55 protein-coding genes and 1 tRNA gene are annotated in these 55,763 nt (G+C 39.4%); 28 read left to right on the forward strand and 28 right to left on the reverse strand.

What is annotated here, in order from left to right:
• From CCY97_RS04675 to CCY97_RS04695, 5 genes are all read right to left on the reverse strand, one after another.
• The coding region (locus CCY97_RS04675) for a dihydroxy-acid dehydratase (protein WP_258456985.1) at positions 1-1,280 on the reverse strand (1,280 nt) is incomplete at its 3' end.
• Between the two features lie 284 nt (positions 1,281-1,564).
• On the reverse strand, positions 1,565-2,647 hold the full coding sequence (locus CCY97_RS04680) for a type II secretion system F family protein (RefSeq protein WP_112064329.1): 1,083 nt from the start codon (positions 2,645-2,647) through the stop codon (positions 1,565-1,567).
• Entirely contained in the window at positions 2,638-4,140 is a 1,503-nt protein-coding gene (locus CCY97_RS04685; protein WP_112064330.1) for a GspE/PulE family protein, read from the reverse strand. Before CCY97_RS04685 ends, CCY97_RS04680 begins: the two co-directional genes overlap by 10 nt.
• On the reverse strand, positions 4,140-5,648 hold the full coding sequence (gene mshL, locus CCY97_RS04690; RefSeq protein WP_112064331.1) for a pilus (MSHA type) biogenesis protein MshL: 1,509 nt from the start codon (positions 5,646-5,648) through the stop codon (positions 4,140-4,142). The genes CCY97_RS04685 and mshL overlap by 1 nt, the downstream gene beginning before the upstream one ends.
• A complete protein-coding gene (locus CCY97_RS04695; RefSeq protein WP_112064332.1) occupies positions 5,645-5,989 on the reverse strand; it encodes a hypothetical protein in 345 nt (114 codons plus the stop codon). The genes mshL and CCY97_RS04695 overlap by 4 nt, the downstream gene beginning before the upstream one ends.
• Positions 5,990-6,271: 282 nt before the next feature.
• Between CCY97_RS04695 and plsY the strand changes: the two genes are divergently transcribed.
• Both plsY and CCY97_RS04705 read left to right on the forward strand, forming a co-directional pair.
• Positions 6,272-6,958, forward strand: coding sequence for a glycerol-3-phosphate 1-O-acyltransferase PlsY (gene plsY / locus CCY97_RS04700; RefSeq protein ID WP_258456986.1), 687 nt, complete (start codon positions 6,272-6,274; stop codon positions 6,956-6,958).
• Positions 6,959-6,961: 3 nt separating this feature from the next.
• Positions 6,962-7,294 carry a dihydroneopterin aldolase gene (locus CCY97_RS04705; RefSeq protein WP_112064333.1) on the forward strand — a complete coding sequence of 111 codons (333 nt, stop codon included), beginning with the start codon at positions 6,962-6,964 and terminating at the stop codon, positions 7,292-7,294.
• A 134-nt stretch (positions 7,295-7,428) separates the two neighbouring features.
• On the opposite strand, the gene CCY97_RS04710 is transcribed toward CCY97_RS04705, so the two are convergent.
• The 4 genes from CCY97_RS04710 to CCY97_RS04725 form a co-directional block, all read right to left on the reverse strand.
• Complete coding sequence (locus tag CCY97_RS04710; RefSeq protein ID WP_258456988.1) at positions 7,429-8,856, reverse strand: O-antigen ligase family protein; 1,428 nt, start codon at positions 8,854-8,856, stop codon at positions 7,429-7,431.
• An 87-nt stretch (positions 8,857-8,943) separates the two neighbouring features.
• Positions 8,944-10,821: a molecular chaperone DnaK gene (gene dnaK, locus CCY97_RS04715; RefSeq protein ID WP_112064334.1), complete on the reverse strand. Its 1,878-nt coding sequence runs from the start codon at positions 10,819-10,821 to the stop codon at positions 8,944-8,946.
• 27 nt (positions 10,822-10,848) lie between these two features.
• Positions 10,849-11,406 carry a nucleotide exchange factor GrpE gene (gene grpE, locus CCY97_RS04720; protein ID WP_112064335.1) on the reverse strand — a complete coding sequence of 186 codons (558 nt, stop codon included), beginning with the start codon at positions 11,404-11,406 and terminating at the stop codon, positions 10,849-10,851.
• A 23-nt stretch (positions 11,407-11,429) separates the two neighbouring features.
• Positions 11,430-12,215, reverse strand: coding sequence for an HrcA family transcriptional regulator (locus CCY97_RS04725; protein ID WP_112064336.1), 786 nt, complete (start codon positions 12,213-12,215; stop codon positions 11,430-11,432).
• A gap of 245 nt (positions 12,216-12,460) precedes the next feature.
• Between CCY97_RS04725 and CCY97_RS04730 the strand changes: the two genes are divergently transcribed.
• The gene (locus CCY97_RS04730) at positions 12,461-13,090 is read left to right on the forward strand and encodes a class II aldolase and adducin N-terminal domain-containing protein (protein ID WP_112064337.1); all 630 of its coding nucleotides are present in this window, start codon (positions 12,461-12,463) and stop codon (positions 13,088-13,090) included.
• A gap of 13 nt (positions 13,091-13,103) precedes the next feature.
• On the opposite strand, the gene CCY97_RS04735 is transcribed toward CCY97_RS04730, so the two are convergent.
• On the reverse strand, positions 13,104-13,736 hold the full coding sequence (locus CCY97_RS04735; protein WP_112064338.1) for an META domain-containing protein: 633 nt from the start codon (positions 13,734-13,736) through the stop codon (positions 13,104-13,106).
• On the opposite strand from CCY97_RS04735, the gene CCY97_RS04740 reads away from it, so the two are divergent.
• From CCY97_RS04740 to CCY97_RS04775, 8 genes are read left to right on the forward strand one after another with little or no spacing between them, the layout of a single operon-like run.
• The gene (locus CCY97_RS04740) at positions 13,728-14,240 is read left to right on the forward strand and encodes a CvpA family protein (RefSeq protein ID WP_112064339.1); all 513 of its coding nucleotides are present in this window, start codon (positions 13,728-13,730) and stop codon (positions 14,238-14,240) included. The two genes, CCY97_RS04735 and CCY97_RS04740, sit on opposite strands and share 9 nt — an antisense overlap.
• Before the next feature lie 38 nt (positions 14,241-14,278).
• The gene (lysS, locus tag CCY97_RS04745; protein WP_112064340.1) at positions 14,279-15,859 is read left to right on the forward strand and encodes a lysine--tRNA ligase; all 1,581 of its coding nucleotides are present in this window, start codon (positions 14,279-14,281) and stop codon (positions 15,857-15,859) included.
• A gap of 34 nt (positions 15,860-15,893) precedes the next feature.
• Complete coding sequence (locus CCY97_RS04750) at positions 15,894-17,141, forward strand: serine hydroxymethyltransferase (RefSeq protein ID WP_112064341.1); 1,248 nt, start codon at positions 15,894-15,896, stop codon at positions 17,139-17,141.
• Between the two features lie 24 nt (positions 17,142-17,165).
• Positions 17,166-17,708 carry a DUF1882 domain-containing protein gene (locus tag CCY97_RS04755; protein ID WP_112064342.1) on the forward strand — a complete coding sequence of 181 codons (543 nt, stop codon included), beginning with the start codon at positions 17,166-17,168 and terminating at the stop codon, positions 17,706-17,708.
• 12 nt (positions 17,709-17,720) lie between these two features.
• Positions 17,721-18,539 carry an SPOR domain-containing protein gene (locus CCY97_RS04760; protein WP_112064343.1) on the forward strand — a complete coding sequence of 273 codons (819 nt, stop codon included), beginning with the start codon at positions 17,721-17,723 and terminating at the stop codon, positions 18,537-18,539.
• 4 nt (positions 18,540-18,543) lie between these two features.
• Complete coding sequence (locus CCY97_RS04765) at positions 18,544-19,545, forward strand: Gfo/Idh/MocA family oxidoreductase (RefSeq protein ID WP_112064344.1); 1,002 nt, start codon at positions 18,544-18,546, stop codon at positions 19,543-19,545.
• Complete coding sequence (locus CCY97_RS04770; protein WP_112064345.1) at positions 19,545-20,117, forward strand: acyltransferase; 573 nt, start codon at positions 19,545-19,547, stop codon at positions 20,115-20,117. The genes CCY97_RS04765 and CCY97_RS04770 overlap by 1 nt, the downstream gene beginning before the upstream one ends.
• Complete coding sequence (locus CCY97_RS04775; RefSeq protein WP_181562828.1) at positions 20,110-21,339, forward strand: nucleotide sugar dehydrogenase; 1,230 nt, start codon at positions 20,110-20,112, stop codon at positions 21,337-21,339. Before CCY97_RS04770 ends, CCY97_RS04775 begins: the two co-directional genes overlap by 8 nt.
• On the opposite strand, the gene CCY97_RS04780 is transcribed toward CCY97_RS04775, so the two are convergent.
• Together CCY97_RS04780 and carB are read right to left on the reverse strand one after the other, a co-directional pair.
• Positions 21,318-22,667: a ComEC/Rec2 family competence protein gene (locus CCY97_RS04780; protein WP_112064347.1), complete on the reverse strand. Its 1,350-nt coding sequence runs from the start codon at positions 22,665-22,667 to the stop codon at positions 21,318-21,320. The two genes, CCY97_RS04775 and CCY97_RS04780, sit on opposite strands and share 22 nt — an antisense overlap.
• 14 nt (positions 22,668-22,681) lie before the next feature.
• Entirely contained in the window at positions 22,682-25,960 is a 3,279-nt protein-coding gene (carB, locus tag CCY97_RS04785; RefSeq protein WP_112064348.1) for a carbamoyl-phosphate synthase large subunit, read from the reverse strand.
• Positions 25,961-26,250: 290 nt separating this feature from the next.
• Here carB and trxA point away from each other — a divergent pair, with 290 nt between their 5' ends.
• Entirely contained in the window at positions 26,251-26,574 is a 324-nt protein-coding gene (gene trxA, locus CCY97_RS04790) for a thioredoxin (protein ID WP_112064349.1), read from the forward strand.
• Between the two features lie 20 nt (positions 26,575-26,594).
• Here the strand turns inward: trxA and CCY97_RS04795 are convergent, their stop codons facing one another.
• Complete coding sequence (locus CCY97_RS04795) at positions 26,595-27,338, reverse strand: hypothetical protein (RefSeq protein ID WP_112064350.1); 744 nt, start codon at positions 27,336-27,338, stop codon at positions 26,595-26,597.
• On the reverse strand, positions 27,310-28,581 hold the full coding sequence (coaBC, locus tag CCY97_RS04800) for a bifunctional phosphopantothenoylcysteine decarboxylase/phosphopantothenate--cysteine ligase CoaBC (RefSeq protein ID WP_112064351.1): 1,272 nt from the start codon (positions 28,579-28,581) through the stop codon (positions 27,310-27,312). Before coaBC ends, CCY97_RS04795 begins: the two co-directional genes overlap by 29 nt.
• Positions 28,582-28,723: 142 nt before the next feature.
• Between coaBC and hisB the strand changes: the two genes are divergently transcribed.
• The 4 genes from hisB to CCY97_RS04820 are packed head-to-tail and all read left to right on the forward strand — an operon-like array spanning position 28,724 to position 31,354.
• Complete coding sequence (gene hisB / locus CCY97_RS04805) at positions 28,724-29,326, forward strand: imidazoleglycerol-phosphate dehydratase HisB (RefSeq protein ID WP_112064352.1); 603 nt, start codon at positions 28,724-28,726, stop codon at positions 29,324-29,326.
• Positions 29,323-29,823 (forward strand): HAD hydrolase family protein, encoded by a 501-nt coding sequence (locus tag CCY97_RS04810; protein ID WP_112064353.1) that lies wholly within the window; start codon positions 29,323-29,325, stop codon positions 29,821-29,823. Before hisB ends, CCY97_RS04810 begins: the two co-directional genes overlap by 4 nt.
• On the forward strand, positions 29,798-30,349 hold the full coding sequence (locus CCY97_RS04815) for a hypothetical protein (RefSeq protein WP_112064354.1): 552 nt from the start codon (positions 29,798-29,800) through the stop codon (positions 30,347-30,349). The genes CCY97_RS04810 and CCY97_RS04815 overlap by 26 nt, the downstream gene beginning before the upstream one ends.
• A 39-nt stretch (positions 30,350-30,388) precedes the next feature.
• A complete protein-coding gene (locus tag CCY97_RS04820) occupies positions 30,389-31,354 on the forward strand; it encodes an SPOR domain-containing protein (protein WP_112064355.1) in 966 nt (321 codons plus the stop codon).
• 125 nt (positions 31,355-31,479) lie between these two features.
• Here the strand turns inward: CCY97_RS04820 and CCY97_RS04825 are convergent, their stop codons facing one another.
• The 5 genes from CCY97_RS04825 to selA form a co-directional block, all read right to left on the reverse strand.
• Positions 31,480-32,514, reverse strand: a complete 1,035-nt coding sequence (locus CCY97_RS04825) for an AAA family ATPase (RefSeq protein WP_181562829.1) — start codon at positions 32,512-32,514, stop codon at positions 31,480-31,482.
• Between the two features lie 19 nt (positions 32,515-32,533).
• The gene (locus CCY97_RS04830) at positions 32,534-33,574 is read right to left on the reverse strand and encodes an aliphatic amidase (protein ID WP_112064357.1); all 1,041 of its coding nucleotides are present in this window, start codon (positions 33,572-33,574) and stop codon (positions 32,534-32,536) included.
• Between the two features lie 204 nt (positions 33,575-33,778).
• On the reverse strand, positions 33,779-34,852 hold the full coding sequence (locus CCY97_RS04835) for a hypothetical protein (RefSeq protein ID WP_112064358.1): 1,074 nt from the start codon (positions 34,850-34,852) through the stop codon (positions 33,779-33,781).
• Positions 34,853-34,861: 9 nt separating this feature from the next.
• Positions 34,862-36,751, reverse strand: a complete 1,890-nt coding sequence (gene selB / locus CCY97_RS04840) for a selenocysteine-specific translation elongation factor (RefSeq protein ID WP_258456991.1) — start codon at positions 36,749-36,751, stop codon at positions 34,862-34,864.
• A complete protein-coding gene (selA, locus tag CCY97_RS04845; protein WP_112064360.1) occupies positions 36,711-38,135 on the reverse strand; it encodes an L-seryl-tRNA(Sec) selenium transferase in 1,425 nt (474 codons plus the stop codon). Before selA ends, selB begins: the two co-directional genes overlap by 41 nt.
• 104 nt (positions 38,136-38,239) lie before the next feature.
• Between selA and CCY97_RS04850 the strand changes: the two genes are divergently transcribed.
• The 4 genes from CCY97_RS04850 to CCY97_RS08495 all read left to right on the forward strand — a co-directional run bounded on the left by CCY97_RS04850 (position 38,240) and on the right by CCY97_RS08495 (position 39,838).
• A tRNA-Sec gene (locus tag CCY97_RS04850) sits at positions 38,240-38,337 on the forward strand.
• Between the two features lie 21 nt (positions 38,338-38,358).
• The gene (fliQ, locus tag CCY97_RS04855; protein ID WP_112064361.1) at positions 38,359-38,625 is read left to right on the forward strand and encodes a flagellar biosynthesis protein FliQ; all 267 of its coding nucleotides are present in this window, start codon (positions 38,359-38,361) and stop codon (positions 38,623-38,625) included.
• Complete coding sequence (locus CCY97_RS04860) at positions 38,625-39,425, forward strand: UDP-N-acetylmuramate dehydrogenase (protein WP_112064362.1); 801 nt, start codon at positions 38,625-38,627, stop codon at positions 39,423-39,425. The genes fliQ and CCY97_RS04860 overlap by 1 nt, the downstream gene beginning before the upstream one ends.
• A 281-nt stretch (positions 39,426-39,706) precedes the next feature.
• Complete coding sequence (locus tag CCY97_RS08495; RefSeq protein WP_258456993.1) at positions 39,707-39,838, forward strand: hypothetical protein; 132 nt, start codon at positions 39,707-39,709, stop codon at positions 39,836-39,838.
• 4 nt (positions 39,839-39,842) lie between these two features.
• Here CCY97_RS08495 and CCY97_RS04865 read toward each other — a convergent pair whose 3' ends face one another.
• From CCY97_RS04865 to CCY97_RS04875, 3 genes are all read right to left on the reverse strand, one after another.
• Positions 39,843-41,180, reverse strand: a complete 1,338-nt coding sequence (locus CCY97_RS04865; RefSeq protein ID WP_258456994.1) for a M99 family carboxypeptidase catalytic domain-containing protein — start codon at positions 41,178-41,180, stop codon at positions 39,843-39,845.
• A gap of 143 nt (positions 41,181-41,323) precedes the next feature.
• Positions 41,324-41,983: an NTP transferase domain-containing protein gene (locus CCY97_RS04870; RefSeq protein ID WP_112064363.1), complete on the reverse strand. Its 660-nt coding sequence runs from the start codon at positions 41,981-41,983 to the stop codon at positions 41,324-41,326.
• Positions 41,973-43,199, reverse strand: a complete 1,227-nt coding sequence (locus CCY97_RS04875; RefSeq protein WP_112064364.1) for a hypothetical protein — start codon at positions 43,197-43,199, stop codon at positions 41,973-41,975. Before CCY97_RS04875 ends, CCY97_RS04870 begins: the two co-directional genes overlap by 11 nt.
• Positions 43,200-43,294: 95 nt before the next feature.
• On the opposite strand from CCY97_RS04875, the gene CCY97_RS04880 reads away from it, so the two are divergent.
• Positions 43,295-44,497: a 2,3,4,5-tetrahydropyridine-2,6-carboxylate N-succinyltransferase gene (locus CCY97_RS04880; protein ID WP_112064365.1), complete on the forward strand. Its 1,203-nt coding sequence runs from the start codon at positions 43,295-43,297 to the stop codon at positions 44,495-44,497.
• On the opposite strand, the gene CCY97_RS04885 is transcribed toward CCY97_RS04880, so the two are convergent.
• Positions 44,494-44,745, reverse strand: coding sequence for a hypothetical protein (locus tag CCY97_RS04885; protein WP_258456995.1), 252 nt, complete (start codon positions 44,743-44,745; stop codon positions 44,494-44,496). The two genes, CCY97_RS04880 and CCY97_RS04885, sit on opposite strands and share 4 nt — an antisense overlap.
• A 12-nt stretch (positions 44,746-44,757) precedes the next feature.
• Positions 44,758-45,633, reverse strand: a complete 876-nt coding sequence (locus CCY97_RS04890; RefSeq protein ID WP_112064367.1) for a 3'-5' exonuclease — start codon at positions 45,631-45,633, stop codon at positions 44,758-44,760.
• Positions 45,634-45,700: 67 nt separating this feature from the next.
• Between CCY97_RS04890 and purH the strand changes: the two genes are divergently transcribed.
• Complete coding sequence (gene purH / locus CCY97_RS04895) at positions 45,701-47,242, forward strand: bifunctional phosphoribosylaminoimidazolecarboxamide formyltransferase/IMP cyclohydrolase (RefSeq protein WP_112064368.1); 1,542 nt, start codon at positions 45,701-45,703, stop codon at positions 47,240-47,242.
• 25 nt (positions 47,243-47,267) lie between these two features.
• Here the strand turns inward: purH and CCY97_RS04900 are convergent, their stop codons facing one another.
• Together CCY97_RS04900 and gatB are read right to left on the reverse strand one after the other, a co-directional pair.
• Positions 47,268-48,401 carry a glycosyltransferase gene (locus CCY97_RS04900; protein ID WP_258456996.1) on the reverse strand — a complete coding sequence of 378 codons (1,134 nt, stop codon included), beginning with the start codon at positions 48,399-48,401 and terminating at the stop codon, positions 47,268-47,270.
• Entirely contained in the window at positions 48,398-49,837 is a 1,440-nt protein-coding gene (gene gatB / locus CCY97_RS04905) for an Asp-tRNA(Asn)/Glu-tRNA(Gln) amidotransferase subunit GatB (RefSeq protein WP_112064369.1), read from the reverse strand. Before gatB ends, CCY97_RS04900 begins: the two co-directional genes overlap by 4 nt.
• Positions 49,838-49,953: 116 nt before the next feature.
• On the opposite strand from gatB, the gene CCY97_RS04910 reads away from it, so the two are divergent.
• From CCY97_RS04910 to CCY97_RS04930, 6 genes are all read left to right on the forward strand, one after another.
• Entirely contained in the window at positions 49,954-50,931 is a 978-nt protein-coding gene (locus CCY97_RS04910; protein WP_112064370.1) for an autotransporter outer membrane beta-barrel domain-containing protein, read from the forward strand.
• Positions 50,932-50,947: 16 nt separating this feature from the next.
• The gene (locus tag CCY97_RS04915; protein ID WP_112064371.1) at positions 50,948-51,289 is read left to right on the forward strand and encodes a glycosyltransferase; all 342 of its coding nucleotides are present in this window, start codon (positions 50,948-50,950) and stop codon (positions 51,287-51,289) included.
• A gap of 2 nt (positions 51,290-51,291) precedes the next feature.
• Positions 51,292-52,029 carry a glycosyltransferase gene (locus tag CCY97_RS04920; protein ID WP_258457002.1) on the forward strand — a complete coding sequence of 246 codons (738 nt, stop codon included), beginning with the start codon at positions 51,292-51,294 and terminating at the stop codon, positions 52,027-52,029.
• Positions 52,030-52,074: 45 nt separating this feature from the next.
• On the forward strand, positions 52,075-52,395 hold the full coding sequence (locus CCY97_RS08500) for a glycosyltransferase (RefSeq protein WP_258456999.1): 321 nt from the start codon (positions 52,075-52,077) through the stop codon (positions 52,393-52,395).
• The gene (locus CCY97_RS04925; RefSeq protein WP_258457001.1) at positions 52,301-53,059 is read left to right on the forward strand and encodes a glycosyltransferase; all 759 of its coding nucleotides are present in this window, start codon (positions 52,301-52,303) and stop codon (positions 53,057-53,059) included. The genes CCY97_RS08500 and CCY97_RS04925 overlap by 95 nt, the downstream gene beginning before the upstream one ends.
• Positions 53,060-53,338: 279 nt before the next feature.
• On the forward strand, positions 53,339-54,157 hold the full coding sequence (locus CCY97_RS04930) for a hypothetical protein (protein ID WP_146744504.1): 819 nt from the start codon (positions 53,339-53,341) through the stop codon (positions 54,155-54,157).
• Between the two features lie 15 nt (positions 54,158-54,172).
• Here the strand turns inward: CCY97_RS04930 and CCY97_RS04935 are convergent, their stop codons facing one another.
• Together CCY97_RS04935 and CCY97_RS04940 are read right to left on the reverse strand one after the other, a co-directional pair.
• Positions 54,173-54,862 (reverse strand): C39 family peptidase, encoded by a 690-nt coding sequence (locus CCY97_RS04935; protein WP_112064374.1) that lies wholly within the window; start codon positions 54,860-54,862, stop codon positions 54,173-54,175.
• Positions 54,863-55,741: a hypothetical protein gene (locus CCY97_RS04940; RefSeq protein ID WP_112064375.1), complete on the reverse strand. Its 879-nt coding sequence runs from the start codon at positions 55,739-55,741 to the stop codon at positions 54,863-54,865.
• Between the last annotated feature and the right edge of the window lie 22 nt (positions 55,742-55,763).

Genomic DNA, 55,763 nt, shown 5'->3' on the forward strand with positions numbered 1-55,763 from the left:
CCCTTATCCCCCCTTTGACCCCCCAAACCCCCGACGACGCTTTCAAGGGTGCTTCGCACAGAATTATTTGATTGGGCAAAGCCTTGATGAGAATCTAAACCGCTAGATTCTGAACTTGCCATAGAATCCGAGCTATTATCCTCACAAATTCTAGTATTTTGCGGTATGGCTGTGGAGGTTTTTGCGGGATTTTCAGAGGTTAGCGCACTTGGCGTGCGTGCCTCTGGAAATTTCGCAAATCCTTCGCATTGCATACCCAAAGACGAATTTCTTTTTGCCACCTCATGCATTACCGCATTCACTCCTCCTGCTCGGTTTATATCCTCCATATGCACACTACTAAGAGCTGGGGCGATTTTGGCGATATGCGCGACTTTGCTAGCGATAGTGTTAATAGATTCTAAGCTAAAATCCACGCCTGCTTCTTTAGCAATGGCTAGCATATGCAAGATTGTATTTGTGCTTCCCCCCATTGCCATATCCACGACAAAGGCATTATGCACAGCTTTTTTATTTAAAATATTGCGCATCTTAAATTGCTCGCTTAGCTTAGAATCTAGTGCAATTTCTACAATCCTCCTTGCAGCCTTGCGTAGTAGCTCGTCCCTCTCAGGCGTTAGTGCTGGAATCGTGCCATTTCCAGGCAGTGCCACACCCATCGCTTCACAAAGGGTATTCATAGAATTGGCTGTAAACATCCCAGAGCAGCTACCGCCACCAGGACAGGCGTTGCATTCTATTTCGTGTAAGCGTTTTGCATCTATCTTGCCACTCTCATACGCCCCTAGTGCTTCAAAGGCGGAGTTTAAATCCAAAATCGTGCCATCATCAAGCTTGCCCGCTAGCATTGGACCACCGCTTACAAAAATCGTCGGCACATCCACGCGCAACGCCCCCATAAGCATACCGGGCACAATCTTATCGCAGTTTGGGATACACACCATCGCATCGAGGCAGTGGGCATTCATCACAGATTCTATAGCATCAGCGATAAGCTCTCGGCTAGGTAGAGAGTAGAGCATACCGCTATGCCCCATAGCGATACCATCATCAATGCCTATGGTATTAAACTCAAAAGGCACGCCCCCAGCCTTTCTAATCTCCTCTTTGACAATAGCAGCGTATTTGTTTAAGAAAAAATGCCCCGGAATAATGTCAATATAGCTATTTGCCACGCCAATAAAAGGCTTGTCAAAATCCTCGTCTTTTAGCCCTGTTGCACGCAATAAACTCCTGTGTGGTGCCCTTTGGAATCCTTTTTTAATCGTATCGCTTCGCATAGTTTCTCCCTCATCTCAAATAGATTGGGATTATAAGGTTTTTGAGATTAAACCTCTCTTTGTAGAGGGGGAACTCAAGCGATTAAAATAATCCTAATTTATAGGCTAAGCCGATGTGAGGAGTAGAGATATTAGTAATGTAATTTTTGCTGATTAGGAATATTTGTTGTGAATTCTCAGGTGGTGTAGAAGTGTTTAGTTTTGCTAGATTTTGTAAGAGAGTTGGCCAATATCTTTGCAAAAAATCCATTGTGTTGGACTTCGTGTAATTCTGTTATTCTGCTTTAAAAGTTCAGTGCGCTTGAACTTAAATCCCACATGGGTACAAATACGCCCAATGCTAAAAGCAAAATCATACTGCCCATTGCTATGCTCAAAGTGGGCTCTAGTAGGCGCAAAGCAATGTCTATCTTTTCTTTGGTCAGATTCTCTGTATTGCGTGCGATTATTTCAAACATCTCTGCTAACTGCGCGCTTTTCTCTCCCACAGAAACAAGTGCGAGATTTACAGAATCCAAAAGCCCCAGTGTCTCTAGTGCGAAGCTTAGCGGCTTGGCATTATAGAGCAAGATAGGGAGCTTTTGGTACTGAATCCTTAGTGCCTTATTCTGCACGCTATCAATGGCAAGTACAAGGCTTCTCTCAAGCGGCAACGCACCTTTGAGCATATTTGAAAGTCCAAAGCAAAAATTATAGCTATCTCTTAAGCGTGTAAGCTCGCCAATTAAAGGCATGTGCAAGATAATTCCATCAAGCCTTAGGGCAAAATCAGGCAGATTCTTATACATCATCCGTATGCTTACAATAATCCCAAAGACCACGCCAACCCAAAAAATTCCAAAAAGCTCAAACAAATCATGCGCCCAAAGCAAGATATTTGTCCATACAGGCAGCTCCACTCCAAGCTCACCAAAAAGCTCCAAGAATGCCGGCAGCACAAAATAAATAATTGCCACAAACGCTAGCACCATAGAGCAAAGCACGACTATTGGATACACGAGAGCCTTTTTTATCTGTGAGCTTAGCTCTGCTTTCAGCGCGAAGTGTTGCGCAAGAGTGTGGGTTACAAGCTTAAGATTGCCACTTGTTTGTCCTAGCTGCAAAAGCACGCAAGCAAGATTCCCAAATACATCGCTGTGGCGCAAAAAACATTCATGAAGAGCTAAACCCTCTTGTAGGCTCAATACAATATCCTTAAGAGCAGATTCTAAATACACATTTCTTGTCTTAAGATACTGCATACATTCAAGAAGCCCCACTCCAGAATCTAGCATAATAGACATCTGTTTAAAAACAGCGCTAATCTCGCTATTTGGTATGCTTTTTTGTAGTAAAGACCTGATTTTATACACAGAATCTACCACCATACTCTATGTACCTCATCTATACTACTCTGCCCACTTTCAAGCAAATTTTTTGCATCTACATCCATAGGAAACATTTTTATATCTTGCAAGTCTTTCTTTTGGTCTCTCAAGAATGTGCTCAAAGATTCATTATTGAGTAAAAGTTCATTTATCATTATGCGACCCTTAAAGCCATAGCCTTGGCAATGCTTGCACCCTACGCTACGCCAGAGATTTTTCTGATCAAGTTGTAATTGTTCTATAAGTCCCATATAAAGGCCATTTTTATACTCCTTATAAAACCCCTCACTAGCCTTTATACTGCAATGTTTGCAAAGTCGTCTCACAAGTCGCTGTGCGATAATAAGTGAGAGGCTAGATGCAAGAATATCCACCTTCCCCCCAAGCCCTAAGATTCTATCCAGTGCGCCTAGACAGTTATTAGCATGCAAGGTTGTAAGAACTAAATGCCCTGTAAGAGCAGACTGGAATGCTAGCTCTAATGTTGCTAAATCGCGTATCTCACCTATCATCATCACATCTGGATCTTGTCTTAAGGCACTACGCAAGGCCTGATTGAATCCAAAATCATATTGCTCATTTAAAAGAATCTGTGTGAGGCTATCTACTTGGTATTCGATTGGATCTTCTATCGTGAGTATTTTTTTATGGCTGGATTGGCTTGATTTGAGCATTGCATGCAAAGTCGTGCTTTTACCACAGCCTGTAGGTCCTACGAGTATAACCACACCACTCCCTTTATACAAAGTCGAAGTGATAATCTGCAGACGCTCTGTATCAAAGCCTAGATTCTCAAGCTCTAAAACCTCTATATCCTTTGGCAAGATCCTTATCACCAAAGACTCTCCACTAATAGTAGGCACAGATGAAAATCTGAAGTCAAATTCTTTGTCTTGGAATGTCTGTGAAAACCTCCCATCAAGTGCCTTGCGATTTTCTGTCATATCGATATTGCATTGAAGTTTTAGCCTTGAAGAAAGTACAGCAAAAAGATTTTTTTCTAACACAAAACTCTTTTGCAAGATTCCATCTATCCGCTTTCGCACAAGCGCATTTTGTGTATGAAGCTCAATGTGTATATCGCTACTTTGGGAGTCTATAGCTTCTTGGAGGATAAAGTCTAAAAGTCTCTTGACTTCTTTGGAATCTTCAAGTCCCTCTTGTGTGTTTGGATTTTTGTAGGTATTTGTCTGCAAGAGTGCAAGCTTTGCTTTGAGATTCTCACACAAAAGCCAAAATTCTGCCTGCAAAAGTGCTCTTTGGTAGAAAAAATCAAAGTCTTGTATTTGGTAAAACTCCACGCGCAAATTTGCAAACTTCTTATCCAAATGGAATGCCAATAATTCTTTTTGCACAGAATCTCTGAGTGCGATTTTGATGCTTTGCTCAGTCTTTTGGAAAGCAAAGCATTCTAGTTTCTGCATAAATCCCAGCTCAAGCATGCCAAGCACACCCAAATCCAGACTTTCTAAATCTAGAGATTCGTTTTGCATTATTGCACTTTTTCTAGGAACTTCTTGGCATCCTGAGGAATCCCATCGCCTAGTCCTATGATGTGTGGCGAGATGACAATAATCATCTCCTTAGTAACCTCTATATTCTTTGTATAGCTAAAAAGATATTTAAGAAGTGGAATATCACCTAAGAGGGGGAGTTTCTTGCGGGTTTTGGTCTGTGTCTTATCCATAAGTCCGCCTAAGACTATCTTTTGTCCATTTTCTATTGCGACAAGAGATGAGAGATGTTTGGTCGAAAGATTGGGTGGGGAAGCAAGAGCGGTAGTTTGGTTTTCTGTAGAGGAGTCTTTTGTCTTTGTGATTGAGGGATTTATCTTAAGAATCACGCGAGTACCTTCGATGCTTGGCGTTACATCGAGCAAAATCCCCGCAAACACTGAAGGAAAAGCCTGCGAAGCATTTTGGACAGAAGTGCCTTGTGTGGTTGTCTGGAAAGTTGTATTTTGGCTGTATCGAAGGACTGAGCCTACGCTTATTATCGCTGGCTGGTTATTAAGTGTCAGCACTCTGGGGTTTGAGAGAGATTCCACCTTGCCATAGGTTTCTAGAAACTCAATGATGCGCTCTATACTCACGCCTTGTGAAAAAATATTTATCCCATAAGAGTTGCCCGCACTCCCTAACACAAAAGAACTGGCATCAGGACTACCTATAGGAGCACTAGAGAAATTTAGCAGCCCAAAGAACTGCTCCCAATCTACCCCATAAGTGCTTGTGTTGCTGTGTTCGATATTAAAGATATTCACATCAATAAGCACTTGGGAGTGGATTTTATCTACCAAAGAGCCTATGTACTCCTCCACACGTGCTATTTGGTTCCTGCTACCTGTGATTGTTAATAATCCAGCTCCTTTGTTTATAACGATATTTTTCTGCTCTGAATCTGGCTTATACCAATCACCGGGTCGATACGCAATGCTATAGATCTCATTTTCTAGCTCACCCCAAAAGTCCATCTCATCAATCGAGTAAATCTTCGTCCCGCTTTTGCCAATCCCTAGCGTATTTTGTGCGGCTTTATTAAGCGCCATTTTGTGTGCTTGGGATTCAGAATCTAGCCCATAGCCATAAGCTGGAGTTTGATAAAGCATATTGTAAGAATCTTGGGAGAAGAAGACATCTGTATTGCTTGAGCCTACCCTTGCTGTCGAGATGTAATTGATACTAAAAGTTTTGGTTTGTAATGCTTTGAGTTCTAAGGTTTTGCCATCAAATACATAGCCTATATCGCTTTTATCCAAAATCACCCGCAAGACATTTTCTAAGCTTTCATTAGAAAATCTTAGTTGTGTCTTTTGTTTATCAAGCAATTGTTTTGAGTTTTGGGTGTATATGATATTAAGAGCGCATTGAGTAGCTATACCATCAAGCAAAGCGGACGAGGATACATGAGCATTTAAGGTGATCTTACAATCACACAAGCTATGAGACAAAAAACACAGACAAAAAATACAGACAAATTTTGCGTGTATTTTGTTCTTCATTTTTTTATTCTTATATATTGCTTATAGCCGTTGCGCTCAAGTAATATAGAATCTTTAGTAATCTTTAGTATTTCAAAACCGTTGATTTTGTCTTTGGGTTTATACCACCTGCCATTGAGCAATGCTTTGTTGTTCATAATAGCTTCTAGCACTAGCTTTTGCTCCTTAGCAGGCGGTACAAACGGATTATGGTCTAGGGATTTTTGGATAAAGTACGGCTGGTTTGAGAGGGATTGGAGTTTATAAGAAAGATCATTGACGCACTGTATATCGCAAACTCGTGTATATAAGCTGCTGGAATAGATTCCATAAAAGCAAAAGCTTGCTATCTTTTGCCTCATAACATCTCCTTAAGAGAAAATGACAAGTGCGCAAATACTATCCCAACAGAAGTTAAAACCCACTTAACCTCCCTATACGGATATATTACAAACTAGAAGTTGTAATACAGCTACTCTTGGGAAGTAGCATAAGGGCCAAAGATTCTGATACACGCAAAGACAAGCTATAATGCGCCCCTATTTTTCTTGGATATGACCAGAGGATTTTGCAGAGTGCTATAGATTTGTCATGGTGAGACAAGCGAGATAGTAAATAAAAGACCTTAGGATAAAGGAAAAGGTATGGATATGTATTTGGATTTATTTTCATCATTTGGCGAGATTGTAAGCAATACCAATATTATCTTTTATCTCTTAGCATACGTTATAGGCGGGATTCCCTTTGGACTCTTGCTAGTAAGAATGCTTTATAAGATAGATATCCGCACCATTGGATCAGGTAGTATAGGCGCGACAAATGTCTATAGAGCAATAAAAGAGTTAAACCCACAAGTCGCAAAAACTCTAGCTATCTGTACAATCATACTTGATGCTTGTAAGGGCATGATTATCGTAGCGCTTGCTAAAGCATTTGGCCTCAGTTTTAGTGTCCAGTGGTCTATCGCGCTGCTTTCTATCCTTGGGCATTGCTATAGTCCATTTCTAGGTTTTAAGGGTGGCAAGGGCGTTGCTACAGCTATTGGTTCAGTTATCTTGCTTATTCCTATTGAGGGAATCTTTGGGCTTTTAGTATGGGGAGTTGTTGGTAAAGTCTTTAAAATCTCATCTCTTTCATCATTGCTAGGTGTGCTTAGCGGGATTGCGCTCACCTTTGTACTGCCTTATGTTTTGCCACTACCAGATTCTATAAATATACTCACACAAGTTGGCACCCATACACCTGTAGTGCTCATCGGCTTGCTCATTCTTTATACACATATTCCAAATATCAAGAAGCTTCTTAGCAAACAAGAAAGCAAGGTTTTATAAAATATGGAGTTGTGCCTCATTATTGAGGATTTAACCTTAGATACCATCATTGGCATACTTCCACATGAGAGAATCCAAGCCCAAAAGCTCCATCTAAATGCAAAAATTTTCTATGACTACCACCAAGAATTTTTAGATTACACACATATAATAGAATTCATCACAAATGACATACACAAACATAAATATGAGCTCTTAGAAGATTTGCTTTTGAATCTCACAAAAAACCTTAAAGATACTTTTGTGAATATCACTAGCCTCTATTTGGAAGTTAAAAAACCAGAGATTCTTAAAGATTGCATCCCCGGAGCGAGTATCAAGAGGTCTTTTGTCTAAATTACATCTTCTTGTGGCCAATTTGCTAAGCGATATGTATCAAGCGAAAAAGCTTCTGTAGGGAATTTTAAGGAAGATTCAAGGTAGTCCAAGAGAAACTTTAAAGTCTCTTTGGTTTGGAGTTTGTGTCAAGATCAAAGATTGCTTAGAGGTCCATTTCTGTATCTCATGCTATATCCATAAACCAATCCAATCACAACAAAAAATGGTTGCAAAATCACGCCATAGATTGAATCAAAAAGACATTGCACACTGATTCCACAAAGAAGCACACAGCAGCTAAGTCCAATCAATCTATCAAGAGCGTATCTGGAGGTTGTGCTAAAGTCTCTTATATTTTTAAAAAGCAATCCCACAAATACCACAATTGCTAGAAATCCGAGGATTCCATAGCTTAAAATCAGGCTGATTATAAAGTTATGCGGAGCATTGTAGCCATTAAAGCTATCCCCGCTAATACTCATATAAACACGATTTTCTAGGTTTTTTAGCTCATAATAGTGTCTCAAATATTGTCCTATCTCAAATACACCTACGATATGTGGTTTGAGTGGGTTATCAAGCACTGCAAGGAGTGTGGATTTTGTCATTGCGATTCTTGCAAGTGAGGAATGCTCCCATGTAAAAGATGCTTTTCCATCCTTTGTACTTTCGTTTGTGCATTTTAATCCACTGAAACACCACGCATCGTATTTCCCCATTTCACTGGGTTGGGTATTCCAGACTTCAGAAAAGTTATCAATCATATGAGCGAAGTTGTAGCGATCTGGCAAGTTTTTGCTGTAGTGGTAGCCAAAAATACCACCCACGCCCATTGCTACAAAAAGCGTAGCAAGCACAAAAACTTTGAATCTGTAGGTATAAAAGATAAATGGCGCAATAAACATTCCTACTAATGCGACCAAAAATGAGCGTTCGCCATTTGCTAGCATTGCCTCAAGACAAGGATAAAGCCCTGAGAGAAACAAAATTCTAACCCACCAATTTTTAAAGACAAAAGCCCCGCTTATGCAGACTGCACTTGGTAATAACAACCAAAGATTGTAAGTGAAAACTTCCTTAAAATAGAATGGCACGCGTCTAAAGCCTTGTGTTTCTTGTGTGATATTGATGGTTTGGACTATTTCGATTATGCACAAGAGCGCAATAAAGCCAAAAAAGACGGCAACCAGCGCTCTTTGGACATAGAATGCGAACAAGAAGCTGAGTGTGAAAAGAATAAAATAGCCCAGAATATGTGTATTGACCGACCGAAAGACTTCAGAAAATGTGCGTGGCATTATTGGGTTGAAGTAAGTAAGAAGCCCTAAACAAATAACGACTACAAAACACAAAAATGGAATCCTCAAAAACTTCAAATCCTGCTTACTGAATTTTTTCCAAAAAGCTAAGACAAACAAAAGCCCGCCTATGTGAAAAAAGCTCTGTGTTTGTAATACTTTACTCAGTGAAGCGAGTCCTAATGCATAAAGCAGCATTCCTGTGCAAAAAAGCAATAGCACAAGAATCTGCATGCTATAAAGAAGTGGAGAATTTTCTTTGGATTGTTTGGAGTATGACAAGTCGTTCCTTAAATGAATACAAAGTGTGAAAAAGAAAAATATTTAAGCAAATGATTTATACAAGCGCAAGGAAAGCTTGTATAAACTCTACTCCACCTCTGCATCGATTACATCATCATCTTTGCCTTTTTTTGCACTTTGTGTATTGCCTGCATTTTGCGCGTTTGATTGCATTGCTTGTGCTAGGGCTTGGGCTTTGTCATTAAGGTTTTTTATCTTAGATTCCAATTCCTCTTTAGTTGTGCTTTCGCTCTTAGCGCTATCTTCTAGCTCTTTGACAGCAGATTCAATCTCGCTCACAACATTAGAATCTAGCTTGTCTTTGTTTTCGTCCAAAGTCTTTTTAGTTTGGTAAGCGAGGCTATCTGCTTGGTTTTTAAGCTCAATAAGTTCCTTTTTCTTTGCATCCTCTTCCTTGTGAAGCTCTGCATCTTTGACCATTTTTTCAATTTCAGAATCCGAAAGCCCACTTGAGCCACTGATTTGGATCTCTTGGCTTTTGCCTGTGGTTTTGTCTTTTGCACTTACCTTTAAGATTCCATTTGCGTCAATGTCAAAGGTTACTTCGATTTGGGGCACACCGCGAGGGGCTGCTGGGATACCTGTAAGATCAAATCTACCAAGCGATTTATTATCCCTTGCTAGCTCTCTTTCACCTTGTAAGACATTGATACTTACTGCCGGCTGATTATCCTCATAGGTAGAGAATACTTGGGCTTTTTTGGTTGGGATTGTTACGCCGCGCTCAACGATTTTTGTGCAAATCCCTCCTGCAGTTTCAATCCCTAAGCTTAGTGGCGTTACATCAAGCAAGAGCACATCTTTGACATCGCCTTTTAATACCCCGCCTTGAATTGCTGCACCCACGGCTACGACTTCATCAGGATTCACAGATTTATTCAAATCTTTACCGATAAATTCTTTCACTCTTTCTTGCACTTTTGGGATTCTCGTGCTTCCGCCTACCATTACAACTTCACTAATGTCGCCTTTGCCAAGTCCAGCATCCTTTATCACAAAGTCTATTTTTTTGATAGTTTCCTCAATCAAATCATCTATAAGGCTCTCAAACTTCGCGCGCGTAAGCTTTTTTACCAAGTGCTTTGGACCGCTTGCGTCAGCTGTGATAAATGGCAGATTTATTTCTGTTTCTTGTGCGGAGGAGAGCTCTTTTTTGGCGTTTTCAGCTGCATCTTTTAAGCGCTGTAATGCCATCACATCACCTTTGATATCAATGCCACTTTCGTCTTTGAACTCTTTTGCTGCCCAATCAATAATGCGATTGTCAAAGTCATCGCCTCCAAGGAATGCATCTCCACCTGTAGCAAGCACTTCTACTACATTATCACCAGTCTCAAGCACGGTAACATCAAATGTCCCACCCCCTAAGTCATACACCATAATCTTTTCAGATTCTTTCTTGTCAAGCCCATAAGCAAGTGCTGCCGAAGTTGGCTCATTAATAATTCTTAACACATTAAGCCCAGCAATCGTGCCTGCTTCTTTTGTAGCCTTGCGTTGGGAGTCATTAAAATACGCCGGAACGGTAATTACTGCTTCTGTAACGCTCTCACCTAGATAGCTTTCCGCATCCTCTTTGAGCTTCATCAAAATCTTTGCAGAAATCTCTTGTGGCGTGTATATCTTGTCATCAATCTCCACTGCACACGCGCCATTTCTATCAATGATTTTATAAGGAAGACGCTTTTCTGCTTCTTTTGCCTTATCTTCGTTAAACATAAGCCCCATAATGCGCTTGATTGAATAAATCGTTTTCTTTGGGTTTGTAACTGCTTGTCTTTTTGCAGGCTCACCTACTAAGACCTCGCCTTTATCTGTAAAAGCCACGATTGAAGGGGTTGTATTTTTGCCTTCTTTGTTTGCTATTACCTTTGCTTCATTGCCTTCATAAACACTCATTGCTGAGTTTGTAGTTCCTAAGTCTATGCCTATTACTTTTGCCATTGTATATCCTTTCGTTTTTAAGATTAATCAGTCGTTTTTTACAATACTTACCATTGCAGGGCGTAAAAGCCGTTGCTTGTAAGTGTAGCCATTCTGCAAAACCTGAGCGATTGCGCCATTTTGCTTTGCCTCATCTTTGACTTGCATGAGGCATTCGTGGAGATTTGGGTCAAATTCGCCACTTGTGTCAATTGGCTCAATGCCATGCTTTGCAAGTGCTTTATAAAAAGTCTCAAGTGTGAGCTCTAAGCCCTCCGCGATTGCATTTTGCGTAGAATCTGCTTGGGAATTTTTGGCAGATTCTAAAGCCTTTTGTAAAGTGTCAAGCACAGGGAGCAAGTCTAGTCCAAAGCGTTCATTTGCGTATTCTAAACTTTGGTACTTCTCACGCTCTAAACGTTTTTTGGTATTTTCAAAGTCCGCATAAGCACGCGCGTATTGATCCTTTAGCTCTAAATATTTTGCTTGGAAGTCTTGTGTATCTTGAGAATCTTGACTTTCTTCTTTACAAACTTCATTTTCTAGAATGCTATTACTGATTTCTTGTTGAGAATCTAAATTGTCTTGTTGTGTATCTTTTTCCATTCAACCTCCTTTGATTATTGAGTCTAACTTGCAAGTTCCGCATAAAACTTCGTATAGTCTCTATCTATCTTTCCTACGCAAAAAGCACGTCCATTGAGCTCTTGGATACGCACTTCTTGCATAATTCCCAAATAGTCTTTTGGCAGGATTTCATCAAAATAGATTCCATTGTGTAGTTTATGGAATACGAACCCATTGATAATGTCTAAAAATACCTCCTCATTTTGAGATTGATCTAACATTTCATTTAGTGCATTCAGACAGAAATATGACACATTGGATCGTTGAGCATTTTCTAGTGAATTGAGAAGTTCTAATGCACGCACTTCATAGGCAATCTTTTTGATATCTACCAAATCAAGACTTGCTAGTTCTTGTAAGAAACGTTCTAATGAAGCGTTGTAATTCATTACTGCTTGGCTTTGTTCGAAAAGCAAGACGAGGTAACGATCTTCGATGTTTATGATGCGTTGCAATTTATTGCTCACTTCAATGGAGAGAATGCAGCAGATTCCATATTTGTAGCTATTTTCTTTTAAACGCTTGAGATCCAGGATAAGTGGATTTTTTGTATTGATATTTTTTATCCAGTGATTTTTGAGTGCTGCATTTGTAGGAATCCTGCCACTGCTGATATGGGGTTGAAAGAGCCAGCCTTCGCTTGCTAGAACCTTAAAATGGTTGCGGATTGTTGCAGAGGAAAAGGAGCTGCCATAAAAAGCTTTAAGAGATTCTGATCCGATTGGTTCTTTATATTGCAAATACTGGACAATAACTTGCTCTAGTAGAATTTCTTTTTTTTTGTTCATGCCCAACTCCTTTCTTTACTAAGATTCAATTTTTTTAAAATTTTCTGGCGCATTGTAACAAGATTTTTAGCAAATTAGTAAATAAATTGCTAAAATTTATAAAACTTTAGTCAATTAATATAAATTTTTATAAATAAATATATTAAAGAAATATATGTAAATTATTGATAATTTAGCGTTTATGAAACTGGGTTTTGAGGATATTATTGATGTTTTAAGCCTAAGAAATCAGCTACAATTCCTTTATGAATATACACCTAAGAGAAGTCAGTAGAGAGCTTGTTGGCCAGTTATCTCAGATTTGCCTGTCGTTTTTTCAAAGAGAATTTTTGGGAGCTTTTCATGGCTCTATCTCTGCAAGAATTTCTCAGGATCGCTTTGTGATAAACAAACGTGAGGTGATTTTTGACAATATTTGTGAATCAGATTTGATCGTGCTTGATAAAACCCATGATTATCGTTGGAATGACGCAAGTAGCGATGCACATATCCATGCCAATATTTATGCGAGTTTTAGTGAAGCAAAATTTATCTGCTATGCCTCTTCGCCCTATATCACAGCATTTTCATTGAAAAATGCAAATCTAAAACCACAAGATTACTTTGGATATGAGATGTTAGGCGAGGAAATTGATATTTTTGATCCCAAAGATTTTGAGAGCTGGTATGAAAGAGCAGATACAGATATTGTGCGCAATCTTAAGGCTACCAAGCGCAATTTTATTATCATCCGTGGTTATGGAGTGTATGTCTTTGGGAGAGATATTGGGCATCTTAATAAAATCGTTGCGCTTATTGATCATAGTGTGAAAGTGCTTACATTAGCTGAAGGTTTGTATTTAAATACAAAAGACAGCACGCATTTTGAGGTTTGAATCATTTCAAGGCTTAGTTTTTTGTATTTTTGAAAACTGCTATTGCAGAGTCTTTTTCTAATACCAATTCATTATTTTTGATAGAGAAATTCAAGCTATTTTTGAAGAACCGCAAAAGAAATCCTTCGATTTTCATACTCTGAGAATCACAAAGCCTTTTTGTTGTGTTTATGTTTTTGAAATGTAATTTGTTGTTTTGGGTTTTGTAAGTACCTGTAATCGTGTTGCATCCTAGATTTCCGTCAAATCCTTTTTCTGTGATATTTAACAAAATCTCATTTTCTGAGTCATTAAGACCGATAAATTCCCCATTGAGATTGAAAATATAGAGTTTCCAATTTGTTTGTAAAACCTTGAAATCTGTAGGGTGTTCATATTCTGTAGATAGGAGTAGGCTAAAACACAAACAGAGGAAAAATTTTTTCACAACTAACCTTCTAGCTAAAAAATGTTGAGAATCAAAAAATGCAAACACTAAAACAACACCAAATAAGCACAAAAGATTCCAAGAGTCTTCATATGGAGTTTTTAAGCAAACTTCCATTACAATCGTGTATTTCACAATAAGCACTAAAAATTTTCTTACAATATTTTTTGTGATGAATCTTAAGTCATCGTAAGGATTCTCGAGATTTATATGGAACATATAAGCTATATTGATCTTTGTTTGTTTGTTTTGATAGTACTTTTGAGCGTAAAAAACGTCTATCAAGGTTTTATCCGTAGTTTTTCTAGTTTTCTTGGATTGCTTTTTGGGGTTTTTCTTGCGACGAGGTTTTGCAAGGAATCTAGCAGCGTCTTAAGCACATATTTTTTTGATTTATCCCCGCAAATAAATAATATTATTGCTTTTATCGTGGTAACTACAATCGTCTATCTCGTCTCCATGCTTGTTGGTGAGGTGGTAGCTCGATATTTCCAAAATACCCTTATCAAAAAACTAGACAAATCATTAGGGCTTATTTTTGGATTCTGTAAATCTTTTGTGTTTTTATCAGTCATTGTTTATTTTTTGCTCCAGATACCTTTCTTACAGAATTTCTCCCAGAAAATGCAGACTGATAGCTTTGTCTATCGCCTTATGCAGGATTTTACGGATCAGATTCTAAAAATTGATGCTATTAAGAAATCAATCAAATCACTCGAGTAAGCGATACAAGATTTTTACAAAGCAAGCAAAGGAAAATTATGTTTTCAAATTTTTATATCCAGCAGAGACTAAAGAAATCTTGTATGCTTAAGCAGCTTGGTAAATCCCCGTACCAAAGCAATGCTTCTCGCACTCTGAGCAATAAAGAGTTTTTGAAAAAATATGATTTTTTTCGTACCTTACACACTCAAGATTTGCAGCAAAACAATCCCGATTCATTCACCCAAGATACACAATCTCCTGCGCAAGCTGATACAAATTCCAAAACTACAGAGTTTGTCGTAGGACGCGTGCGTTTTATTCGTCTGATGGGTAAGGCGTGTTTTATTAAGATCCAAGATCAAAGCGCAATCTTGCAGGCTTATATCAGCAAAAATGATATAGGAGAGCAGTTTGATGAGATAAAAAAGATTTTAGAAGTTGGAGACATTGTAGAAGTCGGGGGGTTTGCTTTTGTTACTAAAACTGGCGAGCTTAGTATCCATGGACTGAGCTTTAGAATCTTAAGCAAGGCGATAATTCCTTTGCCCGAAAAATTCCATGGACTTAGCGATATAGAGCTTCGTTATCGTCAGAGGTATGTGGATTTGATTGTAAATGAGCAGGTCAAAGAGACTTTTGTTTTACGCAGTAAGATCATTGCTAGTATACGAGAATTTTTTGATTCTAAAAATTTTTTAGAAGTTGAGACGCCAATGCTTCATCCAATACCTGGTGGCGCAAATGCACGCCCATTTATTACATACCATAACTCGCTTGGGGTAGAGCGTTATTTACGAATCGCCCCAGAACTTTATCTTAAAAGACTTATTGTTGGAGGATTTGAGGCTATTTATGAGATCAATAGAAATTTTAGAAATGAAGGGATTGATCATTCTCATAACCCAGAGTTTAGCAGCATAGAGTTTTACTGGGCTTATCATACTTTTAGGGATCTTCTTGTGCTCACAGAAGAGCTCTTTTCTTTTTTATTTCAAAAACTTCACTTGCCTAGTGTGATCGAATTTGGAGATATGAAAATCGATTTCAATAAATGGCAGAGTATAAGTTTTAGAGATTCTCTTATAGATATTGGTGGGCTAGATTCTTCTGTGGTGGATGATAAGATGGCGTTGCAAGACTTTCTTAATCAAAATGGTGTGAAACTAAAAGCAAATATGACTTATGGGAAGCTACTTGAAGAGGCTTTTGGCAATTTTGTGGAATCTAAGCTTATCAATCCTACATTTATCACAGACTATCCTATTGAAATTAGCCCATTAGCACGTAGAAGTGATACGGATTCTGAGATTGCTGAACGTTTTGAGCTTTTTATTGGTGGGCGCGAGATTGCAAATGGTTTCAATGAACTCAATGATCCGCTGGATCAAAAAATGCGCTTTGAGCAGCAAGTAGCACAAAAAGATGCAGGTGATGAAGAGGCACAATATATGGATGAGGATTTTTTGTGGGCTTTGGGTTATGGTATGCCGCCAACTGCTGGTGAAGGTATAGGAATTGATAGATTGGTGATGTTGTTGGCAAACCAAAAGAGTATTAAGGATGTGATTTTATTCCCCGCCCTTAAGCCTTTTAAAGCAAATTATGATATACTCGATTCCAGTAATCAAGGGGATTGAGAGTAATAACACAAGAACAGATTTGGAGGAATGAATGGGTTATTTTTTAGAGCAAGATTCTGAGCTTTTTTCTCTAATCAATAAAGAATTGGAGAGACAAAACACACATTTAGAGATGATTGCAAGCGAGAATTTTACTTTCCCTAGTGTTATGGAGGCTATGGGTAGCATTCTCACCAATAAATATGCTGAGGGCTATCCGGGTAAGCGTTATTATGGTGGATGTGAATTTGTCGATGGAGTTGAGAATCTTGCAATTGATAGGGCAAAGAAACTTTTTGGCTGTAGATTTGTCAATGTCCAGCCGCATTCCGGATCGCAAGCTAATGGTGCTGTTTATGCCGCCCTCCTTAAGCCTTATGACAAGATTTTAGGCATGGATCTTAGTCATGGTGGGCATTTGACACATGGGGCTAAGGTTAGTGTAAGTGGGCAGATTTATCAAAGTTTTTTTTATGGCGTGGAATTGGATGGGTATATCAACTATGATAAAGTCCAAGAGTATGCAAAGGTTGTAAAACCAAACATTATAGTGTGTGGATTTTCTGCTTATACACGAGAACTTGATTTTAAACGTTTCAGGGAGATCGCAGATTCTGTGGGTGCGATTTTGATGGGTGATATTGCGCATATCGCAGGACTTGTGGTTGCTGGTGAATATCCTGATCCTTTTCCGCATTGTCATATCGTTACCACTACCACACATAAAACCTTGCGTGGTCCTAGAGGTGGCTTGATTATGACAAATGATGAGGAGCTTGCAAATAGAATTAATAAGGCTGTTTTCCCAGCTTTGCAAGGTGGTCCTCTTATGCATGTCATAGCGGGCAAGGCTGCAGGGTTTTTAGAAAATCTCAAGCCCGAATGGAAAACCTATGCCAAGCAGGTGAAGGCAAATATCAAAGAGCTTGGTAAAGTACTGGTTGAGAGAGGCTACACACTTGTCAGTGGGGGAAGCGATAACCATCTTATACTCATGAGTTTTCTTGATAAAGAATTTAGCGGCAAAGATGCAGATATTGCATTGGGGAATGCGGGAATAACCGTGAATAAAAACACTGTTCCAGGAGAGATTCGATCGCCATTTGTTACAAGTGGTGTGCGTATAGGTTCTCCTGCGCTTACAGCTAGAGGAATGAAAGAAAAAGAGTTTCGCTTTATTGGAGTAAAAATAGCTGATATTTTAGATGATATACACAACACTTCTTTACAGCAGAACATAGCGCAAGAAATTAAGCAATTAAGTAGAGATTTTGTCATTTATGATAGAGCTATTTATTGAAGCGTTTCTTGTAAGGAAATAGTTATGACCGAAATGGATTTGAAATTAATCAAGATGGATACATCGCACTACTACCAGAGGCAACCAGGCATTGGTCAGAAAGTCGTGCATTCAGGGAAGATTCTTTATGATAAATTCCGGCTTGTTGATTCCATTCTTACATCTACTATCATCAGAGAACATTGGGACAAGAAGCTTACGGTCGCCCATTCGCTTGTTTTGAAAAATTCTAAAATCGAGAACATTGTCTTTGATTACAACGGCTACAATCCTGAGAGGTTTTATCATAAGGCACAGCTGTTGTTGCGCGATGAAGGGTTTATCAATTTTACAGCATACAATTCAAAGACACCAGGGCATCTGCATCTGTATATCCACAAAGGACATACAGAGTTAGGAGAAGGAAAGCGTCTTGCAAAAATGCTCTCAATGAAACTCTCACAGTCTTGTCCTGTAGAATGGCGTGTATTTCCAAATGACACTTTGCCGTTGTCTTTTAATATCCTCGCTCTGCCTTATGAGGTATTTGCAAAAGAACGCGGAGTTTCTTGGTCAAAATATATGTAAAGGAGCACTATCATGGAAGAAAAAACGGAATTTAACGACATTCTTATCGATAGTAAAGAGCACGATCAGAATCGAAATAAGAAAATGATTTTTTTGCTAGCAGCAGCCGGGTTGCTTTTTGTGATTCTTGTCATAGCTATCATTGCAGGATTAGCCAATGGTGAGAGTGAGCAAGAAAAGACAGAGAAGAATGTTGCATTGCAAGGTAGTTTAAAACCACAGACGGAAGAGGCTTCATTGCAGGATGTTGGCAATCGATTTGAGCCGGTCAAAACCCAAGATTCTTTAGAAAATGATCGTTTTGAAGAGATAGTCCGTCAGATTCAAGAAAGAGCCAATACACAAAATTCTGGGGCACCTTCTAGTACGTCCAATACAAAACCACAGATTCTCCCAACCCCAGAATTACAAGACCAATCTCACAAAACACAGCTTCCACAAAGAGAATCTTCGCAAACACCTCCACAAAAGACGCCACAAGATACAAAGCCATCACAAAACACGCAGCAGCCACAAGCAAGCAAATCAGCAAACACACAAGCAGCACAAAAATCTGTATCCCAACAAAAGCCTAGCGCTACTGGGTCAGATAGGAGTAAAAATGGGCAGAGCGCGACAAAGGGACATTACATCCAGGTTGGCTCATTTGGGAATACGCCTAACAAAGAATTTCTAGGCAAGATAAATAACTACAGCTATCGGACTTATAAGACAAAAAACTCGACGAAATATCTCATTGGTCCTTATAATTCGCGGACTGATGCAAATCGTGATATGCTCAAAGTCAAAACAGATATGGGAGATGAGGTTTTCTACTACGAGGTGAAGTAGTTTTATGTCTGCATTTGCGTTAGTTGGTGCGGCAGGGTTTGTCGCACCTCGACATTTGCATGCTATCAAGCAGACTGCCAATATTTTGGTGGCGGCTATTGATACTAGTGATTGCGTTGGTGTCTTAGACAGTTATTTTCCAGAAGCAAATTTTTTTCTTTCTTTAGAAACTTTTGGAAATTTTTTGTCTGCATACCAAGACAATACCATTGTCTCCTTAGAGCAAGCTCCATATCAATCTGTAATTTCTCAGAACAACTTCGCTGTGTTGGAATATCTTAGTATTTGTACTCCAAATTTCTTACACAAGAGCCATATAGAGTTTGCCCTTCACAATAAACTGCATGCGATTTGTGAGAAGCCTTTAGTGCTAGACATACAAGATGCACTTGATCTTCTTGATTTGGAAAAAAAATCTGGCAAGAATATTTTTACAATTTTGCAACTTCGCCTCCATCCAAGTATTATTGCGCTGAAACAAAAGGTAGATTCTATGCCCGGGCATATCTTTGATGTACAGCTGAGTTATATTACAGCTCGGGGCGAGTGGTTTTTGCGCTCATGGAAAGGTGATGAGGCAAAAAGTGGCGGTTTAGCTTGCAATATCGGTATCCATTTTTTTGATATGTTGCAATATGTTTTTGGTGAGTTTAGAGAGAATGTATTGCATCATAAGACAAGAGATTCTATGAGTGGTTATTTGGAATGTGCTAATGCAAGGGTTTTGTGGTTTCTTTCTATTAATAGCGCGCATCTTCCAGAATCTGCCAAGCAAAAACAAGCCAGAAGTTTTCGCTCTATGCGTGTAGATTCTCTAGAGATTGATTTTAGTGATGGATTTGAAAGTCTTCATACTCTAAGTTATGAGCATATCTTACAAAACAAGGGCTTTGGTATAGAATCTACCCTGCCTTGTATCGATATAACGCAACAGTTGCGATATATGCAGCCAGTCGGTTTGCAAGGCGAAGTCCATCCTCTAGCTTATAAACTCAAAAAAATATAATGCAGTGTTTTATCCATGAAAGTGCTGTTGTAGATTCTGGTGCTTTGATTGGAGCTAATTCAAAAATTTGGCATTTTTGCCATATATTTGCAAGCGCAGAGATTGGCTCAGATTGTGTGATTGGACAAAATTGCATGATCGGCAATAATGTCAAGATTGGCAGTAATGTGAGAATCCAAAACAATGTGAGCATCTTTGAGGGAGTGGTGGTACAGGATAATGTATTTATTGGTCCTAGCGTGGTCTTTACGAATGTGAAAAATCCGCGAGCTTTCATTTCACGCAAGAATGCTTTTGCTCAGACATTGCTCAAGCAGGGTTGCTCTATAGGGGCAAATGCCACTTTGGTTTGTGGTGTGAGTATTGGTATGTATGCATTTATAGGTGCTGGTAGTGTGGTAAGCAGGGATATTCCAGACTTTGCTTTGGCACTTGGCAATCCTGCTCGCGTGGTAGGCTATGTGGATAAAGCTGGTGATAGAATGGAATTTGATTCCAACAACCAAGCAATCGATAGCTTTGATAAGAGTGTATATGAACTCAGAGGCAATAAGGTGGTGTGTATTGGTTAAAGTCGCTGTCATAGGGCTTGGCTATGTGGGTTTGCCACTTCTCTTAGCTCTAAGCAAATTTTATAAGATCATTGGCTTTGATATTGATGCCACTCGCATACGCAATCTCATAAAAGGCTTTGATAATAACACGCAGGCACATTTTGCGCCATCACAAAATATTTTTTTTACTTCAGATTCTAAGTATCTTTTGGAAGCAGAAGTTTTTATCATCGCTGTGCCTACGCCAATTTATACCAACAAAACCCCGGATTTGTCCCATCTTTTCAAAGCCACAAAGATTGTCGCTAAGAATCTCAAGAAAAATGATTTGGTGATTTTTGAATCCACGACCTATCCATTTTGCACAAACTTGCAATGCACTAAGATTCTCTCTGATTACTCCAAGCTTGTAGCAGAGAAAGACTTTTTTGTCGGGTATTCACCTGAGAGAATAAATCCTGGCGATGATACACACTGCTTAGAAAACACAACCAAGATTATCGCGGCAAATACACCCTATGCAAAAGAGCGCATGAGAGCTTTATATGAGCAGATTACAGATGTTTATATTGCACCAAGTATTGAGGTAGCAGAAATGGCAAAGCTCATAGAAAATGCGCAGCGCGATTTGAATATCGCCTTTATCAATGAAGTGGCGATTATGTGCGATAGATTAAATCTCAGTGCTACAGAGGTTTTAAAGGCAGCGAGGACAAAATGGAATTTTTTGGATTTTGCACCCGGACTTGTAGGTGGGCATTGTATAAGTGTTGATCCTTACTATCTTGCTTTTATTATGAAAGATTTTTCTTACAAGCCAAAAATTCTTAGCATGGGGAGATATGTCAATAACAAAATGCCAAGTTTTTTAGCTAAAAAAATCAGGAATTTAAGCGTAGAGCTCGGATTGGGCAGTGAGTCTCAGGTGTTAATCTTGGGGCTTTCGTTTAAGGAGAATTGTGCTGATATGCGTAATTCTAAGGTGGTAGATTTACGCAAGAAGTTCAAAAAGCAAGGCTTTAAGGTAAAGGTTTTTGACCCACTCATCGATAGGAGTCATGCAAAAAAACTCTTTGGATTCAAACCCTTAAAAAGTTTAGAATCCCGCAAATTTGATATTGTCATTCTTGTGAATGCACACAAGGAATTTTTAGACCTTGATATAAGATCTCTTGTAAGAGAGAAGCATATTGTCTTTGACTTAAAGAATATCCTCTCTTATGCTACCCATAGGTTGTAGTATAAATACCCCAAGAATGCCACTGCGCTTATTAAAAGTAGAATATATGCTTTCACAAAGCGTATACTCAATAATCCCAAGCACAAATACACAATAAAAAGCCAAGTGGGTGTGAAAACCTCAATAGCAGTGATTGGCATGCCAAAAAGTTTCAGAAGCAACGAATCAAAAATCCAACCAACACCAAACACATGTCCAACAATGCTTAGAGGAAAGAAAACACAAAATGCAATGCTCAATAGTATAGAAGCAATGCTATAAGCGCTGAAGTAAGGAAAGAAAAAATGCACAACAATAAGCATATTAAGGAATATCACTGCATTAAACAACAAGGGCAAGATAAAAATCTCAATCCAGTGATGTGGGAAGCGAAAATAACGGAGAAAAAGATAGACATAAAATACACCCATAAATGAAAGAAAAAAGCCAACGCTACATATCAAATGCGGAAACAAACTCACACATACCACACCAACAAGAAACAAAAATGTAAAATCCAATACCTTTACACCACTATATAAAAGCACAAAGCTAAATGCCGCCATAACCCAAGCGCGTAAAAATGATGGAGTAAATGACAGCACACAAAGGTATATAAACAAAAACACAAGCACTAGTAGGCTTAAATCAAAAAAGCGATTTCTGTAAGGAACATAAGACTGGAAGATTCTATATACAAGGCTTAAGACAAAGCCAAGACTGAGACTTAGCACACCTAGATGGAATCCGCTGATAGCTACAAGATGGGCAATCCCTAGTTTGTTGCTTGTATCTCGCAGCTCTTTGGGTAAAAAGTCTGCAAAATAGAGCGTCTTATACAATGACGCCATACTCTCTTGGGCATGTTGCCTATCAATAGCTTCTCTTAAGACATTGCGGGAGTCTTTCTGGGATTCTAAACTCAAAGAGAAATTGACAAAAAAGCATGAACGCAAATATTGTAAAAAATCGCATTGCAGTGGTTTACCAAAGATACGCACAAAAGAATGACTAAGGTCTTTGATATCTTCTTTTGAAGTGGTGTAGAGAATATGTCCATCTTGACTGCGGAGTTTGATGACAAAATAAGGCTTACCGTTCTTGTCTTGCTTTGTGTATTGGGCAATCACTTGCCCTTGGATTTCTTTAGTGTTTAGGTCGCCTAAATAGCGTAGATAAGATTGGTATTCTTGGTAGAGATTGAGTGTGAATATGCAGCCACAAATCGCAACAAACACTGTCCAATGCAAAGGAGAGGAAAAAAGATTCACTCTTAGAATTTTTGTTTGCTTCGCATTTATGGTGTTTCTTTGGAAAAATCTCCAGCATTTTGTGAGAATCTCACGCATACAATCTGCATTTGTTAGAGGTATTCTTGCAACGCCACAGCTTTGTTTATATCTCGCTTTCTCATTGCCTCAAGTGCCAGTATTACCATATTAGCAGCACTAAGGGTTGTAAAATAGGGGATATTGTCCTTGAGAATCTGCGCTCGGATAAGTGCAGTATCGCCACGATTTGATTTGCTATCGCTTGTATTTATCGCCATGGCAATCGCGCCATTTGTCATAAGATCTGTGATATTTGGTCTGCCTTCTGATATTTTTAATACAAGTTTTGAGAGGATTCCAGCTTGTGAGAGAGCTTTGTGGGTGCCACTCGTAGAGCAAATGCTAAATCCTAGCGCAAGAAGTTTTTTGGCTAAAGGAATGGCTGCTTGTTTGTCTTTGTCATTAAGAGAGATAAAAATCTCACCTTGGAGTGCAATAGTATTCTTGCATGCAAGCTGGCTTTTGGCAAAACTTATACCTACATCATCTGAGATTCCCATAACTTCACCTGTGCTTTTCATCTCAGGTCCTAGACTCATATCCGCGCCACTGAGTTTGTTGAACGGAAAAATAGATTCTTTAATCGCTACAGATTTGAGTGCTTTGTGTCTGTAAATCTCTCCGCTGAAATCTACATTATGGAATCTGTCGTAAAACTCTAGTGCCTCTTTTAGATTACCCTGCCACATCACACGCGTAGCTACTTTTGCAAGAGGAATGCCTGTGGCTTTGCTCACAAAAGGTACAGTGCGTGAAGCACGAGGATTGACTTCGATGAGATAGATTTTTTTATGATAGATTGCGTATTGTACATTCATCAATCCCACTACTCCAAGATTTATGGCAATTTTTGCGCTTAAGGTTTCAATATGCTCTAGCATTTGAGAATCTAAGCCAAAAGGTGGCAAGCAGCTTGCGCTATCTCCGCTATGAATCCCAGCCTCCTCTATATGCTGCATAATACCGCCAATATAGACCTTGCTCCCATCACTTATACAATCCACATCAAGTTCCAGCGCACAATCAAGAAATTTATCAATCAGCACAGGCGAATCTTCGCTTACCTTAACTGCCTCTTCCATATATAACTTGAGCTCATCCTGGTTATCCACAATGCGCATAGCCCGCCCACCAAGTACATAGCTAGGACGCACTAAAATAGGGAATCCTAATTTTTGAGCGAAGTCAAGTGCTTCATCTTTTGTGTGTGCTATTGCATTTTTTGGCTGCAAGAGCTTGTTTTCTTCTGCAAATTGTGCGAATCTCTCTCGATCTTCAGCCTTATCGATAACTTCAGAGCTTGTGCCTATGATCTTGGCTCCCATGAGATCTAATTGTTTTGCAAGTTTGAGTGGTGTCTGTCCGCCAAAATGCACAATGATTCCATCTGGATTCTCATTTCTAATCGCAGCTTGGACATGTTCTATATCAATTGGCTCGAAATATAATGTATCGCTTGTATCATAGTCTGTGCTTACTGTTTCAGGATTGCAGTTATACATAATGCTCTGCACCCCTAAATCTTTGAGAGCAAAACTCGCATGCACACAGCAATAATCAAATTCAATGCCTTGTCCTATGCGGTTTGGTCCTCCGCCAATGATAAGGACCTTTGGTTTTTTTGTTTGCTGTAATGTGATGTTTTGCTCTATCTGGGAGTTGTAAAGTACATCTTCTTTATCTACAATTTTGGAATACAAATATGGCGTCAGGCTTGGAAATTCCGCCGCACAAGTATCCACTTCATTATATACATGGAGAATCCCTAGCTTTTCTCGTGCTTGCGCTATGTCGCTTTCCCGCAGATTCAAACCGTAGGTTTTATTGAGCAATTTTGCAAGCATTTTGTCGCTAAAGCCCTTTTGCTTGAAAGCAAGCATTTGTGCTTTGTTATTCACAATTTCTTTGCTTATAGTTCTCTCCATCGCTACAATTGATTGTATTTGATGCAAAAACCATTTATCAATTTTACTGAGCGCAGAGATTTCCTCTATATCTAATCCACAGCGGAATCCATCAGCGATATAAAGAATCCGATTTGCGTTTGGACGACGGATTTCTTGCTCGATAGTTTCTTTGTCATTGCTTAGAGATTCAAATCCGCTAAGTCCTAGTTCAAGACTACAAAGTGCCTTTTGCAAGCTCTGTGCGAAATTCACCCCAATGGCCATCACTTCGCCAATGGATTTCATACTTGTAGTGAGGGTGGAATCTGCATTAGGGAACTTCTCGAAAGTGAATCGTGGAATCTTTGTAACGATGTAATCGATACTAGGTTCAAAGCTTGCAGGCGTGCCTGTAATATCATTTGTAATCTCATCTAAAGAGAATCCAACAGCAAGGAGTGTAGCTACTTTAGCAATCGGATAACCGGTGGCTTTGGAGGCAAGAGCTGAACTACGAGATACGCGAGGATTCATCTCAATGACAGTCATCCTGCCATTTTGCGGATTTATCGCAAACTGCACATTAGAGCCTCCTGTATCCACTCCAATTTCGCGTAGGATTTTAAAGCTGGCATCGCGCATTCTTTGGTATTCTTTATCGGTTAATGTGAGTGCTGGAGCGATGGTTATAGAATCTCCGGTATGCACACCCATAGGATCAAGATTTTCAATGCTGCATACGATAATGCAGTTATCTGATTTGTCTCGGATAACCTCCATTTCAAATTCTTTCCATCCTAGCAGGGATTCTTCGATAAGAATTTCATTTATGGGACTTTGGGCTAATCCATTTTTTACTAAGACTTTGAATTCCTCAATGTTGTAAGCTACTCCACTTCCTCCACCAGCTAGGGTATAGCTAGCACGGATAATAAGAGGGAATCCTATCTCTTGTGCTGCAAGCATTGCCTCTTCTTGATTATACGCATAGCGCGATTTGGGTAAATCCATTCCAATTTTTAGCATCGATTCTTTGAAAGCCTGTCTGTCTTCACCTTTTTTGATGGCTTTAGGATCTGCTCCTAAGAATTTTATACCCTCAAGCATTCCTTGCTCATACATACTCATTGCCACATTAAGTGCGGTTTGCCCGCCCATAGTAGGCAATATCGCATCAACATTTTCTTTTTTGATGATATTGCTAATAATCTCTTGTGTGATTGGTTCAATATATGTTTTGTCAGCAAAGTCTGGATCTGTCATTATTGTCGCGGGATTGGAGTTTATTAATACAACTTTGTAGCCTAAACTTTTTAAGGTCTTTGCTGCCTGTGTGCCAGAATAGTCAAACTCACATGCTTGGCCTATAACAATAGGGCCAGAACCGATGAGTAAAATTGTAGAAATATCTGTTCGTTTAGGCATACAATCCTCCAAGGGTAAAATCCCAGAAATTATAAAAAAACTGCTATAAAACGAACATAAATAATGCATGTAACTTGGCGTATCTCATTTGGGTATAGCTACTTCAAACATCAAGTCAATAGATTCTATGAGTGTTAATTTGGCTCAAGCAAAAGGTTGCAGATGAAAGTTTATGCGAATTTGGTTTGTTGCTAAAAACGTCAAGTTGCAAAAATTCGCATTTATTTCACAAATAAAGCTTTTTGCGTGTATAATCCAGCCCGCGAACACATTTTAAAAAGGAGTTAGGAATGGGAAAATATATTGAACTTACAGAAAGTAATTTTGATTCTGTGATTTCTGAAGGTGTATCGTTAGTAGATTTTTGGGCTCCATGGTGTGGTCCTTGTAAGATGTTGGCGCCAGTTATTGATAAGCTTGCAGAGAATTATGATGGTAAGGCAAAGATTTGTAAGGTCAATACTGATGAGCAGACGGCGCTTTCTCAAAAATATGGAATCCGCAGTATTCCAACGATTTTCTTTATGAAGGACGGAAAGGTCGTAGATCAGATTATCGGAGCAGTGAGTGAAGCAGCACTTTCTCAAAAACTTGATAATGTCTTGAGTTCGTAGAACTTGGTTAGAGGATTTCTCTAACCCCGCAGATTTAATAAATTATCCTCTTGCGTTTCAAATAATACTTTTAGCTTTGCATCATGTCTTAGACTTACTTCATCAAATCCCCCTAAGCTTTTGAGATTCTGTTCTAAAAGCCAGAGTGTGCTTTCAAAGTTTGTTTTTATATCAAGCCGTAATCTTGGGTGTAGAGAATCTATAAAGCTGATCATGCCTCCAATGATTCCTAGAGTGGGCATGATTGCTCTAAAGATTAGGATCTGTTTGTCTCCTTTTATTTGCAGAAGGCAAGGTTTTTTGCCTTTATCCTCAAAACTAATATTGAGAACTTTTTGTCCCAGCCCCAAAAGTACAAAGCCAAGATATTGGAATTCTTCTTTGCTGTGGGTATTTTGCATCTGAGATATGACAAATTCACCCAGTGCTGCGAAAGGTTTTTGGGAAGCAAGGGTTTCTTGCAAGGTAATAGAATCTAACATACTTATTTGTACTATTGCGAGCGCTTTTGGTTGGGGTGTGATATTGCTCAAAACAATGTTGCTAAATCTGTCATTGTTCATTTGTCCCCAATATTTTTGTCCTATTACTAATGGCTTGTAGCTGGTAGTTTGTAGGGTTTTTGTACCAATCTGTACGAGGTATTCATAATTATTAAGCTTTTTTAGTACATGGAGTGTTACTGGCAAACGCGCATTAAAATGCAAGTTTTTTGCACTCAAAGTATCGAGAGTTTTAGCAATCTGTGTTATTTTGCGTAGCATTGCATTCTAAAGCGAAACGAGCAATCTGAAGACTCAAAGTGAATTTGTCTAAAAGTGGCGTTTGGATACAAGAGTTGTGGTTAATAAATGTCATTTTGTTGTATTCACTACCAAAGGAATTATCAGAATCCAATACATTCAGACATACCATAGTGCATTGTTTTTTATAGAGCATCTTTTTTGCACACTCCAGCGCGTTTGTGTCGTTATCCTCGGCCTTAAAGCCGATTTTGATAAATTCTTGCGGGCTAAGAGATTCCAAAATATCAAAATTTTTTTCTAGCTCTAATGTAAAGCTGTCAGCAAGATTCTCTTTTTTGAGTTTTGTTTTGCTTTTGTTTTTAGTTTTAAAATCAGCAATAGCACCCGCCATAAACAGATATGGCTTATCCATACAATCTTGTCTAGCCTTTAAGATAGCTTCGTAGTACTCCATTGTGCTTGAAACCCGGATGCATTTTATAGCACTTGGCAATATGCTGTAAAAACTCGAGCTTATGAGAGTAACTTTTGCTCCAAGACAAAAAAGTGCCAATGCCAAGTAATTGGCTTGTTTGCCGCTAGAGAGATTGCCTAAAGTGCGCACATTATCAATGGCTTCCTTGCTTCCTCCCCCACTTATAATCACTTCCTTGGCATTCCAAAACTCTGCCAGATTTGCAAAATCGCGTTTTAAGATTTCCCCTAAGATTCCAGCAACTAAATCATTTGTCTCTGCAAGTGCGCCATCGCCAAATTCTCCGCAAGCCAGCAAGCCTACTCTTGATTCTATGATTTTTACTCCAAGTGTTTTGAGTGTAGCGATGTTGTTGGCAGTTTGTGTTGCTTGGAGCATAACAGTATTCATAGCAGGGGCGAGAATCTTTGGAGCTGGAGTCGCGAGCAATGTGCATAGAGCTACATTGTCTGCTATCCCGCAAGCAAATTTTGCAATCATATTCGCACTTGCCGGAGCTATGAGAATAACTTCTGCCCATTTTGCATAGGTTATGTGGTTTGGCGCTTGTGGATTTTCCCAGCTTTGATTGGAATCTAGCAATACAGGATTCTTGCTTATAGCTTCAAAAATAAGTGGATTGATAAATTTCGCACTACTTTTACTCATTACCACTCTAGTTTGCGCTCCTAATTTATTGAGCAGGCTTAAGAGATCTAAAATTTTATATATTGCAATGCTTGCGCTGACTGCAACCAAAATATGTTTGTTTTTGAAAAATTTCTCTAAGAAAAAATATTTATCCATGCTTCCTATCCAAGCTTTAGAATCGAGCTCATGAGGGCTTTAAGCAAGTAAATTTTAGCAATCTTTTGATAAAATAGCGGCCTTTTGGATTATAAAAATCCTCACTAAGCTTTTTGCTAACGACTTTCTAAGAAGGAGTGTTATGCCATCACAGATTCCTTATACATTTTCGCGCAAAACAAAAGAAACAGATATTAAGCTCAATATTTCGCTTTATGGGAAGGGCAATGTTTGTGTGAAAAGCGGAGTCGGGTTTTTTGATCATATGCTAGAAGCATTTGCTAAGCACGGATTGTTGGATTTAGAGCTTGAATGTGTGGGTGATACACATATAGATTATCACCATAGTGTGGAGGATTGTGGCATAGCTTTAGGTAGCGCGCTAAAAGCATTGCTCTATCCATTAGAAGGTGTGGAGCGTTTTGGTAATGCAAGCGTAGTAATGGATGAGGCAAATGTGGAATGCGATATTGACTTGGCAAATCGTGCATATTTGGTGTTTGATATGGATGCATACCATGGAGAGTTTAAAGGCAAAATAGGGGATTTTGATATTGAGCTTGTAGAGGAATTTTTTAAAGCTCTTTGTTTTAATGCAAATATGAGTGCGCATATTGTTCTGAAACGAGGCAAGAATTTGCATCATATTGTGGAGGCAATTTTTAAGGCTTTTTCACTTGCTTTGCGCAGAGCTTTGGTTGTAAATCCTAGAATCATAACTCCTAGTACAAAAGGTGTTTTATGACAAAGATAGAATTACTTCTTTTAGATGTCGATGGCACACTCACGCGAGGAAATGTAACTTACACACAAAATGGTGAAGAGATTAAAAGTTTCAATATCAAAGATGGTTTAGCACTTCATGCATGGAATACAAAGCTTGCTAGAAAGAGTGCTGTTATCACGGGTAGAGAGTGTGAGATTGTCAAAAAGCGAGCAGAAGAGCTAGGTGTAGAGTTTATTTACACAGGGGTGAGTGATAAAGGCGCAGTAGTTAAAGAAATACTCGCCACATTGAATCTGGAAATTGATCAAGTAGCTTGCATCGGTGATGATTTGAATGATTTGCCTATGTTTAGGTTGATTAAGCATTCTTATGCTCCAAAAGATTGTGCAGATGACATAAGAAAAGAAGCAAAGGTCTTATTGCGTAAAAAGGGTGGAAAAGGTGCAGTGCGTGAGATGATAGAGGATATTTTGCGCAAAGAGGGCAGAGATGAGCTTAAGAAATATTTCTCTTAGTGTTTATGTATTTTTTGTTGGATTGCTTGTGTTTAGTCTTGCAAGTATTATGTTTTTTAAACAAGACCAAAACCACAATAAAGATATAGGCACTAATATCCCTAGTATAGAAATACGAGATTTTACTTTCTATCTTTTGAAACTCCAGGAGCTTGGACTTATGGCTGAAGGCGGCACGCTTTTGCGCTTTAATACACACGATGAGGCTTATGAGCTTTTTACCCACCAGCTAGATTCCCAAAAAAATAAATCCGAGATTTATACACCATTTGTCAATGCAAAAAGGGATATGTATTATTTTCCGCAAAATGTCCAATTTATACGAGAAGATGGGTTGTTTTTATGGAGCAAAGAAGGTGTGTATGATTACAAGAAACGACTTTTTAAGGGGCAGGGAGAGTTTTTTTTGAGCAAGGGAGATACAGATTTGAAGGGGTTTGACGTGGTTTTTAACCAAAGTACAGATTTTGTGAGTGGCATAAAACTGAGTGGTGTCATAGAGCTTAGAGATTCTCAAGCACAATAGAATCCAAAAAATACTTTAAGAAAATTGGAGTTTTAAGGAATGCATAAATTTGCAGGATTTATTGATAGAAAATTTTTTTATGCATTTATGTTATCCGCTTTGAATTGCGTAAGTGCCTATGGTATAGATATAGATACATTCATAGAGGATAAAGAATCAACTGCTCAGAAAAATGCTATTGTCAACCGATTTGAGCATGACAACAAAAATACCTACAAAAATTTCTCGCAAGATTATGACGACTTAGATGCATACAGAAAGGGTATAGATTCTAATTTGGGCGGGGAGCAAATGAGAGAATCTCCTAGTATGCAAGCTATAACAATGAATTCCTATCTTATCGCTGAGAAGTGGTACCACCCAAAAGAAGCAAATTTGAATGATACTTTTGAAGGTGTGGCGGGGATGTATGATTTTAAATTTCGTATCAAAAAAACTTCAAATGGTGAAATCTATAATATGCATGCTCACACTGCAGCGCATACAACCCTTCCTATAAATACGGTCATAAAAGTTTATAATTTAGAAAATGGCAAGAGCACAATAGTGCGTATCAATGATAGAGGGCCTTTTACCAAAGATCAAATGATTTTGTTAAGCAATGTTGCTGCACAAGATATTGGTATGACAACCAAAGGCAGCGCGAAAGTCAAGATCAAAGTAATTGGCTTTAAAGGCGTTGTTGATGCTACATTACAAAATGAGCTTAAAATCGATGAGGTCTCACAAGAAGAACCTCAGACGACTCCACAACAAACCTTGCAAAAGTCTCCCCAACGTTTTGCTATACAAGTAGGTGCATTTAGAAACAAAATCTATGCGATTGAAAGACAAGAACAATTTGCTTCTTATTACCCATACACAACAGCAATCAAGCAGGTATTTGATTCTGACAAAAGAACATTTTATCGCGTATTTTTGGAAGGTTTTAAAAGCCAGCAAGAAGCTAGGGATTTTATGAAAAACCTTAAAGGTTTTAAAGACGCATTTATCACAAAAGATTAGCGTTGGGAGTAAGGTTGCCAAGACAGTAGTCAAGAGAGTAAGGTTGTCAAGAAAGTAAGATTCTCAAGAGATTGGTTTGTAAGAGTGATTCATAAATAGCTGTGCTTAGGGACAACGCCTAGCTCTTAGCCAATTACAAAATCATCATTTTGTAAAACCACATTGCTACTAAGTTTAGAATCTAATACCCTCTCAGCCACAAGTGGCAATATATTTTGAGCTATCAGCCTTTTAATATCTCGCACACCATAGGTGAAGTTGTATGCTTTTTGTAGTTTGTTTCGTGCTTCATTGCTTAGATTGATTTTATGCTTTGTGTTTTTCTCAATCAAGGCAAGCTCTAGATCAATAATGGCATTAAGATTTATCTTATTAATGCTTGAGTAATAAATCAAGTTATCAATGCGATTGACAAACTCTGGTAAAAAATTCTTTTCAACAATTTTTTTGATAATTTTATGCTCTTTTTTTGGATTGTTTTTACCCATTTTTTGCTGGTAGGCAAAGACTTCTTTTGCGCCAAGATTGCTTGTCATTAAAATAATAGAGTTTCTAAAATCAATCTTTTTAACCCCCGAACTCAGTGTAAGCTCCCCGCTATCAAGCACATCAAGCAAAGAAACTAGCACCTCCTTGCTTGCCTTTTCTAACTCATCAAAAAGCACCACAGAAGGCACACTATAGCTTCCAGCAATGACATTAGCATCAAATAAGGTATTACCCTCCTTAGAGCCTACATAACCTGGAGGCGCACCTATTAAAGATGCTGCATAATGCTCCTGGGCTAGAGTATTCATATCAATGCGACAAAGATTTGAGCCATCTTTACTGAGTGCTTTGGCTAGAAGCTTGGCAGTTTGGGTTTTGCCAACACCAGTTGGACCTAACAAAAGTGCCACCGCCAAAGGGCGATTTGGACTGCTTAATTCCGCTTTAATCACTTTAAGCATTTTCTCTAGCATCAGCAAAGCATTATCTTGCCCTATCAGGTTACTTCTAATAAAGCTCATAACCTCTGGCACTTCAAATTCAAAGCGACTAAGGAATCTATCGCTTTGTTTGTCTTGCTTTTTGTTTTGCTGGGGTTGCTCAACTTGCTGCTTGTCATTTTTACTTGCTTCTTGCTTGAAAGATTCTAACTTGTCAGTGATAAAAGGCATTTTGCACTCCTTGCTGTTTTTATTGCTCTTTTTCTTTGCCTTCATGCGGCAGATTTCCAATAGGACATTCTGCTACGCCTACCGTTGAGCGCGTGATTTTCTCCACATTTTCTTGTGCTTTTTTGGCATCCATTACCCAAGTTTTGTAAAAGTCAAACGGGCAATCTGCTATACCCTTATCCCCATCTCCGCTATCAAATACCCCGCTATATCCACGGTGCAATAGCTTGAAGAGATGGTTTTGGCTTTGGTCGTATTTGCGTGAGTTTCTGATTTCATGCAAAGAAAGCTGTGCGTATTGGATTCCATTTTCCTCTTCGCCGCATTCCCCTAATGTGCGTCCATCAAAGCCTATAATATTAGAGTGTCCAAAGTAAGTATAAACGCCATCAAAGCCTGAGGCATTTGCCACTGCGATGTAGCATTGGTTTGCCCATGCCATAGTCTTTACAAGATTAACCTGCTGGTCTTTTGCTGGATACATATAGCCTTGACATCGCACAATGAGCTCTGCTCCCTTCATCGCACAATCACGCCATATCTCAGGATAATTCCCATCATCGCAAATAATAAGCGAGATTTTCATACCCTTAGGACCATCAACCACATAGGTTTTATCGCCCGGATACCATCCTTCTACAGGACACCAAGGGAGGATTTTGCGATATTTTTGCACTATCTCGCCTTCATCATTAATGAGGATGAGAGTGTTATAGGGTGCTTTATTGGGATGATCCTCGTGTCTTTCGCCTGTGAGAGAAAACACTCCCCATACTTTATTTTCTTTGCAAGCTTGGGAGAAGATTCTCGTTTCATCGCCCGGGATTGTTGCTGCTGTATCAAACATCTCTTGCCTATCATACATAATGCCCATTGTGCTGTATTCTGGAAATATAATTAAATCAAGTCCGGGCAAGCCTTGTTTTACGCCCTTTAGCATATCAGCGATTTTTTTACAATTTTCAAGTACTTCAGCTTTTGTGTGCAGTCTTGGCATTTTGTAATTAATCACTGCAACGCCTACGGTGTCTGGGTTACTACAAATATCACCATGTCTCATAATCTGCTCCTTAAAATTTGTATTTTGAAGACAATGAAGTTGCCTTCAATTTATTGATAGCATATTTTCAAACAATGGATGTTTTGAAAGACAAGCAAAAAATTTGGGTATGTGTAATTTGGTATTTGTGCAAAAATCTCTTAAAGAAATATTCGTATATCAGGGAGTTAGAGGCTTTGAGAGGATGAAAGAAAGCGCTTGTATTTAAATATCAAGTTTTCTTAGTGTCTTATACACATATGCGATTTTTTGTGCTATGGCATGGAGTTGATTGTGGGATAGATTTCTAAAAGAAATACTAAGCAGTTCTCTGCGCTGAGATTCTTCATAGCCCATAGATTCTAAGACATAAGAAGGCATGAAGTTTCCTAGCATACAATCCTGCCCATTTATCACACAAATTTTCTCTATCAATAAACTTTGTGCAAGCACTCCAGCCTTTATGCCAAAAAGTCTTAGCGCAAGTGCATTATTCGGGCAAGAATCCAGAGGCACAAAAACATCAGGCTTAAAGTCTTTGAGCGATTCTTGGAGGGTTTGGAATAAAAATGCATTTTGTCTGTGTGCGCAATATTCTTTGAGCGTTTTGTTGTCTGCTAAGTCTTGTAAGCACAAGAGACTTGCATCAAAGAAAGCATTTGGAGTGGGTGTTTGCAAAGAGAAGCCCTCATAAGAATGCGCTATAAGACCATGTCCTTTGGATAAGCCAAGCCTTCCAAAATCAAGCACAAAAAGCACTCTTTCATGCCTGAGTTTTTCCACACTCTTAAAATCTGCATTTTGTAGCAGGCTTGATATTTCTACAAACAGCAAAGAATCTTCACAAGATTCTAAAAAGCTTAGCGCTGCATCAAGGTTGTTGTAGCTGAGGATATCCTCATTTATCGCGGGGATAAATAATATCTTGCGCGCTTTGGCATGGAGTGCTTGTGAGCTAGCAATCTCTGCAAACTCAAGCAAAATAGGCTCTATAGCAGAGTGTGATTGGCAGATACTTGCTGTAGCTTGGTATGCCTTGTAGGCTTGATGAGAGAAACTAGGAAGAATAGCTATGTTTTCACACCCGAGATTGAAAAATAATGCAAGAAAGCCCTCTTGCGTGCAGTGAAAAAACTCTACTTTCTCAGAATGCAGAAGTTTTGCGATTTGTTGTTTTGCATTTTTTTGGCTTTGGGAATCTTGCAAACTGAAAGGGTTGGCATTTGGAAAATCTTGGGACAGCAGCATTTGAGCCTTTTTGTTGATTGGAAAATTTGCAAAATAATCAAGCCGATACATTTTTTCCCTTTAAGTGAATTTGAGTTTTCTTTTGTGTTCTTCTTTGTAAATATCTTGGAAGTTATCGAGGTATTCAAGATAGCTGATGAGATATTTACGACTTAATGGGAGATATTTTTTGAAAAGCGTTATATCGATATAGGTGTGCTGTTTGATGATTTTTCTCATTAATACATTGAGATCGTTTAATGCAGCGGCGGTGATAAAGAGATTGTGATTCAAACGCACGATTTTTTTTGCAAGACAGAGATTTTTTAGTGCTCTATCTCCTAGGGATCTATCAATATCTAATTCGTCATAAAGGTTGTAAGGTGCTATGGGAGAGAATTTCTGATTCTCATAAATAGAGTAGATTTTTTGGGAGATGTATTCGTCAATATTTTGAATCTGATTGTTTTTGGCAAGATAAAGAGAATTTTGCTTAAGTATGAAATGCTGTGTGTATAGAGAATCTAAAGCATCTTGTAGAAAGCTCAGACTTGCCCAGCGGAATTTTATTTGTAAGCTGTGAGCAGAGACGAGCGCGTTTTTGTTCTTTAAGAAAATATCTAAGATTTGTGTTTTGAGATTTTCAAGCTCACTCAGTGGATAGAGCACCAGATCTTTTGAATCAAAAAATATATCCGTGATATTTGAAGCAATGCTAATTGCTTGGGAATGAGAAAGCCCAAACCTCTGGGTTGCGCACACAAGCCCAAAGCCATGCCTGTGAATCTTGCTTAAGATTTTAAAGGCATTTTGGAAGTCTTTTTCTAAAAGCCTGTGCAAAAGAGGGATTTTGTCCTTTTTTCTCATAGGATCGCTGATTGGGTTGAGTACTCTGCCGCCGCCAAGCAATATATTGCCATTACGTAAGACAAAGGGTTGCCAAAACACAGAGTAAATACTCTCCTCAGCGCAAAGACACGCAAAGCTGGCATTTTCCCCTTCGCTTAAGATATTTATTCTTACATTGATACGTTGCGTCCCTAAATAGAGTTGGCAAATCGTATTGTTTTTGGGTGGCTGCTGTGTGTGTAAATACACATCGATAAAGTTTGAGCCACGCACAAATCCCTTTTGTGTAATGAGCATGCCGCGTGAGAGTTCATTAGCACTAATCCCACTAAGATTAAGCGCGACACGATGAGAGGGCGTGGCTGTATCAGATGGAGTATCATGGATTTGAATCTGACGTATTGCTACTTCTTTGTTAAGCTCGCATACAAAAACTTTTTGTCCTTGCGTGATTTGTGCTCCTAAAAGCGTGCCTGTAACCACACATCCAGAACCTGAGAGACTAAAGGCTCTGTCAATATAATACATAAGCATACCAAGCTCGCGATTTGGCGGCTTTGGCACAAGATCTAGGGCTTGTGTGATTTGCTGTGTATAAGATTCTGGTGTAAGAGCGCTAAATTCATAGATTCCAAGAAGAGCAATCTGCAAATCTTTGAAAACAGATTCTATTTCGCATTTGCGAGCATTCAAAGTTTCTTTGCTCACCTTATCGACCTTGCTAAGCACGCAAATACAAGATTGTACGCCTAAAATATTTGCAATCGCAAGATGCTCAAAACTCTGGGGCATAAGCCCATCATCGCTAGCTACCACTAGACAAAGTACATCAATACCAAAAGAGCCAGCTATCATATTTTTTATGAGTTTTTCGTGTCCTGGCACATCTATAAAGGCTACATTACGATTTGGCAGGCTGAGATGAGAAAAGCTCAAATCAAGTGTAATCCCACGTTCTTTCTCTTGTGCAGTATTATCACCATCAAAGCCATTTAATGCACGTACAAAAGAGGTTTTGCCGTGGTCTATATGCCCTGCAAGCCCTACTATTATGTCATTTTCCCCACTCATAGCGTTTCCTTTAAGAATCTTCTGGGTTTTGACTAATGTTTTGTAGTGCATTTATAATAAGCTCTTTGTCGCCATCTAGTAATGTGCGCATATCACAGATGACATAATTCTTCTCGATACGCGTGATAATACTAAATTCTTGTCTCAAGCGAGATTCCAAGTCCATAGCGCAAATAATCTTGTGTCTTATCCCAATACCAAAACTTTCAAATCTTATATTTGGAAGGCTTCCTCCACCTGAGAGTGAATCTAATGGCAGAAGAGTGAAACTAAATGTGTTATTTATATTACTTTGTAATGTTGTGAGAAATTCTTGTGCATGTTCTTTTAACTCGCTTGGCTGTAAAGACAGCATGTGAAGTGTAGGAATATTTGCGTAGTCATTGTGCAAATATGCTTGTAAAGTCGCTTGCAAGACACTCAAAGTCAGTTTATCTACTCGTAATGCACGCAAAAGATGGTTGGCCTTGAGTTTGTCTACCAATTCTTTTTTGCCAGCGATAATACCCACTTGTGGGCCGCCAAAAAGCTTATCACCGCTAAAACTCAACAAAGAAGGAGGGTTTTGAAAAATTTCCTTTAAGCTTGGTTCTTTGATTCCTTTGGCAATAGGCTTCTCTCCGTTAAGCAAATCTTGCACATAGCCACTTCCTAAGTCGTAATAATCAATCAATCCCTTTTCTTTGCACAATGCGTTTATTTCTTTTATATCCACTGCTTTAACAAAGCCTATTTGTGTGAAATTACTTTGGTGGGCTTTCATAATAAGCGCACTTTTAGGATTGATAGATTCTATGTAATCGTGCAAATGTGTTTTGTTTGTAGAGCCTACTTCGCGCAAGATACAGCCAGCAGACTTCATCACTTCTGGGATTCTAAACTCCCCACCAATCTCAACAAGCTCGCCACGCGATATGATAACTTCCATATCTTTAGCAAAAGTCTGCAGGATAAGGAACACCGCACTTGCATTATTATTGACAAGCAAAAATTCTTGTGCTCCAAAGAGTGCCTGTAAGAGTGTATTTGTATGTGTATAGCGAGATGAGCGCGAGCCTTTTTGCAAATCATATTCAAGCGTGTTGTAGCGCGTAAGAATAGGGGTTATCTCCTCTATGATTTTTTGTGCAAACACACTCCGTCCCAGATTGGTCTGTATGACCACACCGCTTGCATTTACTACAGGTTTGAGTGTGGCAGAAGTGAGCGTATCATAATGGGTTTTGATGGTTTGTGGGAGAGAGGCGAGTGTGTTTTGAATCTGTGAAGGTGATAGGGCATTTTGCATAATCTTTGTGCGCAAGTCTTGGAGATTTTTGCTAATAAGATTTTTTAGCAATGATTTGTTGCAGTCTCGAAAAAGTTCGTGAGAAAGCAGGAAATCGACTTTGGGAATGTTTTTTAATTGCTCAATTGACTGCTTTTGTGTGTGCATAACTTACACCTTAATTTAATGGGAGTGTGCAATTATACTTTAAAGTTTATAGTGATTCACTAAAGTTCCTCTCAGTTAGTATCGCGTATAATCCCACAGTATTTGGGAGGCAAGTGTAGCTGGTGCGCACCTTAGGCTTCAAACCTAATGTAGGGCTAGATGACTAGTCCTTGGGGAGTTCGATTCTCTCGCCTTCTCGCCATATGAAATTAAGGTTCAACTGATGGAATCCCAACTGATGTCTTTAGCTATCCAAACTTATAAACTTACACTTATTCTTTCGCTTCCTATGCTTTTGGCAGGACTTATCGTAGGACTTTTAGTGAGTATTTTCCAAGCTACTACACAGATAAATGAGATGACTTTGAGTTTCGTACCAAAGATACTAGCAGTTGTCGCTGTGATAATCTTTAGCATGCCTTGGATGATTAGTATGATTACAGATTACATGACTATGCTTATAGAGATGATTCCACATATCAAGTTTTGATGCGTACAGAAATTATTGATTTTGCAAGATACTCGAGTCTGCGTATCGGGGCAAAACTCCGCGTGTGTCTTATACAGTCCCAAGAGGATTGCTTGGCATTACAGAAGCACACAATAATTGGCAGGGCAAACAACCTCCTTGTATCTCCAAACGCTAGAAATCTTGCGATGCTAGATTCTGCGATGTTTGAGAATATCAGCTTAGAAAAAGACCACATACTCATAGGAGCGGCTACTAGCTCCTCTAGGATTTTTCGATTCTATAAGCAGCATAATCTCGCTGGTGCGGAGTTTTTGAAAGGATTGCCCGGATCTCTTGGTGGGATTATCAAAATGAATGCTGGGCTAAGGGTTCTTACAAAAATGTATGAGATAAAAGAGCAATTGCTAGAGGTAAATATCAACGGAGAATGGCTAGATTCTCATAAATTACATTTGGCCTATCGCACAAGCAATATTTGCGGGGTTATTTTACAAGCGCGTTTGAGAGTGCAAAAAGGCTTTGATGAGACATTAGCCAAAGAATTTTCGCTTATCCGTGCGAAACACCCTAAAGAGCCAAGTTGCGGGAGTTGCTTCAAAAATCCTGCCAATGACTTTGCAGGCAGACTTTTAGAATCTGTGGGGTTAAAAGGTTTTAGTATAGGTGGTGTAGGCTTTAGCGCGCAACACGCAAATTTTTTGGTTAATCTAGGAAATGGGAGTTTTGGAGACGCACTAAAACTTATACAGCTTGCCAAATCACGGGTGTATGAGAAATTTAAGAAAGTATTAGAACCTGAAGTGCAAATCATTGGATAGGAATCTTTTCCAAATGCTTAATGTTTTTTAAGGAGAAAACATGTGCAAATCTCACATCTGCTCTACACTTGTCTTTAGTATCTCTTATGGGCTTGCTAATGGAGTAATTTCGCAAACTATTAACGGGGGGGGGGCGCCTCTAGAGTCTCGTAATACACTATATTCTTATTCTAGGGCTGATTCTGCACCTACAAAACCCAGCGAATTTTGTTTCAGATGCGCATTTTGTAGGTGTAGATGGTGTAAGTTTTAAAAGTGCAGGGATTTCGCAAGCGCGTAATTTGAGTTTTTTAAGTTTTGGAGCAAGTTATGTCTTTTCACATTTGATTCTAAGAGCAGAGTATAGTATTTCTCTTAATGGTGGTAGTCATGAAGATGAAGTTATGAATATCAATCTACGTTATGGATTTTAAGATTCTATTCAAATTCAACAAGAATCATTCCGCTAAACGCATTGCCTTTGTAAAACTCCACTCGATAGAGCTTTGCATTTATATCGAGGGCAAACTTTTTGAGCATCGCCTTTTTCTGCACTAAGACGTCAAATTCTTGGGGTTTCTTTGCGATGTCATTGGGCTTGATAAATCCAATGACATTTGCACGGTAGCCGTCTTTATTGTGCAGATAGAAATTATCTTTGACTTTGAGGATGGAGCCAATTTTTACTTCTTGTCTTTTGCCATCTACTTGTATATCTATATGCTCCAAGCTTTTGTCAAACTCCAAATACAAAGGCTTTATGCGAGCCATTGTGCGATTGCCATATTTTAAAAATACCATAGAATCTGCCTTGAAATCGCCCTCTGGACTGAGGCCTAAAATATAGCTTTTGGATTCTAATGCCAGATTTTGCACATCTCCTTTTGCGCTCAAAGGTATAGGGAAAAAGTTGATGGGTGATTTGAGATGGAAAAGTGGGATTGTGATAGAAGAATCTATCGTGAGTGTGAGATTCTTGTCGTTGATAAGTGAGGCTATTGTCTTTGGTGTGAGGTCGAAATTGCGCTCAAACTCCACTCCTACAGCTTGCAAAAATCCCTCAATGCCTAATAGATGGTAATACACCCTTTCTCTGAGAGGCAATGTCTTTGAGGCCTCATGTGCAAAAGCTGGTTTGCCATTGGTTATCGCAAAATAAGTGAGGCTTTTTTGCATTTGCTTGTCTTTTATGGCGGTATGGGTGTTGTGGATATGGTATTTGTGGAATGATTTTAAAAGCCCTGTGTTTGTGTGTGCTACGATTTGCTCTACTATCTCTTTGAGATTCCCAAAAGGCTCTACATTAATAGAATCTTGATCGATAATCGAGCAGTTTCCCCAACGTTTTGGATTAAAAGTCTCATTTATATACTGCTCTCTGTAAAAGCCACTTCCGTCATGCATATGAAAAACTGCTTGGATCTCTGCTTTGAGAATCTGCTCCTTGATTTTTTGTATCACTCCAAATTCTGGGTCGCGTTTGCTTAAAGTAGCAAATTTTCTATTGAGATCACCATAGATCCCTCTGCTGTTGTAATACATAGAATGTGGGCTTAAGACAGGTATCACTCTCACACTGCCTTTTTTGATTGTGTAATACTGCAAGAAAAGATTTGTTGCGTTGTAAGCACCTGGCTCATCACCCTGAATCCCGCTCATAATAAGTACATTGTGTCCGCTTTGTGCTCCTTGCATATCATAGACTTTAAAATCAATGGGCGCTATACAGAATAGAAAATGCAGATTGCATACGAAAAACAGAAAAACTCTACCCACTCTTAATACTCCTTGTTGTTTTCAATACAAATTTTGGATGTTCAAGGCTTAGCAAAAGCGCGCATTATAGCATATTAGCAAGGCTTTGGAGGGATTGTAAGCCCGCTTAGAATGCGGAAGATAGACTTTAAGAAAAACGCTTTTTATTCTTTATTTATCTCATGAGATTGCAATGCAATCTGTGCATTTTGGTAGTCTTGGAGTGTATTGAGATTAAAGCTTAGTGTATTATCATCAAGCTCCAAGCTCAAGTGAGAGAGAGAATCTATAAGTTTAGAGACTTTCAAATCCTGCGCTTTCAATGCCTTGTTTAGAGAATCCAGTGTGCTTGTATGCCAAAGTGAGATAAGAAAATGTTCTTTTCTTTGATTATTTGCCAAGATTTGCGTGATGTAGCCTACTTGCGTTTCAGGCGAGCTCTTGATTTGCCCAAAAAGCTGCTGGAAATGCCAAGGAGTGATGAAAGGTGAATCCACACTGGCAATCGCTACATATTTGCTCTTGTTCTTAAGTGCATATACAAGAGCGCTTTTTATTCCAAAAAGTGGAGAGAACAAGGAGGCATCTTGGTAGTCTGGTTGTTGTTTGGATTCTATTAAAAGAGGCAAGTTAAGCGCGCTAAATCTCTCATCCGGGCTTTTTGTGCAAAGTAGCGTTTGCTTAAATCCTTTAGAGAGCCTGTTATAGACAAATTCCGCTAAAGACATAGAGCCAAATTCAAGCAATGCTTTGTCTTGACCCATTCTGCTAGATCGCCCACCACAGAGAATGACACAAGAGATAGACATGGTATTAAAAGGCATATTCTATGAAAGTCTTAAAGTAGCTTGAGTTTATGCTATTAGCACTTGTGCGTCTTTCTTGTCGCATGTACACAGCCACAGCACCTAGATTCCAAGAGTTGCTTGTCATAAATCCTACTCCTACGCTGATTTGTGTTTGTTTGCCGCCGTGTGTGCGAATTTTTATACCATTTGATTGTCGGATATGGAGGTTAAAGCTGAGATTTTCAAGCTTGAAAGCCCCAAAGCCATAAAAAGATTCTGTTTGTCCATAAAACATGTTCGTTGCATTACTGCCATTATGCCATCCACCCGGCGCTATCACATTGAATAAAAATGGTGTGTGATCATCTGCTTCAAACACAAACTTATTACCAAGATAAGCGTTTATAAAGTCTTTTTCGCCGATTTTCACCCAACCAAGCCCAGTGATAAAGGATTCTTTGTAATGCATACTTATGCGCACAAATCCTAGATAAGTATGTCCAATGTCTTTTTCTCCATGAAAGAATGCATTCTCAGGTGCGCGTAAAAGAGGCATAAGGCTATGAGAATATGCAAAGTGTGAGAGTGCTTGCAAACTCCAAGCAAGAGAGAAGGGGATTTGTAGATAAATATTTGCGCCAGCTGTATTGAAAATATCCACAAAATGGTATTCATACAATCCTATGGAACTTGTCTTGTTGCCTATTTGTACACCTATGACAAGCATGTCTTTTGAGTTGTATTCCTTTTGGAATTCCTCGAAGTTTGATTGTTCTTCACGATTGATATGGGCTTGTTCGTTTGCATAGGCTGCATAGATTCTAAGATTTGTACTCTGGGTGAGATCTTGTTTGTAATCAAGCAAGCTTCCTTGTATATGCTCTCCTAGCCAGTCTAGATTGGATTCAAATCTGCCTAGTTGTGCGCTGAAATTATTGCTTTGGTAATGCAAGAAACCCTTATTATTGACATAGCTTGCTCGTGAGTAGTCTTTGATATTCTCTTTTGGGTCACTCAAAAGAGCAAGCGCGCCAAAAACTCCAAGCGACAGCACAACATCTTTGTGGGGTTTGTGGCTGAGTATGCCGGAGAAATTTAATGTGCCATAAGAATCTTTGTTTGCTCCAAGGCTTGAGCTTTTGACAAAGCTACCTATATATCCACTTACTTCTGAAAAATCCTCGTGGTTTTCTTCTTGGCTGCTAGCATTACTAAAAGTTATCAAGAAAAAAAAGAGGAAAACTTGTCTCATTGAGAAGCGCCATTGTTTTTGGGCTTATTATAACACATGCCTTTTGACTAACTTCTGCTACAATCCCCTCCCTATCTTGAATCTAAGGAGTATATATGCAAGGTTTTAAAACTTTTGTGGATAATTTTCAGAAAACACCAAATTACAGACAACCTTTAGGCTTTGGTATCGCTCGTGTGGATATTGGTAAAGGTGGCAAGATTCTGTGTGCAAGCTATCCACTACTGAATTGGCAGGGAGAAAATCTTGGCACTTTTGCAGTTTTGCTCCAATCTGCCTTGAATGCTAAGAGTGTTATCAGCGAAAACCAAAATGAAGCACTTTATGGCGTCAATGGTGAGTTTCTTAAGAGTGCGTTAGAGCTGTATTCACCATTTTTAAGCGAATCTTTGAGTGATGAGAATATGCACAAAAATATCCAAATCATCTTAGAACTCCAAAAAGTCGCCAACAAAGGCAAACTGATGAATAAAAAGGGCGAAGCGAAGTATAGATTGTGTGTGCTGTATACTGATGAGGTGTGTAATAGCGTAGAGAGTGTGTATATGAAGCTTTTAGCGCTTTCTTTGGGAAAAGCCCCTCTAAGGAGTCTCAATCTCAATGGAATCTTTGCTCTGCTAAGCAATGTAGCATGGAGTGGCAATAAGCCCTATGAGCTTGAGTGGTTGCGCAAGAATGAGATAAAGTTAAAGCTGAAAGGCAAATTCCCAAGTATTGATTTTGTCGATAAGTTCCCTCGCTATCTTATGCAAGTCATTCCGCAATATGACAATATACGGCTTTTGGATTCTGCTAAAACCCGCTTTGGGGCATATCTGGGTAAAGGTGGCTATACGCAGATGCCCGGCGCAAGCTATGTGAATTTTAATGCTGGCGCACTTGGTGAGTGTATGAATGAAGGCAGGATCAGCTCAAGTGTGATCGTAGGTGAGGGCAGTGATATAGGTGGTGGTGCTAGTATTTTAGGGGTCTTAAGTGGCGGAAATAGCGATCCTATTAGCATTGGCAAGAACTGCCTTTTAGGAGTGAATAGTTCTACTGGGATTAGCTTGGGCGATGGCTGTATAGTCGATGGTGGGATAGCAGTCTTAAGCGGGACTGTTTTTGAGATTTCAAAATTTGAAGCTGAAAAGATCGCAGAGATTAATCCGGGATTTATCATCAATCAAAGCAATTTGTACAAAGGCAAAGAACTTTCGGGTAGAAATGGAATCCACTTCCGCCAAGATTCTAAAAACGGGCATATGATAGCTTTCAGAAGCAATCGCAAGATTGAACTAAATAGCGCACTACACTAAGGCTTTTTGTCGACTAATCCCAAAAGCCAATCTTTATTGGATTCTATGTGGTTGGAGGATTTTTCTAAAAGATTATCGCGGATACTCTCTAGCTCACTGAATTCTAAGACTTCCATAATGTCCTTATTGAGATATGTTTGCTGCAGTTTAGAATCTCTGTGGGCTATGTTGTTAAGCAAAGCTTGGATTTCATCTATCAAGCCTTGCTTGGTTACTAATTCTCCGCTTTTTGTAAGGTAGGTTTGCATTATCCCCCCCCCCTAAGAGAGACTTTCTAGCTCTTGCTTTATCTGTGCGCTGAATGCAGCATAATACTCTTGTGTTTGTGGAAGCTTTTGGATGAGCTCATCCAAAAGCCTTGCATAATCATTCTTTAAAAGTTCCCCTTTTAAGATGAGATATTTCAAATAAAGCCAATAGGTGTTAAGCACATCGCTTTGGCAATAAGATTCTATACGTTCTAATGCTTTATTCTTATCATCACTGCCAAAGAAGCATTCATATACCTGCGCACCATTCATATCATATTTGCCTACGATTCCGCTCATTTGGCATAAGGTATCAAGATTGAGGTTGCGTACAGAGCCAAAGTTTCCTAAACTCTCAAACAAATCTGTATGGAATCTCTCACTGTATCTTGAGCGATAGTTTTCCCATTTGGTTTTATTGTGCTGCGGATTCTCTATTTCAAAAAGTGCGTTTGCACTGAGGTTGTAGCGCATGCAGCGCAAGGTGAGTACTATAAGATCAAATCCCCTGCCATTGAAACTCACAAGACTTGGCTGTTTTTTATTAAAAAATTCCCAAAAATCAGCCAAAAGTGCGGATTCATAAGAATCAAGAAGTTCTTTGCTTATGAGGTTTTGCTGTGATTGCAGATTCTCTAAAAATGTTTGTTTTGCTTTTTTGCCGAAGTTGCCTATTTTTATGACTGATCCAAATTCATCGCACAACACACTTGAGATACAAAGCACTCTATGGAAAGGGATTGGTAAAAATTCAGAGCCGCTTTTTTCTTTTTGTAATGCAAAAGCTTGTCTGCAAATTTCTAATTCATTAAGCTCTGGCTGCAAGTCAAACTTGGCGCATAATAAATGCGTATCCGGCACACTCTCTATATCAAGCACACACACCATTTCAGACTCCTTCTTATATTGATATAAGTTACAATTCATTTTATCATAGGCATGAGGAGCGAAAAGAATGTATGCATTATTGAGCGTGAGTGATAAACAGGGAATTTTAGAATTTGCCAAAGAGTTAAGAGAGCTTGGCTTTGAGATTCTGAGTACTGGCGGGACACTGAAGCATCTCAAAGACAATGCTATACAAGCACTTGAAGTGAGTGAATACACACAGAACGAGGAGCTTTTTGATGGGAGGGTGAAGACATTACACCCAAAGATTCATGGCGGAATACTCTACCAAAGGAGTAATGATGCGCATTTACAAACTGCCATCAGACACAATATAAACCCCATAAGTCTTGTGTGTGTTAACCTCTATCCATTTAAAGAGACTATTGCGCGCACCGATGATTTGTGTGAGATTATTGAAAATATTGATATAGGTGGGCCTACTCTTGTGCGTTCAGCAGCCAAAAACTTTGAATCCGTGCTCGTACTCACAGATCCTAGGGATTATAAGCGTGTAATCCAAGCGCTTCAAGACGACCAAAATACCATAGAACTACGCAGGGAGCTTATGATAAAGGCTTTTTCACATACGGCAAGTTATGACTGCATCATTGCAAATTATATGAATGCAAGATTTTGCGATGGTTTTGGAGAAAAACAATTTCTTGTAGGTTCTAAAGTGTGTGCAACGCGCTATGGCGAGAATCCACACCAAAAAGGCTCTTTGTATGAGTTTGATGGATTTTTTAGTAGGCATTTTAAAATCCTCAAAGGTGAAGCGAGCTTTAATAATTTCACGGATATAAATGCCGCGGTTATGCTTGCAAGCGCATTTGGTACGCAGAAGGCAGTGTGTATCATAAAGCATGGAAATCCTTGTGGATTTGCTATCAAAGAGAGCTTACTAGATTCTTATGTGAGTGCACTTAGATGTGATAATGTAAGCGCGTATGGGGGAGTGGTCGCAGTAAATGGCATAGTGGATAAGGCTTTGGCTATGAAAATCAATGAAATTTTTATCGAAGTCTTAGTGGCAGCAAATATCACACAAGAGGCACTTGAGATTTTTGGCAGCAAAAACCGTATGAAAATTTTCATGCTTGCAAACACTTCCCAAGACACTCTCTATTATCCCTATGACGATTATGATTTTAAACATATACAAGGTGGGTTTGTCTATCAAAGTAGTGATAAGGTGACCCAAGAAGAGATAGCAAACGCGCAGCTTGTTACAAAAAAGAGTGCTAGTACTGAGCAAATGCGAGATTTAGAAATCGCTTACAAAATAGCGAGCTTGACAAAGTCAAATTGCGTGGCTTATGTCAAAGATAGTGCTCTTGTAGGTATTGGCATGGGTATGACAAGCCGTGTGGATGCTATTCGTGCTGCATTGCATAAGGCTAAGGATATGGGATTGTCTTTAGAAGATGCCACTCTTGCTTCAGAGGCATTTTTTCCGTTTCGAGACAGCATTGATTTTATAAAAGATGTGGGGGTGAGTGCGATTATCCAGCCTGGGGGTAGCATACGTGATGATGAGGTTATAGCTGCTTGCGATGAGTTTGGCATAGCGATGTATTTCACGCATACAAGGCATTTTTTACATTAAAGAGCGTTGGGGGAATTCCAAAGGTTTAGCTCATGGCCAAGTCATAGAGTATTGTCTCTAGCGCTTTGGCACTTTTTGTAAGGTCAAATTGCTCGCTTTGCTTGAGTGCTTGGGATTGTAGATTGTTTCTGAGCTCAGAATCACAGAGTATTTTTTGCATACATTCACTGAGGTCTTTGGCGTCTTGGTTTTTGAAATACAGAGCGCTGGATGAGAGAATCTCTTTACTTGTAGGTATGTCACTGCTAATAATTGCCTTGCCTAAAGCCGCACTTTCAAGCAGTACCATAGGACAGCCTTCAAAGTGGCTAGAGAGGATTTTGCAATCGCATGCTTTGATGTATGGGTATGGATTTTTTACAAAACCTAGAAATTTGATATTCTTTAATCCATTGGTCTTGATAAACAGATCCAGTTCGTTTTTATACCGCTTTCCTTCTCCCAGAAGCCAAATCTCATAGCCACCTACACCCTTGTCTTGGAGTATCTTGTGTGCTTTAAGAAATGTGGCTAGTCCCTTTTGGTAAGTGATCCTGCCTACTTGCAAAAACACGAATTTATCTTTGGGTATTTCTATTCTTTCTTGTGTTTTTTGTAACAGCATATTTTTATTGAGTGGATTATAGATGACTTCTATGCGCTTTGATTCTAGTTCTGGATAAAGCCTCAGTAGAGAATCTTTTGCATAGTGTGAGACGCAGATAATGCAATCCATAGCCATATAGGCCTTTGCTTCTCTCTCATCTCGTATGCCATTGCGTATTTCATAAAGCGAAGTGTGTATATATGAGATTTTCTTGCCACTTTTTAATTGCGAGATATAAATGCTGCTAATGCCTTCCAAAAAGCCAATTACCACATCATAAGTTTTTGTAATGAAGTGGTTAATCAGGGCAGGGTTATTGAGTACGCGTCTTTTCCAGAATTTGTTCAAAAATCTCACTTTGCCAAAAATATGGGGGAATGTAAGAACTTTATGCAAGTGTTCTTGTACAAATGGTAGATAGGCATCTTGCTTCTTTTTTTCAATCAAAAAGAGATCTATGTTGGTCTTGGGATTGATAAGGGTTTGTTGGGTGTCCCAGTATTGTATGAAGTCAATCAATACTCTTTCTGCGCCGCCTCCGCCAATACCTAAATTACAGATAAGAATATTCACTGCAGTTTTTCTTTTAAGAGTTCATTCACGCGCGTGGGATTTGCTCCTTTTGAGTGCTTCATCACTTGACCAACAAAGAAGCCAAAAAGTTTGTCTTTGCCTGCTTTGTATTCTGCTACCTTATCGGAGTTTGCACTGATAACAGAATCTATCGCGCTAAGAAGTGCATTGTCATCATTGACTTGCAATAATCCCATAGTTTCTATCAATCTATCGACATCACCACCTTTTTGCTCTACTAATACATCAAGGATTTCTTTCGCGCTTTTGCCGCTTATGACACCGCTTGTAACCCGCGCTACCAATATGCTGAGATTTTGGGAATCTATCCCGCAGGTTTTGAGAGTATTTTCGCCTTTCAGTCTGCCTAAAAGTTCGTTTGTCAGCCAAATTTGTGCTTGCTTAGGATTTATGCCTGATTCCAACATGCATTCAAAAAACTCCGCTAATTCCACTTCACTCACAAGCACTTTTGCGTCATTTTCTTTCAGTCCTAGTGTTTGTGTGTAGCGCATAAGTTTTTCATCAGGCATTTCTGGAATGTTTGTAGCCTCATTCATAAGTTTTTCATCGATAAACACAGGCAATAAATCAGGTTCTGGGAAATAGCGATAATCTGCGGCCTCCTCTTTGCTACGCATAGAGCGTGTGATTGCTTGTGTGATGTCAAAGAGCCTTGTTTCTTGCACTACTTGGCTTGTGTATTTGCCATCTTGCCAAGCTTCTATTTGGCGGGAAACTTCATATTCAATTGCCTTTTGGATGAATTTGAAGGAATTGAGATTTTTTATCTCTACACGCGTATAGAATCTGGAATCTCCTTTTGGACGGATAGACACATTCGCATCGCAGCGGAAGCTTCCCTCTTGCATATTCGCATCGCTTATCTTTAAGAAGCGCACAATGGAATGCAGCTTTTTAAGATAGGCAATAGCCTCTGTGGAATCTCTCATATCAGGCTCGCTTACGATTTCAAGCAATGGTGTGCAGGCGCGATTGAGATCGACTTTTGAGACCGTATCTTCGTGGATGTTTTTCCCCGCATCCTCCTCCAAATGCGCGCGTGTGATGCCTATTGTTTTTTTCCTCCCATCAATCTCTATCTCTAGATTCCCACGTCCAACAATTGGAATCTCATACTGGCTTATTTGGTAGGCTTTAGGCAGGTCTGGATAGAAGTAGTTCTTGCGTGCAAAGATAGAGTTTTGGTTGATTGTGGCATTGACAGCAGTGCCAAAAGATATGGCTTTTTTGACTGCTTCTTTATTGAGCACGGGCAATGCACCCGGTAAGCCCAAGCAGGTAGGGCAGACGTTTTTGTTTGGCTCATCCCCAAAGCTTGTGGCGCAGGAGCAGAAAATCTTGGTTTTTGTATTGAGCTGGACATGCACTTCAAGTCCGATGATGGTTTCAAAATCTGATTCATAAGCGCTCATAGAAATCCTTGCAGATAAGGTGGGGCTGGGATTATAACAAAAGATGGCTTTGTGTATGAGTTGGGATTCTCTGAAACGCTGAGTATAATTTTGTCTTTTTGGTTAGAGGAGAAGTTTTGCTCTTAGAATCTTTGCTGCTCACACCTTATCACCAACTCTATTTGGAAGCTAACACTATGGCAAAACGTCTTGGTGAAGTGCGTGAAGCCAATGACAATGATGGCATGTGGCTAAGGATAGCTACAGATGCAATCACAAACAATCAAGATTTTTATGTATCAAATTTCAGAGTGCAAGGGGGCTTTGATAAGCTGACTTGGCATGAGGATACAAGCACTTACCTAGGCTTTGTGGGGAGTTTTATGTCTGGATCTGCTGGCAAGAGTATGAGTGCAAGAAATGATGGAATCTCTCTTGGGTTTTATCGTGCAAGTCTTTTTGCAGACAGCCATTTGGATATTGTGGGCAGATATATCTATTCATACAACCAATACACTGCAAATACACCAGAGTTTTCTGGGAAGCGCGATACAAAAACGCACTCAGGATATATGAGCGCTGAGTATGGACGCAGATTTAGCTTTGTGTATAAAAAGGAGTTTTATATACAGCCACAAGCACAAGCAATCCTAGGCTATGTCAGCTCTCAGAACTTCAGATTTGATAATCCAACAGCAGCATTGCATCTTGTGAGCCACCCGCGTTTTGTAAGCATCCTTGGAATCGGCCTTGATATATCAAGCATGTTTGCTCTTGCTAAAGTTCGCGGGTATTGGCGTGTGGGCGGAAGTGTGCTCAAAGATCTTGGGATAGGAAAGGTGAGTGTGCGTGATGATTTTGCTCATACATCTACAGAGAATAATCTTAGATTGGATTTCCATACTCTTATCAATATGAGTTTTGACATAGAGGTAGCAAGCGATACAAGAATCTATCTTGGCTTTGAGAAAAGTTTCTTTGGCAGTTATAATGTGGATTATGCCCTGAGTGTTGGTGTGCGCCATAATTTCGGCAATCCAACACAAAAAACCTTTTACCCAAAATTTTTAGACCAGCAGTATTTGGAATATCCGGGCATACAACGTATCTATTAAGCTATAAGGAGGGGATATGCACTTGCCAAAACTCGCACTTATTGTGCCTTGCTACAACGAGGAAGAGATTATAAAACAGGCCTATATGAAGCTGAATGCAAAAATGCAACGCCTAATAGACAGCAAGAAAATCAGCCAAGAAAGCTTTGTGTGCTTTGTCGATGATGGCAGTAGGGATAAGACTTGGGGGATATTACACCAGATGATAAGCAAAACTCCTAGCTCTAAAATTCCTAACTCCAAAATCCCTAACTCTATGGATTTCCAAATCTTGCCACTAGATTCTATCCCCCCCCCATTATTTGCAGGCCAAAAACACCTCCATTACGACCACATCCATTACGCCCACATAATGTAGCGCTGAGACTTTCTGCGAATAGAGGCCATCAGAATGCACTTATAGCAGGCTTAGAGTTTGTTTATAACAAATGTGATTGCGCTATTAGCATAGATTGCGATTTGCAGCAAGATGAAGAAAAGATCGATGAATTTGTCCAAAAATTCGTCTCAGGCGCTGATATTGTCTTTGGGATTCGTACAAGCAGAGATAGCGATGTGCTGTTAAAGAAATACACTGCATTGGGATTCTATAAGTTTATGAATCTCATGGGAGTGGATATTATCAAAAACCACGCAGACTATAGGCTTTTGAGCAATAGAGCCATAGGCATACTCAAGCAATACAATGAAAGCAATCTCTTTCTGCGAGCTCTTATTGTGCAGATGGGCTTTAAGCAGGAGAAAGTCTATTTTGATGTCAAAGAGCGCGAGTTGGGTCATTCGAAATATCCACTGCGTAAAATGCTCTCTTTTGCATGGAATGGGATCACAAGCTTCTCAATCGTGCCATTACGAATGGTCAGCGTGCTAGGCATGGCGCTGTTTTTGCTCTCAGTCTTTTATGGCATGTATGTTTTTTATATCAAGGTTTTTACTGACAAAGCCATTGATGGCTGGGCTTCTATGGTGATTTTTATGTGCTTTTTTAGCGGTATCCAATTACTAAGCTTAGGTGTGATTGGCGAGTATATAGGAAAGATTTATATCGAATCCAAAAAGCGCCCTCGATACTCCTTGCAGGAGTATATAGAAGGCTAAGCATCACAGAGTAGAAGTTGTATAATTGCTCCTTAAAGGACTTGTATGGAAAATTTGAATAAGAATCCCAAACTTTTTGTGGTTGTGCCTTGTTATAACGAGGAGGAAGTAATAGCACAGAGTTTTGAAATCTTGCACAAGAAGCTCTCTTGTATGATAGAGCGCCAGATTATCGCACAAGATTCTGCGCTTGTATTTGTCGATGATGGGAGCAAGGATAAAACATGGCAGATATTAAAGAATCTGACACATTCTTGCCCCCCCCCCCATTTTGAGGCCAAAGATAATCGCACTCAGACTTTCTCGCAACCAAGGACACCAAAATGCCCTTTTAGCAGGGCTAGAGTATGCCAAGCACAGATGTGATTGTGCTATTAGCATAGATTGTGATTTGCAAGATGATATTAATACTCTTGAGGAGTTTGTCTATAAGTTCCAATCTGGCGCAGAAGTAGTCTATGGCGTAAGAAAGGCGCGTGATAAGGATAGCTTTTTTAAGCGCAATAGCGCGCTTGGATTTTATAAGCTCATGAGTATCTTGGGTGTCAAGATAGTATCCAATCACGCAGACTATAGGCTTTTGAGCGCAAGGGCTATTAGCGCATTGTTAGAGTTCAAAGAGGCCAATCTCTTTTTGCGCGGGATAGTCCCTCTGCTTGGCTTTAAGAGTGATAAGGTCTATTATGATAGGCTCAAGCGCGAATTAGGAGATTCGAAATATCCACTGCGTAAAATGCTCTCTTTTGCATGGAATGGGATCACAAGCTTCTCAATCGTGCCATTACGAATGGTCAGCGTGCTTGGAGTTGTGTTTTTCTTGCTGTCTTTGTGCTTGGGGCTTTATGCGATGTATGTGAAGCTTTTCACCTCAGATGTCGTGTATGGCTGGGCTTCGACAATTATTCTTTTTAGCTTTTTTAGCGGCATCCAATTACTAAGCTTAGGTGTGATTGGCGAGTATATAGGAAAGATTTATATCGAATCCAAAAAGCGCCCTCGATATTTTCTGCAAGAATGTATAGAAGGGTAGTCTAGGATGATTGCTGCTGCATTGTTTGCAGGAGATTGGACAATCAGCTTGTCAGAATCTGCTGTGCCATAAATTCATCCTAGAGACTTTTTGCAAAGTCACTAGAAAGTTTGTCTTTGAGTTGGTGGTGGGGTTTGAAGCGATTTTGTTTTTGAGATGAGGCGATAGCCCTTTGTGTTGGGGCTTTTTGGCTAAAATAATGGCACAAAAATTCCGGAGGTGTGAATGTTCAGAGATTTGTTTAAGCAAAAGAGCAGAAAGTGTGTATTGGCAGTCGCAATGCTTCTTATACCAGGTGCAAAAGCGCTTGAAACCTCAATAGGCAAGGTATATGCGGACTTTGGCGTAGGCTTTGGCACCTATGTTTATGCAGAGCCTAATGTTATGGATATAAAAAGCACGCCCATATTGTTTAATACCTCTCTTACTCGTGAGGGCGAGAGAATCTTTCATAAAATCTATGCAGATGTCTCATATGGCATTGGCGGGCGCTATAACGGCGCATTGATGGATCTATCCTCTGGCAAGAGCACAGCTTTTAAGAGCGATAGCAGCGACATCTTTTATAATCTCTCTTATGTGGCCGGCTGGCGCTTTAAAGGCACACAGTCTTACAAACACCGAATCTCCCTTGGTATCGGACACCGCTATTTGATCAACAATATCAAAGGTCTAGGTTCTTATACACGTGAGCAGACCTATCTTTATGTGCCTCTTGGCTATGAGGGAGAGTATTTTTTCAATGCGCATAAAAGTCTTATCTTTGGCATTAGCTTTAATACACTAGTCCAAGGACATAATATAAGCCATATAAGCAAAATTGGCTTTCTCAGAGATGCGAAGTTCTACCAAAAAGAAGGCTCTGGTAGTAGTTTGTATCTTGGTATGAAATACGACCTTAAGAAATACTATGTGTTTTCAAAACTCGTCTGTGAGCTTTGGGGGCTAGATTCTTCCTCTATTGATGTGGTAGAGCATAGCGCTGAGGTAAATAACATAAATCCTCCTGACAAGTACAAAGGCACGAAATTTTTCTCATTAATTGAGCCAGCCAACGTCACAGCATATTTGTATCTTAATGTAGGGATAGGATTTTAGGCTCTTTTGGAGTGTCTAAGGCCTTGTTGTAGGTCTTTGTCTTATTGTTGTGTTGTTTATTACTTCTTGTAGCGATGGTGTGGTTTTGAGATTCTCCATAAAGCTTTGATTGATTTGGCTCTCTTGCTTTGGCAAGATGGCCAGTACTTTCCCCGGGAGGCTTAAATCATCTCGTTGGTAAAACATCTCGATAAATTTTGCAATGTTTATTTTGAGATTCCCAAAGCTTGGGTCTGCAAGATACACATACTGCTCATCACTTCCTTTATAGACACTGAAATGCTCTATATCACGTACATTCACATAGATAATCACAGGGGACTTGAGCTTAGAGAGAGTAGCAAAGTCTAGGGCCAGACCCATGGCTTTATACCCCAAGAGCTCAGCAAAGCGTGTAAGGTCAAGAAAGCTTAAGCGCGCAATATTTTTATCCTCTTGCTCTTTGGGCTCTAAGTCAATGCCCTTTTCTTGTATGCTCCACTGTAAAATATCAAGCTCACTCACATCCTCCCCATAATAAAACTTCAAAATACTTGCAAGAGAGGCTGCTCCACAGCTATAGTCATATTGTTGGCGCACGAGATTTGTATCTCGTATCTCTAGCCAAGAGCGCGTTGGCACTTCTATGCTGATGTATTTGTTTTGGACTTGCATATTTGAGGCTAAAGCAGCTTGCGTTAGCAGCACACAAAGTAGCTTTTTCATCTAGATTCTATAAGAGATGCTAAGCGAGATTGTATTGCTTGTATAAAGACTTGTATCGAGCTTCTCTACATCGCCAAAGACAATAAGCCTATGTTTTAGCTCATAAGCTACACCAAAGGTATAGCTGACAGTTGAGCCTTGCATATTGAGCGCAGTTTTGTTCAAGAAGTCTTTGGATTGGTATTGGTAGCGCACGCCAAAGTGAAGCGATACATAGGGATTGACTGCGAAATATATCGTGGGGCTGAGTGTGAATATCTCGCCATTATCTAGTATGTAGCCAAAAGCGCGCTTAGGTGTATTGAGCCGAAAGCCCGCTTGGAGCAAGAACACAATGGGATCGCTTGTGTAGTAGCTTGTCGCAAAGAACGAATAGCTCTTGAAGTATTGTAGGCTTTTAAAAGTCCTTGTGAAGTAGGTCTTATCCATAGCATCTGCGCTTACACCTAGCATAAGAGCGGGGTATTTACCCTCTTTTTTGGCAAGAAAGAGTGTCCCAAGATTGAGCGAGCTAAAGTCCATTCTATTGTGTGTGGAGAAAGTGCCATTGGTATCAAGCTTTGAGTGCTGGTAGAAGCCACTGAGTGTGCTAAATACTTCCAGACGAGAGGAGATTCCATACCGTGCATAAAGCGAGAGGTTGAGATAGTCCTCGTTTGTGTTTTGGTAGCCAAGCAGCGGGATATTGACAAATCCCATGTTGTTAGGGAGGGCATAGGGCAGAGCATTGAGTGTGTAGGATTTGTTATGGATATTGATATAAGAAAATGTGCTGATAAGCTTGAGTTGCTTGTCTTGTGCAAGCATCTCATCTATGCTTATGGACTTCGCCCCAAGAGAGCTTACCAATACAAGTACACAAGAGCGTTTAGAATCCAATTCCCACCTCTAGCATAGCGCT

This window comes from Helicobacter sp. 10-6591 (assembly GCF_003288805.1).
Lineage (GTDB): Bacteria > Campylobacterota > Campylobacteria > Campylobacterales > Helicobacteraceae > Helicobacter_F.

What these genes read in the sequence shown, in the direction of transcription:
- CCY97_RS04750 (WP_112064341.1), top strand. Translation starts at nt 15,894, where the DNA reads ATGGGTTATTTTTTAGAGCAAGATTCTGAGCTTTTTTCTCTAATCAAT.
- CCY97_RS04765 (WP_112064344.1), top strand. Translation starts at nt 18,544, where the DNA reads ATGTCTGCATTTGCGTTAGTTGGTGCGGCAGGGTTTGTCGCACCTCGA.
- CCY97_RS04815 (WP_112064354.1), top strand. Translation starts at nt 29,798, where the DNA reads ATGAGCTTAAGAAATATTTCTCTTAGTGTTTATGTATTTTTTGTTGGA.
- CCY97_RS04820 (WP_112064355.1), top strand. Translation starts at nt 30,389, where the DNA reads ATGCATAAATTTGCAGGATTTATTGATAGAAAATTTTTTTATGCATTT.
- CCY97_RS04735 (WP_112064338.1), bottom strand. Translation starts at nt 13,736, where the DNA reads ATGTTCCATATAAATCTCGAGAATCCTTACGATGACTTAAGATTCATC.
- mshL (WP_112064331.1), bottom strand. Translation starts at nt 5,648, where the DNA reads ATGAAGAACAAAATACACGCAAAATTTGTCTGTATTTTTTGTCTGTGT.
- CCY97_RS04880 (WP_112064365.1), top strand. Translation starts at nt 43,295, where the DNA reads ATGCAAGGTTTTAAAACTTTTGTGGATAATTTTCAGAAAACACCAAAT.
- CCY97_RS04890 (WP_112064367.1), bottom strand. Translation starts at nt 45,633, where the DNA reads ATGGTGTGTGTGCTTGATATAGAGAGTGTGCCGGATACGCATTTATTA.
- CCY97_RS04760 (WP_112064343.1), top strand. Translation starts at nt 17,721, where the DNA reads ATGGAAGAAAAAACGGAATTTAACGACATTCTTATCGATAGTAAAGAG.
- purH (WP_112064368.1), top strand. Translation starts at nt 45,701, where the DNA reads ATGTATGCATTATTGAGCGTGAGTGATAAACAGGGAATTTTAGAATTT.
- CCY97_RS04685 (WP_112064330.1), bottom strand. Translation starts at nt 4,140, where the DNA reads ATGCAAAACGAATCTCTAGATTTAGAAAGTCTGGATTTGGGTGTGCTT.
- dnaK (WP_112064334.1), bottom strand. Translation starts at nt 10,821, where the DNA reads ATGGCAAAAGTAATAGGCATAGACTTAGGAACTACAAACTCAGCAATG.
- CCY97_RS04870 (WP_112064363.1), bottom strand. Translation starts at nt 41,983, where the DNA reads ATGCCTTTTAATACCATGTCTATCTCTTGTGTCATTCTCTGTGGTGGG.
- CCY97_RS08500 (WP_258456999.1), top strand. Translation starts at nt 52,075, where the DNA reads ATGGAAAATTTGAATAAGAATCCCAAACTTTTTGTGGTTGTGCCTTGT.
- hisB (WP_112064352.1), top strand. Translation starts at nt 28,724, where the DNA reads ATGCCATCACAGATTCCTTATACATTTTCGCGCAAAACAAAAGAAACA.
- CCY97_RS04915 (WP_112064371.1), top strand. Translation starts at nt 50,948, where the DNA reads ATGCACTTGCCAAAACTCGCACTTATTGTGCCTTGCTACAACGAGGAA.
- CCY97_RS04770 (WP_112064345.1), top strand. Translation starts at nt 19,545, where the DNA reads ATGCAGTGTTTTATCCATGAAAGTGCTGTTGTAGATTCTGGTGCTTTG.
- CCY97_RS04725 (WP_112064336.1), bottom strand. Translation starts at nt 12,215, where the DNA reads ATGAACAAAAAAAAAGAAATTCTACTAGAGCAAGTTATTGTCCAGTAT.
- CCY97_RS04835 (WP_112064358.1), bottom strand. Translation starts at nt 34,852, where the DNA reads ATGTATCGGCTTGATTATTTTGCAAATTTTCCAATCAACAAAAAGGCT.
- CCY97_RS04755 (WP_112064342.1), top strand. Translation starts at nt 17,166, where the DNA reads ATGACCGAAATGGATTTGAAATTAATCAAGATGGATACATCGCACTAC.
- CCY97_RS04930 (WP_146744504.1), top strand. Translation starts at nt 53,339, where the DNA reads ATGCTTCTTATACCAGGTGCAAAAGCGCTTGAAACCTCAATAGGCAAG.
- CCY97_RS04875 (WP_112064364.1), bottom strand. Translation starts at nt 43,199, where the DNA reads ATGAGACAAGTTTTCCTCTTTTTTTTCTTGATAACTTTTAGTAATGCT.
- coaBC (WP_112064351.1), bottom strand. Translation starts at nt 28,581, where the DNA reads ATGGATAAATATTTTTTCTTAGAGAAATTTTTCAAAAACAAACATATT.
- selB (WP_258456991.1), bottom strand. Translation starts at nt 36,751, where the DNA reads ATGCACTACAAAACATTAGTCAAAACCCAGAAGATTCTTAAAGGAAAC.
- grpE (WP_112064335.1), bottom strand. Translation starts at nt 11,406, where the DNA reads ATGGAAAAAGATACACAACAAGACAATTTAGATTCTCAACAAGAAATC.
- carB (WP_112064348.1), bottom strand. Translation starts at nt 25,960, where the DNA reads ATGCCTAAACGAACAGATATTTCTACAATTTTACTCATCGGTTCTGGC.
- selA (WP_112064360.1), bottom strand. Translation starts at nt 38,135, where the DNA reads ATGCACACACAAAAGCAGTCAATTGAGCAATTAAAAAACATTCCCAAA.
- CCY97_RS04825 (WP_181562829.1), bottom strand. Translation starts at nt 32,514, where the DNA reads ATGCCTTTTATCACTGACAAGTTAGAATCTTTCAAGCAAGAAGCAAGT.
- CCY97_RS04885 (WP_258456995.1), bottom strand. Translation starts at nt 44,745, where the DNA reads ATGCAAACCTACCTTACAAAAAGCGGAGAATTAGTAACCAAGCAAGGC.
- fliQ (WP_112064361.1), top strand. Translation starts at nt 38,359, where the DNA reads ATGGAATCCCAACTGATGTCTTTAGCTATCCAAACTTATAAACTTACA.
- gatB (WP_112064369.1), bottom strand. Translation starts at nt 49,837, where the DNA reads ATGAGCGCTTATGAATCAGATTTTGAAACCATCATCGGACTTGAAGTG.
- CCY97_RS04810 (WP_112064353.1), top strand. Translation starts at nt 29,323, where the DNA reads ATGACAAAGATAGAATTACTTCTTTTAGATGTCGATGGCACACTCACG.
- CCY97_RS04695 (WP_112064332.1), bottom strand. Translation starts at nt 5,989, where the DNA reads ATGAGGCAAAAGATAGCAAGCTTTTGCTTTTATGGAATCTATTCCAGC.
- CCY97_RS04680 (WP_112064329.1), bottom strand. Translation starts at nt 2,647, where the DNA reads ATGGTGGTAGATTCTGTGTATAAAATCAGGTCTTTACTACAAAAAAGC.
- CCY97_RS04730 (WP_112064337.1), top strand. Translation starts at nt 12,461, where the DNA reads ATGAATATACACCTAAGAGAAGTCAGTAGAGAGCTTGTTGGCCAGTTA.
- lysS (WP_112064340.1), top strand. Translation starts at nt 14,279, where the DNA reads ATGTTTTCAAATTTTTATATCCAGCAGAGACTAAAGAAATCTTGTATG.
- CCY97_RS04705 (WP_112064333.1), top strand. Translation starts at nt 6,962, where the DNA reads ATGGAGTTGTGCCTCATTATTGAGGATTTAACCTTAGATACCATCATT.
- CCY97_RS04780 (WP_112064347.1), bottom strand. Translation starts at nt 22,667, where the DNA reads ATGCGTGAGATTCTCACAAAATGCTGGAGATTTTTCCAAAGAAACACC.
- plsY (WP_258456986.1), top strand. Translation starts at nt 6,272, where the DNA reads ATGGATATGTATTTGGATTTATTTTCATCATTTGGCGAGATTGTAAGC.
- CCY97_RS04795 (WP_112064350.1), bottom strand. Translation starts at nt 27,338, where the DNA reads ATGCTACGCAAAATAACACAGATTGCTAAAACTCTCGATACTTTGAGT.
- CCY97_RS04740 (WP_112064339.1), top strand. Translation starts at nt 13,728, where the DNA reads ATGGAACATATAAGCTATATTGATCTTTGTTTGTTTGTTTTGATAGTA.
- trxA (WP_112064349.1), top strand. Translation starts at nt 26,251, where the DNA reads ATGGGAAAATATATTGAACTTACAGAAAGTAATTTTGATTCTGTGATT.
- CCY97_RS04935 (WP_112064374.1), bottom strand. Translation starts at nt 54,862, where the DNA reads ATGAAAAAGCTACTTTGTGTGCTGCTAACGCAAGCTGCTTTAGCCTCA.
- CCY97_RS04860 (WP_112064362.1), top strand. Translation starts at nt 38,625, where the DNA reads ATGCGTACAGAAATTATTGATTTTGCAAGATACTCGAGTCTGCGTATC.
- CCY97_RS04830 (WP_112064357.1), bottom strand. Translation starts at nt 33,574, where the DNA reads ATGAGACATGGTGATATTTGTAGTAACCCAGACACCGTAGGCGTTGCA.